The sequence below is a fragment of the Legionella feeleii genome, assembly GCF_001467625.1.
Lineage (GTDB): Bacteria > Pseudomonadota > Gammaproteobacteria > Legionellales > Legionellaceae > Tatlockia > Tatlockia feeleii.
On record NZ_LNYB01000009.1, the window covers coordinates 1 to 57,671 of the forward strand.

The window sequence follows — 57,671 nt, forward strand, 5'->3', positions numbered from 1 at the left end:
GGCATTTGACTACTATTCCCTTGAAATTGTGAAAAATAACAGTTTACGGATTTTTTTATTGTATTCAATTTAAATGGTGATTGAGCCTAGATAACCTGGCTCAAAAGAAAAAAGAGCTTGGCAAAGGAAAAAAATTGTCTCTGGCAGACTACTTACAGACCCATGGTTTTTTGCCTGTTCTGGAGAATCTTAATTTTACGGTACCTCAGAAAGCAGTCTTTCAAATCCCAGGAAAAAATGCTGACGAAAGTATGGTTACAGCTACTCAGGTATTACGTAGAACAGACCTGTTCACTGAGCTGGATTTTTCCGGGCTTGGTACAATACAAAATTGTAGTTTCGACTCTTGTGATCTAAGTGGCGCAAAGATTGAAAATCTGAACATAGAAAATTGCAGCTTTAATAACACCGTACTCAATAAGGCCTCAATAAAAAATACGCAAAGCTATTATTGCACATTTAATGGTACCAGTCTTGATCATAGCCAACTGCAACAGGTTGTATTTAGGCAATGCCCTGTTTCCCACTGCTCCTTAAATAATTTACAAGTATTGGATTCGGTTATCTGGCAAAACTGTCCCATGGACTATGTTTCCATCGTTGGTGGAGCAACCGCTAGAGACGTTATTATCCGCGCTGACGATGGGCTCGGAGTAACCGAGTTGGTAACAGATAAAGCCATCTACTTTGATAAGATCCGTGTTAAAAATAGCCAGCCTGCCATCCTGGTTTCATGGAATAACAGTATGCCTGGTGTAGCCGGATCACTGGCTGAAACAATGTTGGCGGCACGCAACTTTAATCCTGTGCGCATGGATTACTGCCCAACAGTCAACGAAGTCGAGTTGGATAAAGAGATTACTGAATTAAATCAATTGGCCTCTCGGAAGATAGACCGGTTAAAAGCTGATTTATTAGCAAAAATTACTGCGAAAAATAACCACCTGTTACCACTGGAAATTCCTCTTCTTTTTGCTGAGAGCTGGAAAAAGGAAAAAATCAGTTTCCCCATGGTCATGATCGAAACCATGCGGGAAATTCATGCCAATGACCCGACAAAGTTTCCTCAAATGGCAGCACTTTATGCCTATGCGAAATCCATGTTTGACCAGGTTGATGGAGTATTAATCCCCGGCGGCCAAGATATTGACCCACGCTTTTATGGCCAACCATTGCATTTAAAAACTAAACTCCCTAACTATTTAAACGGTGAACTCTCCGATGCAAGACGCGATGCATTAGAATTTAGCCTGGTCTATATCCAGCAACGCGCCTCGAAACCCAAACCTCTATGTGGAATTTGCCGTGGCTCTCAAGTTATTGCAGCGTCTTATAATGGAACCCTCTATCAAGATGTAGGCGATCCAAAAAGAGCAGCTTATCTGGTGGAATGCCTTACTCCGAAAGCCGCAACGACGCAGGAAACGGCACGCTTGTCTACCCAAAGTAGATTAATTGCGCGCAGTAACAGAGAAAACCTGGCGGTCATTTTTCTGCATCATCAAGGTTATAATTTGGATACAGCGCATGGACTGACAGCCACTGCGTCAACTCGCACCAGTAGTGGTTTTGACATTGATACTGTGGCAGAAAATTTAGATCAAAATATTTGCATCACCCAATCACACCCGGAGTTTGCTTTTGATAAAGGGAAAGATGGAAATAATGGTCTTTCTTCCAAAGTAAGTGCCTTGGCTGCTGATGGCATTTTTGGGCAATTTGAAATGAGGGTACGCGCCTATACCCAAAGCCAGAGCAAATACCAGCAATTAAGTTACGACCTGTCAGTAACAGCAAGACAAAGCGGTTTTTTTAATCCAACAAGAGCCCAAACTCATCATGATTTGCCTGTGCCTTCTTTAACTCTAACAGGCAGGTAGATGACACAACCAATTCACCATCCGGGAGTTAAAACTCCCGGTTTTCCCCCTGGCTAGGAAAGAAGCCTGCTCATCCAACCAAGTTTGCTATGTACATGCCTTGACTTTTTTTGTAAGGCTAAATCCAGGGCCTTTCTGACATCCCCTCTATTTAAAAACTCTACTAATTCTTTTTTATTTCTAGTGGCGGTTATTTTTCTCAATTTAGCCAATCTTGCTTCCACTGCCTTTACAGAAACATAGCAGGCTCTTGCAATTTCCTTCGTACTTAACCCCTTAAGCAAATAATAGCCCGTATGGGCTAACGTGTAGTTAAGATCAACACTTTCCCCTTCCACGTCGATCTGAATGGCTTTAATCTGGGTATTTTCTATAAAATAATCAATTTCACGATAAAATTCTTGTTGCAGTAGAGTGCTTTTAATCAGCCCCAGTTCTTGCAAAGAAAGCGCATGGGTCAAAGCAGCATCAATAATTTTTTTCGCTTTATCACGAAAATAAAGAATAAAGCGTTCAAGAATTTCCTGATGCTGAAAATAGAAATTATTCATTTCATAATTGTCCCTGGTTGTCGCAAAATTGAAATGCTCTTCTTTGGTTCCACTACTCTTGATAATGGTCAGCCCATGATCAATATTGAAATTTTCTTTCGCGTCGTTATAAACAACCATCACCGGATTATCTTTGGGAAGCGCATCCCAAATAATAATCTCGTGCTCAGGTTGAAATGATGAGAGATAAGTCGCATAGTCCTTATCAATACAATTCTTAAGCCAGGGATAGTTATTGGTTAGAAATATAAATTTATCACCCTGTGATAATTTATAAGAAAAAAAAGTCAAATCAAATGACTCAAATAAGGGTTGGGCGATTTTATCAATGGAACGGCAGGCCATTTTAAGTGGTTTTTCACCTAATTTCAGGAACTTTCGATCTCTCAATTTAATCCTCCCTGAGATTGAGAAAGATAAAAAACTTTAACGAGTTTCTTGTTGGTTTGGAAGAGACTCTAATTGATTGTTATCTAAAACAAGTTAACTTGACTCGCTCCCCCAATTGCAATTTGGCCAGTGCGCCTAATAAGAGAGGGAAGTTTGTATAGCCATGCCCAACTCCTTCTATTTGGGCAACTGGAATGGGGCTGTTTTTCGCAAAGCGCTCCAATACCGGTTTAACCAGAGAAGAACCATTGGGCTCATTGCCAGTAAGAAAGTCACCGAATAAAATCGCTGCAGCGCCTTTAAAAATAGTTGCCTGGGATAAATGTTCCAGCATGCGATCAACGCGATAGCCTCGCTCGCCTATTTCTTCTAAAAAAATAATTTTGTTTTGTCCCTCAAGTTGCCATATTGTGCCAATGCTTGTTTGTACCAGGGTTAAATTTCCTCCTGTTAGCCTCGCCTCTATTACCTTATCACATGCAGCAAGTTCATTCAGTGGCAAACCCGATAACCCAATATGCTCTGCTTCTCCAAATAAGATTGATTTTAATGAACGAATCGATTCAGGAGAAAATTTATCTCTTGCAAGTGCGCCATGAATCGTTGGCCATTGCCACTGTTGCTCAAGAAACAAATGAATCGCGGTGATATCACTCATACCAACAAATAGTTTAGGAGGATTTACCGGTATTATTTGACTTAGTTGTGGCAGTAACCGCATGCTGCCATAGCCGCCACGGACACAAATAACCGCTTTGGTTGCTGAATTTAATAGAGCCTTTTTTAACAGTTTGAAGCGTATTTCATCGGTATTGGCACATAATAAGTCATTCCCGAAAATAGCCTGATCCATGATGCAATTTAATTGCCATGACTCCAGCAAATCTTTCAAATCACTCAATACCTCATTGGTACAACGTGAGGCTGGTGCAATAATTTCAACACTATCACCAGGTTTCAATACAGGTAATCGTTGCATAGTTATAGGCTCCTGCCTCTCTTCAAATGTTTCAGGGCCTGGCGAATTTGTCATTCATCGAAGATGAATTGGCTAGAAACTACAAACATCGCTAGATCGATGATATCGGTCAAATTATAAGGGACTACAACTCGCATTAAAAGGCGCTCTGGCACTCGTTGGTTGCAATTTAATTTTATCTTGAAATAAAATAATGCATTTTTATCTTGTCTTCTAACCCTCATTTTCTTACGATCCGCCCGGAGCATCCAAGCGCATGCGTTATACGCCTATGAACCGCTCTAATTTCCAAATTCAGCCAACTGAGCATAAGAAAGGGGTCTTTTAATGAAGAAGAGATTCAACGATGCCTAAATTAAGTGAGAGGAAAGCCAAAACCCTTAAGCTCATTGTTTTACGCTATTTGCAAGGGGCAAATTTGGACCTTACCAAAGAGAGTTTAGAAAGAGAATGTCTCGAGTTAAATTATCCTTGCCAGGATCTCTTTGAATTCATTGAGTTAAAAGATGAAAATGATCCTCTTATTCTCGCTATCCTGGGCAGTCTTGCCGTTAAGAAAAACAGGCCTAACAATGCGTCCAAAGCTGATTCTAAAACAGAGGGAGCCTATGAAAAGCTCTTTGCGAACTCTAAAAACCTTTATGAGCTTTTGACCCATCTTTATCATGATGGCCATCATCATCTTGGTTACTTGTTAAAAGTAATTGATAAAACGAAACCTTCTTATTGGTGGACTCTTATTGCCGGCGCCCTCTCCAGTATTGGGTTAGGCAGTTGGGCCTATAACAGTGGCGCAGGACATGCCATTCTTATCTGGATTGAGCGAATTGCCCCACCACTCATTCACTGGCTTTCCAAATCGGTCTCTATCTTGCGTAACATGCCACTGCTTGGAGTCATCTATAACACGCTGACCCTTAGCTGGATTTGGCGCAGCACGTTGGCTTATGGTACGACAACAAACCCGCGTAAAGTGTATTATTTATTTTTTGAAACGCTCGCAAAAACACTAACCATTATCGCCTATCTATTAGCTTTAATGGCGATAGCGCACATGACTATAATTCCCGCCTGCCTGTTTATTGCCAGTAGTTTTAGTGATGTCGTAAAAAGCGTCTGTTCATTGTTTATCAATTATCGACAAAAGAAAACCATCGATTTTGTTATCGACACATCGGCTCCCTGGGAAAAGCAGGCCCAGCAACGAAGAAGTATTAATTTAATTGAACGCTCTTCAGAAACAGTATGGGTTAAATTATTCGCAGCTGGTCTAACAACCACAACAGTAGCCTTCATGTGTCTAATTCCACCGAGCCTCTTTCTAAGCGCCAGTTGTTTGACTGTCATGGCATTGGTTTTTTTAGCTAAACATTCGCTTCTTGCAAGCGTTCACGAATTGTTTGCCGTGAAATTGCAGGTGAGTATTAACGAGATTGGTCCTCCGGACGATCCGGGCTTATGCCCTGTAATCGTTATTGAAGAAAGCGGCCCTGCGTTTGAAAACGAACCAGACCTGACCCAAATTGTATTGGGCCATGTGTCAACGGTTGTTGATAGCGTAGTAACCGCTGTAACTGAGCACAGTCCCACTACAATCATCAGAAGACTTGGAGGTAGAGGTACACCTGAGCCAACTCCACTTATCGATCATCAACATTTCCCTCCCTTATTAGAAGCCCCTTCACCTAAAACAGGTCAGGGAAAAATCAAAGGGGAAGAGGACAAGGCGAATGGCAACACATTCAAGCTCGATGATTAAACGAAACTTTAATAATATCGGGTATGACTGACTGATCTTATTCACTAAGATCTGGTTAGATACAAACCAATGGTGAGTTTCCAAGGTCCGAATCATCCTCAAACCGACTTTTTTCAGCGGGCCTGCAGGAGGTACCTGTTCTGCCATTAAATATGGTTGCTATATTAACGTATTTGGAAATAGAAATTTCTTCCGGTATTCCCGCTGGCTTTTCTTTAGGTGCGTAGGCTCTTAGATTTAAGAGTTGCTCAGGAGTATACACCAGTTTTGTCATATTATTTCTCAAAATTATTTAAAGGGAAGGCGATAATACAAGAATAAACCAAAGAGCAAGCGTTCTGTATAAAGGGGGATTCTTAACGAATACCCCCGTTTTAAAGCCAGTGCTTTTATGTGAGCACTTGACAGCTAAAGGCTAATCTTTAGTAAAAATCGCTAACGGATTGTGAGGTTGTAACGACGCTTCCATCAGAGATTTCATTACAGCCTCTCTCAATTTTGGCACTGCAGGTGGTTTTGTTTCTGCCAGGTTGGTCTTGTCTTCCTCTTCAGGAGAAACGCTAACAGCATTCGGTGCTAAATCTTTATAAGCAGTCTTGGGATGATAATGAGCACCAAAAAAGCCAGCTGCTATACGAGGTGAAATTTTATTATTGCTCATGATATTCACTTTATAACTATCATTTGTTTTTATCTTAGCAAAGGCAGCTTAAGTGATTATTAAGCATACCATTAGTGAAGAAATTTTTTTTTGCCACCCCTGAATCCTGGTGTATGTGGCGCAATCTTTTCAAATTGAACAACGAATCACCAGCTGATTAATTTTTGTCTATAGTTAAACATAAGATAACCAAGGATGGACAATTATGTTTGATCTAATCCCGCTTGCTGGCGGCCTGCTCAGCCAAAAAAGAAAACAAATTAATGAACTCAATAGCATTTTAAAAAAAATGAATCGTTGTGAAGTCTATAATCCTGAACGTCTGCAACATTACCTCGATAAATTGATTGCATTTCATAAAAAAACCTTTGTAAAAAAGGACCCCGAGCAACCCATTCGAACCTGGTTTGCCGACCATCCTTTGTTTAGGACACAAAGACAAGTTGAACAAATTATTAATAAGCACCGGTTACGCTTGGACGTGGTGAACCTCTTTCAGAAAATTAATCTGGTTTCACTTTACAGAGAGTATGAAGGCAAAGACAGTTTTAAAACGTTAATTAAAGCCCGTATTACTGCTATCAACCCGCATTATAAAGTAGCCTCTCTGGGTGGCGGCAATAATCCACTTGTTAGAATCTCCCTGGCAGAAGAACAGCATTGTGTTGTGCGTTTTTTAAGATTAAACAGCAGCGAGGATGCCGCAGGGATTTCACCTAGAACAGCGAGGGAGCGTATCGCGGGCATGAAACAGATCCCTCAACCTTATTTTCTCAGTCAGCTTGAAGATGACCGTCAGGAAGTAACTTATCTGGAATGCAGTGAATATTATGAACACGGTAGTCTTGAAAGGCTTTTTGATGAATTACACCAACAAGAAAACGACGAAAGAGCGATAGATTTGAATCCATTAATTCTTTTGTACGCACGCCAATTCCTGGAGTTCTTTATAGAATTAAACCAACATGATGTGTGGTATACGGATCTGAAACCCAGCAATGTCCTATTGAATGAGGATGGCGACATTATTATTAGTGACGTCAAGGGGCTTGTCATCTCTTCTACAAAAATGGTTCGCAGTTCCCAAACCAGCACGTCAGCCGCTTATTACCAATCCTCTGTTTATAAAGACAGTGAAATTAATCTGGAACGATTGCAACGGCAAACGCTGGCGAATACCTTGTATGAGCTAACCTGTGATAAATTGCCAGTTCCCAAAATCACCCATCATCCTAACTGGAGAAACAAATATGATTTTGAACAAGCTTGCTTTCAATCAGAGGAAGGCCAGTTCATTAAAGCCATGATTCTTGAGCTCAACAAACGTCGTTCAAAGCCTTTAAGTAATTTCTTAAATAGCCTTGATACCTTTACCAAGGCCAAAGAACAACAGTCTCAAGCGTTGCACGAAGAAGGCCATCCCCATGTAGGATTAGATGACTCCCGTTCTTCTTTTACATTCTGAGGCGAAGGTATCGTCCGATTTATTCTGAATAATAAAAGGGGGCTATTCTGCTATTATGAAAATGCCTGGTCCAAACACTGTCTTAAATACTGAAGCCATTTTGGGCGAAAGCCCTCTATGGTCTGTACAAGAAGGGGTTTTGTACTGGCTTGATTGCCTTCGACCGGCGATTTATCGTTTCAATCCACTGACTGGTGAGAACAGTGTCATTGTTTTAGACCAGATAGTCACCAGTGTTGCCTTGCATTCTCCTGACTATTTACTTGTTACTGTTGAACAGGGATATGCCTTCGCCAATTTAAAAACAGGGCAATTAGACCTTATTGCCGATCCTTATGCCAGGAAAGCGGTGATTTTTAACGATGGGAAATGTGATCGCAAAGGACGTTTTTGGTCTGGTACGGCAGCAAAAGATTGGCAATCACCCATTGGCATTCTCTTTCAATTGACCGCAGACTTATCGTTTAAACCGATGGCCGAGGGGTTTATCTTATCGAACGGCATTGGCTTTAGCCCTGATAGCAAGCATTTGTATTTTGCCGATTCAATGGCTCACACGATTTATCGCTTTGATTTCGACTTGCAAAACGGAATAATCACCAACAAGAAACGCTTTATAGATATACCTGATACTGACGGGTTACCAGATGGCCTAACCGTTGATGCGGATGGATTTTTATGGGTTGCCATGTGGGATGGCAGCTGTATTAATCGTTACAGTCCACAAGGGGAAAAAGTCAGTTCTATCCCATTACCGATTCCACGGCCAACAAGTGTTGCCTTTGGTGATCACGATCTTTCCACGCTCTATGTTACCTCTGCCCGCATGGGTTTAAGTGATGAACAGTTACAACAAAGTCCTGCATCAGGAAATTTATTGGCAATCAAAACACCTTATCGCGGTTTACCTGAGCCTTTTTTCAAAACAAATCATTCAAGATAACACTATCTAAGATGAGAAAATTTAATCTTGCTGGATTTCCCTGGCTTTCGCCTCTACCATCTTTTTGAGCCGGGATGCGTCCTGGGGGGCATTCGCTTTTTCATCATTATCAAAATAACAATAAACTGCTTTTCCATCGTTTTGCCAATTTATAATTTTCTCGGCACATTCTGCTAATTTGTCATCCTCATAAGCCCCTTTATATGCCTCGATCTCTGGACCATGCATACGGATATAAATAAAGGAAGCCGTCTCAATTTCCGGGGTTTGATAATTTTTATGATCATAGAAGCAAAGTGCCATTTGATGGGCATTAAGTAAGTCATACAGTTCCGGACAAAACCAACTTTTATGGCGGAATTCAAAGGTGTAGCGGTATTTGTGAGGCAAGCTTTCTATAAAGGCTTGTAACCGAGGGATGTTTAAAGGCCAGTAAGGAGGAAATTGAAATAAAATGGGCCCTAATTTTTCTTCAAAATGGCTAAAAGCGGTTAATAGTTTTTCAACGGTCTCACTCGTTTCTTGTAATCGTTTGATATGGGTAATATAGCGATTGGCCTTGCAGGAAAAAACGAAATTTTCAGGCGTTAATTCTAGCCAGGTTTTTATATTTTTTTCTTTTGGTATTTGATAAAAACTGTTATTAAGCTCCACCGAATCAAACGTTTTCGCGTAATAAGGCAAGACTTCTTTAGGCTTTATTTTTTCTGGATAAAAAACGCCGACCCAACCATCATAACTCCAACCGGAGGTTCCTATATAGAACTGGTTCTGCTGCACAAGATATCCCTATCGCTATGGCTGTTATATTTAATATAGACAAAGACCTTAAAGAAGGTCTCCAGTGGTCGGAAATTTTAAACTTGCACCCGGACTAGCTTTGTATGTAATCCGGGTACAACTTTATGTATCAGACTAGACTATGACCAGTCCCTCTATACTCGCGGTCCTCACCCTCCATACAAGCAGACACCCAGGTAGTTCCAAGGCGGGTCATGACTTCAATTCCCTGAACCATTGCATTAATAGGCGTCATGATTGCCAGAGAAATCGTTAAGGATAAATCGACACTGGTATCACGAAAACACTCCTGAGCATGCAGAGGCTTGGCTATAATCACATTGGCAATGCAATTGAGAGCATTTTCTACTGCTCGCAAAGCGTGATACAGTGAATGACAGCCCGTTTCAATTGGTATACCTGCTGTATAAAATACAGTCCCAAGAAAGCTGCCTACATCTTTGTATTTATTAAAGAATCGATTCATAAAATATTTTGACGACGGAAGAAGATGCCCAACTTCACCTGCGTCAGTAGCCAATTTTTTAAACCAATCTTTTTTTGATAAGTCGTCTGTGATTTCTTTTCCTGCTATCCAACAAGACGCTATATTAAACATGAACTGCATTGCAGAGCACAGCATGTTAATAGGTGCCATTACTCCCATAATAAGCCCTAATGAAATCTCCGTGCCTAGATCAGACAAGGCATCACTGGCAGCAACCGGTTTGCAAATCGCTAAATTGCCTATCGTACGCAGAACAGACCAGATGGCCCTTGCAGCATAAAAACAGGCCGTTAAGCCATTTGCTATTGGCAAATAAACAGGCTTTGCCAGACCCAACCAAAATTCCCCTGTGTTTTTGTAAGAGGTAACCTTGTAATCTGGTAAAAGTCCCATCTGTTCTAATGACGCCATCTCGCCACTAAAAGAAGTCATTTTTTCTCCTTAGCTGTTCTGAATCAATTCGCGCCAAGCATACACTAGTGGGCAACTTGCAGGCAATTCGCTTATTTAATTTTCTTGTATATTAACGATCTATACGCATTGGGTGATGCTCTGAGGCATACTCCACCAAAAACAGCAGCGGAGATTTTTCCTATTCTTGTTCAGAAAATATTTTACAACCCGTATCAATTAAGTACAATTAATCCCCCCGCAAACTTTAGAGAGAAATCCAACAATGGGCATTAGAAAAGTTCTTATTCTTGCTAACGGAACTGTTTCAGTAACCCAAAAGAAAGCGGGTAGAGAAGGATTTTTCGGCTTTTTCAATTTCCGCAACGCGGCTACCTGGTTAATGTTTGATCCGAGTAATTTTATTAACCAATTAGCTGAACATTGCCCAGAGGAAAATCGGCTTGTTCTTGATGGCCCAGGTACCGATGTTACTAATGATAAGGGCTCGCTAATAAAATCTGTCAGCGCTTTAATCGACGGGCATATAGGTGATAGCGGCATTAATGCTAATTTTGAAAAAATAAAGCAATTTTTAAAAAAACAGTCTGATGAAGCAGCGATGGCAGGCGATAGCTTGATCGTTTGCGGTGTAGGTTGGAGCCGTGGAGCATTCCTTCTCCTTCAAATGAAGGAATGGCTAGAAGAAAAAGCAGTAAAAAAGAATATCAACATCGAGGCAGTCCATCTCCATTATATTGATTCGGTAGCAGGTGGTCCTACCGACCGATTACGATACCTGAAAGTCCCATCCTATCGCCCCAAGGCACCCATGCATTTAGAGGTACACCGTTATTTATCAAACACAGGTAATCTTAACCTTTGGGCTTATATCCTCGGATATCTTCCTGAAAAATACCAGGTAAACACGCCTTTTTTCAGTGGCGTTCTCGACAAGACTGAAAATACAATCCACTCCGTCTCTGGAGTAGACTATAGGCATCGTTCGATGAACTGGTTATTTCCTGCCTCTCATGAAGCTCTTGTGGGAAAATCAAGTAACAAAATTGAGCGATGGGCTGGCGATCTTGTTTTGGCTAATATTGTGCGCCACTTAGAGGATCTTTCCTTTGCCCTGGATAATAGTTGGGCAAAAAAAATACTAAAGAGAGGGAACACAGCGCTAGAACAGTTGCGTCAATACAATCCTGCTCTTACAAGCTGCAGAAAATACCTGGATTTCGAACAACCCGAAACGACGCTTCTGGGTAGGGAGCCGACCGAAAGTGACAACATTAACTCATGTCTCAGCATGAGGGATTTTACTTTGTAAATAAGGTGTTGGGCACGATTTGCTCGATCCATCCACGTACATGGCTTATTCGTGGAAACCACGATTTCTCACCGTAGGCAGCATTACCACTACCATTTGAATTAATCCCCACAATGGCCCAACCATTTTCAGTTTTAATCCACGCAGGTCCCCCACTATCTCCTGAACCAAGAATACCTGAAAGAGCGGAAACAGGTTTAGTAATGCCATCCTCAGTAAATGGATTGGACAGCGAACCATCTTCTTTAGGTAACCAAATCCCTATGTAATTACCAGCATCCCCTTTTTTAGGAACCGGTTCAACAGCCTCTTCAACAGATTCAATTAATCCTTTACCTGCAGCCGGGCGATCGCCCGTGTCAATCGAGGTATCCTGCCCCTTTTTACCAGCCCCACGCCAGCCATAACCAACAAAGGTTAGCATCTGTCCTTTTTCATTATTTCCCCCATACAGAACAGGCTGAGCACCGCCATCTGTCACCTTCTCTTTCAAGCGTACTATGGCAAAATCATAGCCCGTACGAGTTGTAAGATTTCCGTTCCATAAAGGGTGAAAAAAAACTGCATCACCATGATATTCCGTGCCATCAATGGTCTGGTACGTGTAATAAGAAGCCTTGATCCCATCTGTAAATAAATGACCTGCCGTTAAAACATAACCATGTCCCTTATAGTTACCAATCCACGATCCGGAGCCCGAGCTTTCGTCTCCTTCAAGGTAAATTAAGGACGCAAATTGCGGCTCTAAGGCCAGAGCCTCAGCTTTCTTAAAGCCCGATTTTTGATAGGTACTCTCCAGGATAATGACTGACCAGGCAGGTGTTGTTATCAGGCTGGCGACGCTAATAACGAATGCCGCATAAAATCGCACACAGGATTTCATGATTATCTCCGTCTTGGTATCGCTAATGGAACTGTCAGGCATTTTTGCTTTTCCCGCATGAGGTATCGCTTCTCTTGATCAAACACTCCATAGTTTTAATATAGAACACAAAGATTAATTATTAACTCAAAATTATTTGATATCATGCTGTAGATACTTAATAGAACGAGACGACTATGCCGGTAACACGCTATATTTTTATTCCAGAATTAACCACCTTTTATGATGACAGGGACTATCCCCAAAAAATTGCCACCGCGATAAAAAAGGCGATTACACAGAAGTATTTTGAAACCCACTCAACACGCGAGCAAGCCAGTGACCCTAAAGACTCCCTATTTCGAACCCGCTTTCCAATGGGTGGTATTCTCGAACTGGAGGGAAAAGATGAGAGTGAATTAAGCCCTGATTGTATTTCCCGGCGCTGTACAGATATTTTAGCCTTATCATCAAACGAACAAAGAACGAAACAACTGTCTGTCTTTATAAAAAAAGTCCATGTTAAAGGGTTTACCCTTCCGTTTACCGAATTAAGTATAAAAGAACGCGAAGCGGCACAAGTTAAAGCCTTCGATTTCAATCCTGTCGATGATTCAGCATTACAACTGACACAACCGCCGTTACTGTATTTAAAAAAAATCCGACCGGAACTCTTTTTTTTGTTATTCACCGATCATCAATTTTTTCTCAACTTTGAAAATTGGCGTCACTATAATGCCAGAGAACCGAAAGGGAGAGGCTGCATGTATGATTTATTTCATGCAACAGCAACCCTCTGTGAGCGTTTAATGACACCGTCAGAAACAAACCTCACTATGGAAGAAATACAAACATTGCAGAAGCAATTAAGCGAGAGTGTTTTCGCTAACTTAAAAGAGGATAAGCGAGGGGTTTTCAGGGAAAGTTATAATTCCTTCCCTCTGCATTATGATGCAGTAACCGTTGCCGGTATCAAAGAATTATTGCAACGAATCAAATCCGATAAACAAGCGGAAGGATTTAGAATTGGTTATTTTAAGAAAAGCCTCATTGTATCAAGCTTTTGTAACAATATGTCTACCCTTATCAGGGAAGAAGCACCTTGGAAAAAATTCCCCTCGGATGAAGAGGAGGTATTCACGTCGGAACGATTAAAAGAATTAGAAGAATTCGAAAAATCGGAGTTAGAACGACTGGAAACATTGGCAATTAACGCAACGGCTAAATCAAGAAATATCCCGCTGGACGATGTAAAAGCGATTATCAACAGCTTCCTGCAAGATTTTACTCCCCATAAGCGAGTAGCAAAATCCCATTACTGGTCTAACCTTGGTTATTATTATTCTGATTTATCAAGTAATTATCGTCATTCCTCGCCCAAAGCGGAGTGTCAGTATGATCTTGGTTTTGCCAGATCCCATGCCCTGGCAAGCGCCGGCAATGTTACTCCCCCTGCTGTTAATATCCAAGGCTTCACTGAACAGGAACTTGAGGACTTGGCGAAAAAAATTTATAAAGAGATTCAGGGCGGGGCAAGCATCCACCTGTTTACTCCCGAACCCACTCTGGCGCTTCAATGGGCTCAAGACGCATTACAGAAATATAATCATGCGATTCCCAATACCCAAAATGCAGAGGAAGTGATACAGGTAGTTGATGATTTAATTCATGAATTGGAGATCTTACATCTGTTCCATGATGTTAATTGCCGAACTAATTATTTACTGATGAACTTCTTATTTTTAAGACGGTCAATTAAATGGGCTACCGAGTTCAATCCCAATCGTCTGGATGCCCATAGTAGCAAAGAGCGCGTTCTGCAGCATAAACAAGCTATTTTACGCACCGATTACATCATCGCGCATCAAGAGCAACTGGCTAAATATAATGAGCGGCTTGACCTGATTTATTTGGCTAACCTCCGCCATGTGCAAACGGTACAATATACGCCTGGCGAGTTAAGTGAAATCCGAGTCGACGGACAGTATGCAGAGATGGCGCAACAGCTCATCACTAAACTCGACGAATTCGAGAAGATTTTTCAGGCAACCCTGACTACCCTGATAAAAAAATATGATTTACAAATGCATACCCAAACCGCTGCTAAACCGCAATTTTTCCCTGTACCGCCAGACTATATACAGTTCGTCAAAGCATTAAAACAATTGCAATCAGACTATAACATCAACGACTTCTTTACCTGTGTTGCCGGTCTTGAATTGGTGACAGGAATTCGTGAAGACTTAAGGAAACTGCAAACACTGACAGGATATAACGCACAGTGGCTATTAACACAAATACCTAACGTAGAGTGCAGCCTGGAAACGAGTTAAAATTGCGCAGCAAACTGTCCTTGGCAACAACAGTTGGATGAAGTTATGATCGTACATCGATCCTGCACAGGATAATTTCATTATGGCAACGGTGAAACCTATCAATCTAGAGCAATATCTAAAAAAAATACAAGTTGTTGTCCCTGATTTGTCTGATGTGTTAATGGAGGAGAGGATTAACTTTTTGCGCAAGATTTATTTTGCGCATGTGACAACGTTCCCCTATTCTAATTTTGAGCTGCGAAAAATCGCTCGCCAGCATCCCATTCAGCGCGACTCATTATCTTTTTTCAGCTATAAAGACATGCTTTCCTCTCAACATGATGGCTATTGCTTTCAAACTGCCGCTTTACTATTTGATGCCCTCACTCAGTTGAGATATAAAACGGAGCTCTGCGCTGCACATGTCCTTATGGGCGCAGCGATTAATGACTCAGAGGTATTAGCACGCCCTCCGACCCATCTTTTTTTAATCGTTACCATCAACAATGGCAAATTTCTCCTTGACCCAGGTATGGGTTCTTCAGCCCCTCGCATGCCCATTATTATTACGGGAGAGGATAAACCCATTCATCAGGGCGAGGATGTATTTAAATTTTATCGCGCTAATGAGTTATACATTCTTGAAAGAAAAACCAGTCAGGGATGGCTGCGGTTAATGCAGACTGATTTATCGCCTGTAAGTCTCCAAACCGCTAAAATGAACTTGTTAAAACTCCAATGCCATCCATCAGCAATTCCCATACGTGATGATAAGACGGTTATTGGCATCATTACTGAACAAGGACGTAAATCGTTAATTTGGGATTCTCAATCAAAGCTGTTGAAATTTTCCAAACAGGAAGATGGCAGTTCAGTACAAAAAGTTCTGACGAGTTTTGAAGAAGGTGTACAACTACTGGCTGATGAATTCGATATTCATCATGTTTCTGCCCAGGATTTAAAACTGTATTGCACGGAAACTGTCTTGCCAAAACCTGTCAGACCCTGGACTGTTAATTTTCCGTTGGATGCAGCCGAGTTAAGGACAATGGAAGACAATTTAACTTTTAAAATATAAGTTATTTTTTCTTCCAATCGCATAAAGAATCAAAGGCTGTCTTAAAAAGACAGCCTCTATGACCTGGTTATGAGATTCTCCAGACAATATGGCCTGGATAATTGGCTAGCGCACTACCTGGGGTTTTCGTGTAGGAAAGGCTCAGCGTACTGGAGTCATACGGCATACCCCCTATATCGCCTGCACCAGTCCAAAAGCTACAGTAGTTTTGCCCTGAATAAAATTTGACCGTTTCATTGCCGCAGGTATACGCGAGTATAATCCCTACGCCAACACTATCCTGGCTTCCATAAAAAAAGCCTGTAGATGTTTTAGCAGGGATCGTAGTAGGAATTGAACCCTCTGAAAAATAGCCATAATAAATGATATGATTTTTTAATATGCAGTTATGGTCAGAATCATTCTGTATACTGATCCCCATTTCTGAACAATCTGCAAACAACCCCGTGGAAGCAAATAACAGGCCTGTCGCAACTAGTAAACGTTTCATCTTCTTCCCTTAATTATCATTTTTATTAAAAATCGCCCTATCCTACACGAAGGCAGATAAATGCAGCAAGCTAGTTAATAGTTATCCATCATCCTTGTAATCCGCTCGTAATCATTGCAGAATAAAAATTCTCGTTATCTTTTAAAAAGATATCACCGAATTACCTGGTGACACTCATGCTAGCGAAACGATCAAAAAAAAAGGAATTAATCGATCTTGGCCATAACTTTTACTCTCAAAAAGAGTATGAACAATGCTTAAAAATATTGTTTAAAATAAATAAATTACTCGGCTCATTTAAACAGGTAGTCAAATTACTCAAGCGTTTTCCTAAAGATGCTGTTTTAGTGGATGTTGGTTGTGGCGGCGGCCTGTTCCTGCTTCATCTCAATCAATATTATCCTGACATGCGTATGTTGGGTTTAGACACCTCGGCAGAAGCAATCAAATTAGCGCAAAACGAATTAAAACAATGGCAACAGACAAAGCGCAACATTGGCAACCATCTTGAATTTCAACTACAACACCAAGCCGAATTGACCTTAAAACAAGACAGTGTCGACATCATTTTATTAACCTTGGTTTGCCATCATTTGGACGATGAGGAACTCATTGAGTTTCTCATTAAAGCCAGTAACGCCACACGTAGGGCAGTTATCATTAATGATCTTCATAGGCATTCCATAGCCTATTATTGTTATAAACTGCTCAGCCCTTTATTCGGTAATCGCTTGATTACTCTCGACGGACTCACCTCTATTCAGAAGGGGTTTACCCGCAAGGAACTAAAGAATTTATTGCAGCGAGCAAATCTTCATAATTATCAAATTAAATGGCATTTCCCTTTTAGGTGGAGCATTCTCCTTTTGAAAAATAATGGATGAAATCGATGAAGTTAGATGCGCTTATTATTGGCGGGGGACCTGCCGGTGCGACAACCGCATTATTACTTGCTAAAGCAGGTTGGGCAGTAGGCCTGATAGAAAAGAAACGCTTCCCGCGCAGAAAAGTATGCGGGGAATTTTTATCAGCTACGAATTTACCTCTTTTGCAGAAATTGGGAATTGCGGAATTTTACCTTTCCCATAGCGGCCCGGAAGTACGGCGTGTTGGTTTATACACTGCGGATACTGTAGTAACTTCTGCAATGCCTCTTGTTGGCTCTTCGATTGCCAGAGGGGGCCGAGCTTTAGGGCGAGAACATTTAGACACAGCACTCCTTCATGAAGCTCAAGCGAATGGAGCACAAATTTGGCAACCCGCAGAAGCAAAGACTCTGGAGCGTCAAGCAAATCAATTCACCTGTACTTTCAGAGACGGTAATGAAACCAAAGAACTCAGCGCAGCTGTTATTGTGAGGGCCAGTGGTTCCTGGGAAAAACAGGTTGGGCGACCGGATATTAAAGACCATAAACCGTCCGACTTATTGGCATTCAAAGCCCATTTTTTAAATGCCAATTTGCCTTCTGACCTAATGCCCTTACTGGCTTTTCCAGGGGGATACGGAGGCCTCGTCCACAGTGATCATCAACGAGTTACACTTTCGTGCTGTATTCGTCGTGATACCTTGCATAATCTGAGATTAGACTATCCAGGTATATCAGCGGGTGAAGCTGTCTTGCAATACATCATGGCTCACTGCCGGGGTGTGCGAGAAACGCTTACTCATGCAGAACGTCAAGGAAACTGGCTTGCTGCAGGCCCGATTCACCCTGGCATTCGCTATTGTTATAAAGATCATCAATTTTTTGCCGGTAACCTGGCAGGCGAAGCGCATCCGGTTGTCGCCGAAGGAATTAGTATGGCCATGCAATCTGCATGGCTGCTTTCCCAAACCCTAATCGCCCACAAAAATGAGATTCTGACGGGTAAGGGGTTAAATAACGCTGGCGCCGATTATACTAAACAATGGCGCAAACACTTTGTAAAACGTATCCACTCCGCCGCCGTGTTTGCCCAATTGGCAATGATGCGCCCCTGGGCTCATTCTCTCCTGTTACCTCTTGTCAAACAATTTCCAGGAATTCTAACGTTTGGTGCAAAATTGAGCGGTAAAATCCAGCAGGTTTTGCCAATTGAATAATGGAATAACCTTGATCTGGAATAGAGTAACCCTACTCCGATGAATTAAAAATCGTACATTCCTTCAGGTGCAACCAATTTGAAAAGAAGGCTATTGACGGAGTATTCAAAAGCATGACAGTATAAAATTTCCAACCTCAACCTCGTTCAAGGAGTGAACATGCCATTTGCAGAAGGATCAAAAGCAGCTTTTCTGGGAGACCTCAAAGCCAAGGGAATTGCCTATAAGGTAGAAACCTGGACCAATTACATGGAAAATGTTGTAAAACGTAAAGCGGTTATTGTCCAAGTTGACAATGAAAAGCAAGTACAAGAGGTCATGCGAGCCGTTAAAAAGCAAAATGCCCAACATACTGACCATAAAATCAGTGTAAAAGGCACAGCAGGATGGGCGGACAAAGAGCAAAGCTGGTGCTGCTTTCCTTGGGCAAAAGTACAAGAGCAACGCTACAATGAATCGTTTTCCTTCTCAGAAGGCTCCGTTGCTGATGTTATTATTCGCTTTAGTCCAAAATACCAAGGCGTAAAAAAACTGGGCGAAATGGAACATACTCCCCCCGTGGATTCAAAGAACCCTCTCGATCACCTTCGAGTTTACGAAATTTTAGTCACCGCAGGCGTACAAATCGCTAAACTTGCACAAAAACTTAGAGATTTAGGACTTTCTTTAAGAACAGTCAGCATGCTTTCCTGGGCGAGCGCCGTCGGTTTGGCAGGCACGGGAGGACATGGAACTGGCCGTGATGAACCTGCTTTCAGTGGCCAGATTACTGGATTACGAATATGTGACCATGAAGGAAATATCCGTGAAATAACGGTTGGCGATGAAGATTTTGCTACCTTGTCGGCAGCTCACTCAGGTGCATTAGGGATTGTTCTTAGCATGACGATGAAAGTCGTCGAAGCATTTAATCTGAAAGAGACCATCCAGAACTTCCCTGACGCAAAAACAATGGGACCCCATCTAGGGAAACTCCTGGCAGAGAATCAATATTTCAGTTTAATTGGAGTTGGAATCGGGAATCCCACCCCGTTTGATGAGTTATCTTCGCAAGATAAATGGCAAATTCGTTTGTGGAATCACACGGACGAAGCGCCTACTCAAAACTTAAATCCACCTTATGCTGCCGATGCCCGTTCTCTGGCACAAGAATTAAGTGTAAGAGTCGGAGATTCGTTGCAAGAATTCCTCCTCGACTCGAAACTGATACCACTCTTACCCTACTATTTATCGCTGGCTGCGACAACGATAACAGAAACGCGCGGAACGGAGCCAATTGTTGATTATGAAAACAAAATTACTCATTACCAAACTGCTTTTCCCAAGAAAATGCGGGATACCAGTTATCTCTTACCTGTGAAAGATGGGGAAGCCGGGGACGTACTCGCTGCTGTTTTACAAAAAATTGAAGATTTAACAAAAGCAGCAATAGAACGCGGCGAATGCCCTGTTACTTACGCTGTTTATGCACGCTACATCAAGGGAAGCAATGGCGGGTTGTCCACGACATCAACCAGCTCCGAGGATGAACACATCCTGGCAATCGATATAGTCACCCATCCCAATGCGCCTGGAATTACAAATTTTGAGAAAGGATTGCTGGCCTATTTTTCCGAAATTGGCATTAAACCACGTTTCCACTTAGGTAAGAATTTTCCCTTCGGTATTCGAAGCTACACTGACTTTCTAACACCTGAAGCCATTGCACAATATAAAGAAGCCCTGGTGAAATGGTATGGTAGCGAAGAGACATTGGAAGCAAGCCCCTTCATTACCCCTTATTTTGAACAAATGTTAGACGAACAATCAGGTAAACAGCTATTGCATTTGGCGCAGCCAGAACAGGAAACGGCGCCAGACCATTCGCATGAAGAGTGCGCATCATTCCTGGAGAGCTTGATTCCAGCAATAGAATTACTTCCCATCGCTGGTAAGAACTCAAAACTACTAAAAGATGCGTTTGTAGGTCAATGCCGGGAATCACTACGCGCACTAAGGAAAGAGCGAGCAGAGGCAGAACAGCAATTGGAAGACTCTCCTTCAACTGCATTGATTTAAACCACCTCGGGCCAGGAACCTGGCCCAATATCTTTCTCAAAAGCCAAGTGCTTTAATACCCAATCTGCAAGTTGGCTTTGGAGGTTTTTCCTAACGCCAAGGTCGCATAACCCGCAACAAATAGAACAATAAAAACCCACGAGGTATAAATTAAAATTTAACTGTTCATTTAATTGACCAACTGTGGCATTAATTATATGATGCCGCTAAATTTATTTTCGGCTCCATAAGATGACTTTACGTGAATTGGAAATTACCTTTATTCCGAAATTTATAGAAGCACTTAATAAAGATAGCCAGGCTAGTATCCATGCTGGGGAAGTTAATTTTCGGGTGCTAGGCTCAGCTATACTCCTCCTGGAAGATATTGATAAGTACACTAGCTTAAGCCTGGAACATTTAATGGCAGGCATTATAAATCTTGCCGTTTGCTTGCACATTGATATATATGCCAATATTCATACTCCCAAAATAGGTGAAGCGGTATCTAACCAATACAGGAGTGAAATTGAACCTTGGTTTCATCCGTATAAGGCAGCACGAAAAGCGGTCGGTTCTACCTTGTCAGAAGCAAAAGCGTTGGAAATAGCGATGCCTGCTATTGAACAGGCCTCTAGAAACCCTTTGTATCTCACCCCCTGTCTTCCTCACACCTTAAGGGTGTATTTTGAATATCTGCAACAACTGGATAATACCTTTGTTCCCCCCGTAATTCCTACCGGCAACACATTTGCAAAATGGTCTAAAGAGCAGTTCAACAAGATGACAGTCAATACCCCCTCGTCTTTATTGAATTTATCTTTATTTGCAGCTGCAAGGTATGCATTGCCTATAGATCGCCTCCCTGCTGATTTACAGGAAAAATTAACTGCCTTGCCTGCTGAAGCTGGTAATGAGGCTGCAGACGACATGGAGCCTTTAATCCCGCCACCTGGCTCTTGTTGTGCTATTATTTAATTAATTTAATTTGTAGCACTGTAGTCGGGCCTTCTTAGCCCGACATTGCTTACAATGCCCAACTAACCTGTTTCAACCCCCATTTCCTTTTTCTAAAAAATTCTGCCATACCTTAGAAGTAAGCAAGTAATCAATCATCGCCATGATCACCATGCAATTAAGGTTTTATGAGGAATTAAATGATTTTTTACCCTTAAAGAAGCGTAAAATACGCTTTCCACATACTATTACTCAGCAAAGCACGATAAAAGATGTCATTGAATCACTTGGCGTCCCTCATACAGAAATCGAGTTGATTTTAGTCAATGGAAAACCAGTCGATTTTAATTACCTGGTTCAGGAACAAGATGATATTTCTGTTTATCCGGTTTTTGAGGCCTTTGATGTGAGTGGACTTGTACGGCTTCGCTCGAAACCACTAAGAAAACCTCGGTTTATTTTGGATGTCCATCTTGGAAAATTAGCCAGGTATATGCGCTTACTTGGATTGGATGTGGTTTATGAAACTGATTTATCGGATGAAACCATCGTGCAGCGTAGCAAGGAAGAGAAGCGTATTGTCTTAACCCGCGATATTGGTTTATTAAAAAATAAAGCGATTACTCATGGGCACTGGATGCATCATACTGATCCCAATGAGCAAGTCAAAGAAGTATTAAAACAATTTCATTTAACGAAGCAATGCCATCCATTTACGCGTTGCCTGCGCTGTAATGGGCTATTAACGAAAGTGAGCAAAAATGAAATTATTACTGAGCTCCCTCCGTTAGCCCAAAAATATTATCAATCTTTCATGCAATGCCAGGCGTGTAAAAAAATTTATTGGGAAGGCTCCCATTACTATAAATTAAAAAATTGGCTTGCTAAAATCCAATTCAATAGCCACCTACAATAGATTAAAACTCATTGTTATAAAAATCGAATATCCTGTTTGCCTGAGGATTCTCTTTCCATGATCCAGCGATTTGCTGGAGTCGAAGAGGAACTGCGCAAATTATCATTTAGCAACGATTTGTAAAATTTTATAAAGGACAATTCGGTCGCTGAGCCAACCAACTTTTTTTGTATTCATCGGCATAGCCGTCCGCCAGACGTGTGGTTTCGGGCAAGCGATAGTTGGGTGATAGCTTTAATATCCATTCGCGGGCGCTGGAAAGCGAGATGTTGTGGCCGCTAGAAACGTAAACTGGTTTGACTCCGTTACGCGTCCTTAAGACACAGCCAATAATTGTTTTATGTTTATCGTAAAGATAAGAAAAATTACCCCTTGAGGGCCCGGGTTCATCAGCGGTTCCGCAAAGCCTGCTTTTGCCGCAGCCAATCGTTGGGATGTTATAAGCCAAGCCTAAATGACAGGCCAGGCCAAAGCCTCTTGGATGCGCGACGCCCTGGCCATCGCAGACGATTAAATCTGGCAGTTTGTTTAACTTATCCAGTGCCTTGCTAATTGCCGGCACTTCGCGAAACGATAAAAAGCCTGAGCAATAGGGAATGGTGATGGTAGACGTTGCTTCTTGCACTTCGCGAATTGCCAGCGACTCGGCATCAATAACGATAGCAACCGCAAAGGCTTGATTCGTTGCTTTATCATAAGCAACATCGACACCTGCAACCGTTTCTATTGTTTTGTTTTGATCGTCCTGACTAAGCAGCGCAGACCATTGTCGTTGATAAAGCATCGCCTGTTGGGTATTGAACCGACCCGCCAGGGTGATATCGCCCGGATTTATAAAATTCATCGTGTTATCAACATAAACTAGTCCGTTTTTCCCACCGCCTGTTTCATAAGATCCGTTACCGTTTGCGGATTGGCTAAGGTAGATAAATCACCCAATTCAGCAAGCGTAGAGATTTTCTTATTAGCAATCTGGCGTAATATGCGACGCATAATTTTACCGGAACGCGTTTTCGGTAAATCAAAAACCCACTCAATAACATCGGGTTTGGCAATGGCGCCAATGGTCGTTTTGACGGTGTTGAGTAGTTGCTCCTGGAGTTGAGGACTGGGGTTTTGCCCTTCTTTCAAGCTAACAAATGCGTAAATGGCTTGCCCTTTAATCTCGTGGTCAATACCTACCACCGCAGCTTCGGCTACCAATGGGTGGGTAACCAATGCACTTTCAATTTCAGCGGTACCGAGACGATGCCCAGCCACATTAAGGACATCATCAAGACGTCCGGTAATCCAGTAATCACCATCACTATCTCGACGCGCACCATCACCAGTCAGGTAATAACCATTCCTTAAATACGTCTGGCAATAGCGTGCATGATCACCAGCGATGGTTCTCGCCATGGAAGGCCAGGGGTATTTGATGGCTAACAACCCTTCGCCAGCTCCTTCTATCTCCTTATCGTCTTCATCAAGTAATACGGGATAAATGCCTGGCAGCGGTTGGCTGGCGGCTCCGGGTTTGGCTTTTTGAAGATCGCCCTGCGGGCAAATCATGATCGAGCCTGTTTCCGTTTGCCACCAGGTATCAACGATGGGAGTCTGGTTTAAGCCAACGGTTTGTTGGTACCATTGCCAAACCTCAGGATTAATGGGTTCACCCACCGTACCCAATAGACGCAATGATTTTCTACTCGTTGTAGTTAACCATTTATCGCCTTCCCTTTTTAAAGCACGAATGGCAGTAGGGGCAGTATAAAAAACATTCACTCGATATTTGTCAATTATTTCCCAGCAACGGGCAGGTGACGGCCAGGTAGGGACACCAGCAAACATAAGCGTTGTAATCCCATTGCATAATGGCCCATAAACCACATAGCTATGCCCGGTTATCCAGCTTATATCGGCAGTACACCAAAAAATATCGTTATCCTTACAGTTGAAAATATGCTGGTGGCTATAAGCCACTTGCACCAGATAGCCGCCGGTTGTGTGCACCACTCCTTTCGGTTTTCCAGTACTACCCGAGGTATAAAGGATAAAGAGGGGATCTTCGGCATCCATCGATTCAGCTGGGCAAAAATTGCTAACCGTATGCTTGAGTTCATGCCACCAGTGATCACGATTAGCATCAAGGGGGACGGTCGTTTCCTGATGGCTGATCACTAACATTTGTAAGGGAAGCGCTTGACCAGCTTCATCAGCTTGCTGTTTAAGGGCAAAATTTTTGCCGCCACGCTGGTAGCTATCTGCTGTAATCAAAAGCTTGCAATTTGCTGCCTCTAAACGTTGTCGCAGGGCTGTTGCTGAAAAACCGGCAAATACAACTGTATGTACGGCACCAATTCGAGCACAGGCAAGCATGGCAATCGCTGCCTCCGGGATCATGGGCAGATAAATACCCACTGTATCGCCTCTACCAATACCCAACTTTTTAAGGACATTGGCCATACGACATACTTCCTGGTGGAGCTCGGCAAAAGTCAGAATGCGCTGTTCATCAGGATTATCGCCTTCCCAAATAATCGCAGGATGGTTGCCTTTTGCAGGTAAATGTCGATCCAGGCAGTTGGCGCTGACATTAAGTTTGGCGCCTGTAAACCACTGTATGTTGCCCTGCGCCAAACTCCCTTTTAAAACGCTGTTCCATGGCTCCAGCCAATCAACATATTTCAGGGCTGTCTCAGCCCAAAATGGCTCGAAAGCCTCCTTGCCTTCTTGTGTTGAATTTTCCATGACCTGTTTAATCCTCGTCCTTATCCTGGTCAATTAGCTTGATAATGGCAGAGAAATCCATATGTCCCAGGCCTTTTTCATTCATTTTTTGATAAAGCGCCATTGCTTTAGCGCCCATAGGTGTTTCAACATTAACCATCGCGGCAGTACTTTGACTTAGGGTCAAATCTTTCAGCATCATCGCTGCAGTAAAGCCGGGTTGATAAGCATTATTGGCAGGAACATTGGGAAGCACATTGGGTACAGGGACATATTGACTCATTGCCCAGCATTGGCCAGATGAACTATTAACAACCTCATATAATTTCTGGTGTGACAGGCCCAGATGCTCAGCTAAAGTAAACGCTTCTGATATGCCAATCATTGAAATAGCCAGAACCATGTTGTTACAGATTTTAGCTGCTTGTCCGCTGCCACCAGCACCCGTGTGGATCAGTTTTTTGCCCATGGCGGACAAGACAGGTTTTGCTTTTTCAAAAGCCTGCTCCCTGCCACCGACCATAAAGGTCAAGGTTGCTGCAGCGGCTCCGGCTACACCGCCAGATACTGGGGCATCGATGACCTGGATGTGCCTGATGGTTGCGTGTTGATGGATTTCGCGACTTGTTTGTACATCAATAGAGGAGCAATCGATATACAATGCCTTAGGCGTTATATGGGCAAAAAGCCCTTGTTCGCCCAGGCAAACCTGCCGAACCTGTTTCCCGGTTTGCAGCATCGTAATAATAACATCTTGATTTTGAGCCGCTTTTGGCAGAGAAGACGCTTTAGAGCCTCCTGCGGCTACCAATGCATCGACTGCTTTTGCCTGCAAATCAAAGCCCGTGACGGAATGTCCCGCCTTCACTAAATTAATAGCCATAGGCAAACCCATGTGGCCTAAACCTACGAATCCAATGCGCGCCATTCTCATCTCCTAACAATTTCTTTTGTAGTCAACCTGGTTATGTTGGCAGGTTTGATTACATCATTTCTAGCTATCTCTTTAAAACGTATTTATTCATTCGTTGGCATCACGAAGCTATTTCCACCAAGTTTCGTGGTAGGCCATTTACTGGTAATGGTTTTCCGGCGCGTGTAAAAATTAATACTTTCTTCACCGTGCATGTTCGTATCACCAAAAGAAGAGCGTTTCCAGCCGCCAAAAGGATGGCTTGCGATTGGTACTGGAATAGGTACATTGATGCCCACCATACCAACCTGGACGCGTTGACTGTATTCGCGGGCACTAAAGCCATCACGGGTAAAAATGGCGGTGCCATTACCATATTGATGGCGGTTGACCAGCGATAAGGCTTGCTCAAAATCAGGGACTCGGGCGACTACCAGAACCGGACCAAAAATTTCATTTTGATAGATCGACATTGAGTCATTCACCTGATCAAAAAGGGATGGACCGACAAAATAACCTTCCGGATGTTCAGGGTGCTTAAAGGAGCGGCCGTCAATTAATAGTTTTGCCCCTTCTTCAACACCTTTATCAATGGCAGCCAAAACGCGCTGTCTATGGGCACTGCTGATCAAGGGTCCCATATCACTGTTGGCTTCATCGCCGGCATTAATTCGAATCGCACGAACAAGGGGTACTAATTTATCCAGGAGTTTATCCGCCGTTTCATCGCCTACGGTGACCACTACTGAAAGCGCCATACAACGTTCGCCGGCTGAACCATAAGCAGCCCCCACAATCGCGTTGGCAGCCTGCTCAAAATCAGCATCAGGCATCACAACACAATGGTTTTTTGCGCCGCCAAAAGTATGGGCCCGTTTACCATGGGCAGTGGCAGTCCTGTAAATAGTTTCGGCAACCGGGGTTGAAGCAACCGCCGTAAAGGCCGCAATATCAGGATGTGCCAATAGCTGTTCAACTGTATTCTTATCACCTTGTAAACAATTCGCCACACCGGCCGGTAAGCCTGCCTCAGTTAATAATTCAAATAAGCGAATGGTGGCTGAGGGATCCTGTTCAGAGGGTTTTAAAATAAAGGTATTACCACAAGCGATAGCAGGGATGGTCATCCATACTGGCACCATGACGGGAAAATTAAAGGGTGAGACGCCAGCACAAACGCCCAAAGGCTGCCGTTGCGTATGGCAATCCATCTGAGTTGCTACATCAGCGGAAAAGTCACCCTGCAATTGATTAACCAATCCACAATTAAACTCGACCACTTCAATGGCGCGTAAAATGGAACCCTTGGCATCCTCTAACGTTTTACCATGTTCGCGTGTCACGAGTTTAGCGATATCAGGCAGATATTTTTCCAGCAGCTCTCTAAATTTAAATAAAATCCTGGCTCTTTTGACTGGTGCAGTCTCTGCCCAGGCAGGCCAGGCCTCCTTGGCAATGGCTACCGTTTTATCACAAAGCGCTTTGTCAGCAAAATAGACCTGGCCAATTGCTTCGCCATTAGCTGGATTATAAATAGTATGAGAATTTGTGGTGGTTTCGAGCAGGGATTTGCCACCTATATAATGAGGAACCGTGTAAGCCATTGCCAAACTCCTTCAGAATTAGGACTTACGAAAGACGCCGATCGCTTCGTTAAAAACGAATATTGCCTCGGCCTCGAAATTTTTCATAAGTACTGACTATTACTTTAAATTAATCGGAAAAGAGACTGAGTGTCACTTGATAATGGCGTTTATCTTCGCCCGCGTGTATGCCTCGCGTTTCTATTATTTCAAAGTGAGAATGTTGTTCCACAGCTTTTTGCAGGGCATTTTCAATTGCATCAGTGAGACCTGAATCTGAATAGCCGGTGTAATCTCCTATCTTTGTCGACATCTGCATATCCCTTCAGATTGTTATGAATAGTCAGTTTAGCATGAACTTTAATGAATATCTTGTAAGAATCATTGATAAAAATTGTCTAGTCTATCGATTTATTTAATAATAAAAAACCGATGTGTACCAGGGATAGTAAACATGGGGAAAAAAACGATCGTTCGCGTAGCTGAGCACGTCGAAATTAATGAGCAGCTTTTAGTGCGCTTAAAAGAAATTTTGGGCGAATTTGAATTAGAACGCTATACCGAATCGCCGAATTTATTACGAAGTTACCAACGCCGCATCGATAGTTTGGAAAAAGCATTCCTGTTTATTCTCAATACCCAGCCACTCAAAATACAACCCTCTGTATTAAAAAACTATCTCGATTGGTGTAAAAAACTATGCAAGCTGCCGCCTAGCGGCTCAATTGAAGACTATCAGAACATCCTTTCTCAATATACGGCGTTGTTAACTGACGCTATCGTTGATTACTACGATTGGCCGCAAGAGGAGGGGGCGGAAATATCCATGTTTAGCGATCGAAAGGCTATCGCACAAAAAAAATTGGAGGAAATGAAAAAGATAGCCGTAGAACAGCTTAACAAGGCAGAGCAATATGTCCTTATGCAGGAAGGCCGCGCTGATTTAGCGACCTTAACGCCACTCAAGGTTAATAGCCAGAATGAATTCGTCTTGCAATGGGATAGACAACTGCCGCCCTATTCAGAGGAGACGGTAAACGAGTTGACAGCCATCAAAGCGCTTGGCTTCAAGTGGGCAAAAAAGAAGAAGGCCCTCATCACACCAGACTGGTTTCGCCGTTTACCGCTTTATCAGCAAGCCTATTTTCATGGTAGTAACACCCATGTCAATTCTATTGAAAATTTAGCGCTTGATCTGAACAAGTTACTCGTTATCTGGCTTAAGCTAAAAACAACCTCCTCCCTGCAGGAAGAGCTTAGAAATATTGCTGCCGGGGAAACTAACCTTCCAGCCTGGTTTAGAGATTTGCCGGCTAATCAACAAAACCTTATCAGAAATTTGGTGTCCCCCACTGTTACCGTCAGTGAAGTAACTAACAATCTGCGGGCATTGGAAAGCAGGTTACAAAGAATGCATGCCAGCAATTCACCCGAGTTCAATGAGGAATTGGCGCAATTAAAAACTGTACCCTATTGGTATTTAACGCTGGCCGATTACGAACAGCGTTTCCTTAATACGGTTCTGAATCAAGTTCAAAGAGTGGAAGACGCTATTTCCTTTTTACCCAGCCGTTTACGCACCTTACCCATACTCGCCAATTTTGCTGAACATCAGTTATTACTCCTCGACCAGCAAGGGAAGATTACGAAAGCATTTCCCGCCAAACTGCGCTCAAGCCATCTGGCATCCCGTGATGTCGCAGGCCAGCTCCGTCAGGTCGGTGAGTTATATACGCTGCGGAATCTGGCAAAAATTAGAAATATCGCCGCAAATAGAATGTTACTGCTGCAAACGTTAATCAGCCCGGTCAAACTGCTCAGTGGATTTATGCCTGATTACACCCTTGAGCAGCATCGCCAAAAAGCCGTGGCGGCCGCAAAAAAAGAAGGGGCGAAGTTACTTTTTTCTACCAATCATCCCTTCAACATGGTGCGGGTACTTTATCCTACGCCAGCCAACGATTCAGGATGCGTGGCTTTGCTGCAGCAGGCCGAGGCACACGCTATTCTGGGTCAATTACCTGAATTGGAGGGGCATTGGAGTTATGAGCAAATTGAAGAGCTCGTGCGAGAAGCCTTTGCTGCGACCTATCTTGTTGAGAACAAACAGGATGACTTGAGCCCGAGTAGTTTCTATATCCTGGGCTCCAAGTCAGTAAAAGAAAATCTGGCCGATTTATTCCGTAGCAATTATCCGGCGTTGCAGCAGTTACCCGATTGGCAAAAAGTCGTTAGCCAACATTTGTTTATCATGCATAACCACCTTGAGTCCGAACATCAAACCTTCGTGACTTATAAGCAAGGTCTCGATGATTTGGCTGCCTTGGCAAAAGAATATCGGGCCGTATTAAACTCCCCTTTTGGATCAGGGACTATCCTTGATTATTCGGGTCGGGAACTCTTCCTAAGCTCTCTTGAAAACCTGTTAATCATGTACATGGACGGGGTGAGTTATGGTTCCTGCGTTAGTGGTAAAGACAGGAAAGCAATCGAAATCATCCATACCGATGCCATGTTATTGTATCGGGAATTATACGGTCGTTGGCCCAGTTTTTCTGATACAGGTGCGGCACGCAAAAATTTTGTGAAACTGGTTGTTGAATTGTATATATCAAGACATGGTGCCGAACATGCCGGACAAAATGCGCCGGGGGCAGATAGTATTAAAACGCCGGCTAATTATTGGCCTGCTGATATTGCGGAAGCCATTTGTGACCGATTAGGAAAAAAAGCCCTGACCGTTGATGATATCATAGCGACTAATAATGAGGTCGGAAAAATTGGTGATGCCAGCGCGCGCATTGTCCCTAATTTTGCTGCCTGTGTTGTCGCTGCACAAAAATTATCGAAACCCAATCAGAAAAAGCTCATTGAGCAGATAAAAATTATTGTGGAAGAAAAGGAACAGTGGGAAAAAAGAACTTATAGCTTTCCTTTTTATCCTGCGCCGCCAACCGGCGTTGATCAGATCAAACAATTATTGAATGTACCCGGTAAATACTCCAGCGCGCACATGACCAAAACGCTCGCCGAGATCTATGATATTATTAATCAGCGTCCAGAAACATCGTCGACCCGCGATAAGGTGACGCAAATGCTTTATGACAGTATTCTCTCTTTATTCAAGCATGCCGAACCTGAACAAATATGTGAACAGCAAGTTGAACACCTGATTACCATTAAAAAGGAATTCTTCAAAGAAAACCAGCAACCAATCGCTGTCTACTAGTCGCATGATTACGATGATCAAGCGTCGAGGAGTTGTTCCAGGCCGTAATACAGTGAATCCAATTGCTGTACTCGCTGACAGGATAGAATGATGCCAGGCATAAAAGAGGCTCTATCGATGCTGTCATGAGTGAGCGTCAGGGTTTCACCACGACTGCCAAAAATTACTTGCTGACGCGCAAGAATACCGGGTAAACGAAGTGAGTGGATAGGAACATTTTGATGTGAACCACCACGTACTCCCAGTATCAGTTCGTGTGAAGGCAGCTCTTTTTTATCCTGCCCCCTGGCCTTGGCGATCATTTCCGCAGTTTTCATCGCTGTCCCTGAGGGCGCATCAAATTTTTGTTGATGATGGGCTTCAATAATCTCTACCTCAGGAAGAAAGCGGGCAGCCTGGGCGGCAAAACGCATCATCAAGACAGCAGCAATTGAAAAATTGGGTACAATAATACCGCCCAACTGTTGTTCAGCACATAGACGTTGCAAATGCTGGATTTGCTCCTCAACAAGGCCGCTAGTACCGATAACAGGATGAGCACCGCTTTCGATAATGGTTACGCTATTCTCATAGACAGAGTCAGCTCGGGTAAGATCAACGACGATCGCAGCCTGTTTTTCTCGAATGGCCTGGCGCAAATTATCCTGACGGCCCAACCCCGCTACCAATTCGAAATCAGGATGATTTTTAATGGTTTCACAGGCCAGTACCCCCATTTTTCCCTGGGCACCATTTACAATGACTCGAGCGGGCATGCTATCTCCGATTAAATAAGAGTACAGAGGATCTTTTATTGTCCGGTTTCTTTTTTGTTAGCTTTTTTCTGTGCATCACGAACGACTTTTTCCGCGTGGGCAACCCGCTCAGCCATTGCTTTTTCATTGACTATGCGCAATGCCCACAAACTTGCAGGAATCCAGCCTATGATTGTCGCTTGCATAATCAATGCTACGACGCCGCCACCAGGATTATCATCCATCAGCAGTATGATCCAGGGAAAAGCAACAGCTAGAAATGTCATGAACATACGTTTTATCATGCTAATAACCTTCACATTGCACTAGCTAAAGTATACACCGAACCAGGTGTTCTAATACAACCACCTTAAATTTTTATTGAGAAAGAAGCAAGCCCTGTTTCTTACTTGTTATAAAGTCGCCTTCATGGCGATTTGCCTTTGATTGGTAATCAGAGAAAAGAAATTTATGTTGCTGATTTGCTGCTGATGCAAAGCTTGCAAATGGGATTTAAACGCTGTACATTGTATGCGCATTTTACAGCGAAATTTTTTTTGTTTTTCCGATATAGCGAAACGATATTCCGCAACTTTTCCCAAGTATATTCTAGCGGCATAATCTTTTGCTGTAGCCGTTAAGCGTTATCTAACAAGGGTAGTACAATGAGAAGGCAAGAACTTCATCCACGCACAGCAATACTGAATAAAACACAAAAAAATCAATCAAAAAAAGCGCGTAATGAAGCCTTACTCTGGCTTGCCGCTACCTTCCCTGAAGTGTTTGACAATAGCCTGCACATTCGCCCATTGAAAATCGGGATCATGAATGACGTTTTAGCCTATGCTGACAAGGCTGCCGAAGCCGGTATCTCAAAAAGTAAACTGCGTGAAGCCGTTGTTTTGTTTACTCGTCGTATTGATTATCTAACTTGCCTGAAAGCGCGTGAAATGCGGGTTGATTTAACGGGTGCGCCTACTGAAATGGTCACCGAAGAGGAAGCAGAAAAAGCAGCGGCCAAAATTAAAAAACGTATTGAAAAAAGTGCACGAAACGCACGCAAGGCATTACCTGTTAAAACATCCAGCAGTTATAGCAAACCCGCCTCACACGGGATTAACCAAACACAAGACTTTATTCCCTATCCAGAACGTACACCAGCGTTTAGTGCGCAAAACGCCTTGGTGCAACCACAGCGTTCGGCAGCAGCAATAGTCGTCAAACATAAAACGTCACGCCAGTTTGATCCCGATGCTGTAGCCCGTTTAAAAGAAAAACTGGGATTATCACGTAAGGTTGAAATGGAAGAAGAAACAGCTGAGTAATTCGCTGGATTTTTGTTGAGATAGATGAGCATTATTGAAGTGGTTTGAAACCGCTTTTCGGACGCTGGGAAATCTTCGATTTTGCCAAGGTCATGGAAATATCACGTCGTTCAAGATGACGAGAGGAAGACACGGCATCGCTACTCAGTAGCGCGGATGATTTCCATACAATTTGTTCCACCCGCTTCGCCAATCAGACGCCCTCTTGTTAAAAGCACATAAGCGTTATTTTCCAGCAATCCCCGCTCTAAAAGATGGGCAATGATTTGATCATTAATTGCCTCACTTGCCAGGTGATGGTAATCAAGCAGGATAGGAAAAACATTATTGACCAAACTTAATTTATTCACCGTACGGGCATTCGCTGTTACGGCATAAATAGGGACATTGCTATGTTGCCGCGACATCCAGATAGCCGTGGCTCCCGATTCAGTCAGTGCAACGATTGCTTTAATAGGAAAGTGATTGGCAGCATGGATAGTCGCCATGGCAATCGCTTGATCAGCGCGATGATAATGGCAGCTTTCATTATCCGCTTGATAGAAGAAAGCGGCATGCTTTTCTGCGCTGCGACAAATTTTATCGACCATACTAATCACTTTCACGGGAAAATGGCCGGCAGCTGTCTCGGCAGATAACATTACAGCATCCGTACCATCGAGGATCGCGTTGGCAACATCGGATACTTCTGCACGTGTGGGTTGCGGCTGATTAATCATGGATTCCATCATTTGAGTCGCCGTAATGACTACTTTATCCAGGCGACGGCTTTGCTCGATAATACGCTTTTGGATAGCCGGGACTTCTGCCGCTCCAATTTCCACACCCAAATCACCCCGGGCAACAATAATGGCATCAGCCGCATTGATGATCTCTGTTAAATGATGCAAGGCTTCCGTTCGTTCTATTTTTGCAATAATCGGTATATCGATGCTGCCAAATTGTTTCAATAAGGCATGCACCTCACGAATGTCTTTTGCATCTTTAACAAAAGACAGGCAAAGGTAATCCACATCAATCGCAATCGCCGTTTCTAAATCTTTCTTATCTTTTTCAGTCAAGGTTCTGGCTGCCAGGCCACCCCCTTTACGGTTTAAACCTTTGTTGCTATGTAATACCCCCCCTTCAACCACCTGGCAATGGATTAAAGGCGGTTTAACGTCCACCACTTCCAATTCGATTAACCCATCGTCGAGCAACAGGCGATCAGCGACGGCCAACTCATAGCACAAGTTGCCATAAGCAACACTCACTTCCTGTTGGTCACCCGGTTCCTGGCTGGCACAATTCAGTGTAAAGGCCTGACCATCGTGCAAATTAATTTTGCCTTTTTTGAAGACGCCGATCCTTAATTTCGGCCCCTGAAGATCAGCCATAATGGCTAGCGGGTGTTTTAATTCGGCAGCAATTGCCCGGGCTTGTTTGATAAGGTCAAGGACCGTGTCATTGGCATGAGAAAAGTTAATTCGTAAAACATCCACACCTGCAGTAAGCATCGCACGTAGCGTTTTTGCATCACTGCAGGCAGGACCGAGAGTCGCAACGATTTTAGTGCGGCGTGGCAGCATTGGCGCGCTCTTCCAGAATGGCAACAGCGGGAAGTGTTTTACCTTCCAGAAACTCCAGAAATGCGCCGCCCCCTGTCGATATATAAGAAATTTGCTGGTTTAAATCATATTGATCCACCGCAGCCAGGGTATCACCGCCACCAGCAATTGAGAAAGCAGAGCTATCCGCAATAGCAATGGCTAACGCCCGGGTACCATAGGCAAACTGCGGGAATTCAAATACACCTACAGGACCATTCCAAATCACCGTTTTTGCTGTGTCGATGATATCAACATAACGGCTTACTGTTTCAGGACCGATATCCATAATCATATCGTCGCTGGCAACATTGTTTAGTGATTTATTGAACGCCGGACAGCTGTCTGAAAAGGATTTACCCACCACGACATCGGAAGGCAAGGGAATTTGACAGCCTGTTTTAACCGCCAAATCTAAAATTTCACGGGCTTCCCCAAGCAAGTTCTCTTCATAAAGTGACACCCCAATTTCGAATCCCTGGGCTTTCAGAAACGTATTGGCAATACCGCCGCCGGGGATGAGGTAATCGACCATGCCAACCAATTGCTTTAGCAGACTCAATTTACTGGACACTTTAGCGCCGCCAACAATAGCAACGATAGGCTTTTCAGGATTCCTCAGTACATGCTGCAAGGCTTCCAGTTCCCGCACGAGCAAAGGACCCGCTGCCGCAACAGGCGCATATTTCGCAACACCGTAGGTTGAGGCTTGTGCACGATGTGCTGTACCAAAGGCATCCATGACAAAAATATCACAGAGCTTGGCCAGCTTTTTGGCTAAGGCATCATCATTTGCTTTCTCGCCAATATTGAAACGTACGTTTTCGCAAATCACCAACTCCCCATTATTGACGTCGATTCCATCCAGATAATCACTCTCAAAACGGACAGGGTAATCCAGGTGTTTGGCTAAATAATCGGCGACGGGCTGCAAAGAAAAACGCTTCTCAAATTTACCTTCTTCTGGCCGGCCTAAATGGGACAACACCATCACGGCGGCTCCCTCATCGAGGGCGGCTTGTAAAGTAGGTAACGCAGCTTGTAGACGCTGATCACTGGTAATGAGTCCGTCTTTGATCGGAACATTTAAATCTTCACGAATCAGTATTCGTTTACCACGAAGACTGAGTTCGCTCATTTTCATTAACTTCATTACGCTTTTCCTTAACGATTCATCATGTAGTTTGCTGTATCTAGCATGCGGTTAGAGAAACCCCATTCATTGTCATACCAGGCAACTACTTTTACTAAATTTCCTAACACTTTGGTTTGAGTAGTATCAAAAACAGCAGAGGCTGGATAGTGATTAAAATCGCAAGATACCAACGGTTCTTCACAAATATGCAGAATTTCATTTTTTGCTTTCCGCATGATGTCATTGACTTCTGCAACACTGGTTTCGCGTTTTGCAGTAAATGTTAAATCGACAACAGACACATTTAAAGTAGGAACACGCATGGCAAAACCATCCAATTTTCCTGCTAATTCTGGTAACACCAAACCCACAGCGACTGCTGCGCCGGTTTTGGTGGGAATAATCGATTGTGTAGCAGAACGGGCACGGCGTAAATCGCTATGGCTGCCATCCAGCAACATTTGATCCTTCGTGTAGGCATGAACTGTATTGACCAGGCCGTGATCGATACCCAAGGCATCATTCAACGGTTTAACGACGGGCGCCAGGCAGTTGGTCGTACAGGATGCATTGGAAACAATGATATCGGTTGCCTGCAAGCTTTGATGGTTTACACCATAGACAATCGTGGCATCTGCATTTTTACCCGGTGCTGAAATTAGAACTTTTTTAGCACCTGCGGCAACATGCTTCATGGCTGCATCACGACTGGTGAAATGGCCTGTGCATTCAAAAACCATATCGACTTCCATTGCTTTCCAGGGCAGTGCCGTCGGATCACGCTCGGCAATCACTCGTATAGGATGGCCCTCAATCACTAAATTATCGCCGTCCACACGGACATCTTTGCCAAAACGACCATGCGTGGAGTCATAGCGAGTAAGATGAGCAGTGGTTTCTATCCCTGATAAATCATTAATCGCTACTACATTAAATTCATTTTGACGCCCATATTCATAAATGGCTCGCAAAATACAGCGACCAATGCGGCCGTAACCATTTATAGCGACTCGTATCGTCATACTACTTCTCCGAATAACAGTGACTCGTAGCGAGTCAGTTTTAAAATAGAGCTTTTAAAGCGGCTACTATATGTTCAACAGTAAGGCCTAAATAGTTGTAAGCTTCCGCAGCGGGTGCAGAAACACCAAACCGATCTAGTCCAATGACCGCGCCGTCCAAACCGACAAAACGGTACCAATAACCACTCGCAGCCGCTTCAATGGCAATTCGCTTGCGGACTGCATTGGGTAAAACCTCTTCCTGATAGTTGTGATCCTGAGCAATAAAACGCTCGCAACAGGGCATGGAAACAACACGGATTTTTTTCCCCAGTGTAGTCATTTGCGCTGCAGCAGCGAGAGCCAGTTGCACTTCTGAGCCTGTTGCTAACAGAATGGCATCCGGTAATCCCTGGCAATCACTAAGGATATAACCGCCTCGTTCAATTCGTTCAGCGGCCTTTGCATCATGGTTTAGAGCAGGTAAATTCTGTCTCGATAACAGGAGACTGGATGGACCGGTATGATGTTCAAGCGCCTGTTGCCAGGCTACGGCTGTTTCCATCAGATCAGCGGGTCGCCATACCTGCATATTAGGTGTCATGCGCAACATCGCTGCGTGTTCTATGGGTTGATGGGTCGGGCCATCTTCACCCAGGCCGATTGAATCATGGGTAAAAACATAAATGATGCGTTGCTTCATTAACGCACTTAAGCGCACGGCGTTACGGGCATAATCGGCAAAGACTAAAAAAGTACCGCCATAAGGAATAAAGCCGCCATGCAAGGCCAAGCCATTCATAATGGCCGCCATACCGAATTCACGCACACCATAATAAAGGTAGTTACCGGAAAAATCCTCGGCACTAATCGCTTTACTACCCGACCAATCCGTGTTGTTAGAGCCCGTTAAATCAGCGGAACCACCCAACATTTCTGGTAATAAACGGGCAAATTGCTCTATGCATTGCTGGGAACTTTTACGTGTTGCCAACGCTTTATCGACAGTACGGCATTGTTCGATAAAAGCAGCACTCTGAGTTGGCCAGTTATCGGGTAAATCGCCGTTAATACGACGTAAAAACTCCTGGTAATCTTGTGGATAGTGTTGCTGATAAGTTTGGCAGCTGTGAAGCCATTGGCTTTCGTCATGTTGTCCCTGCTCGACATGATTCCATGCCGCATAAAGTGCATCAGGAATGACAAAAGGGGCATGCGGCCAATTAAAGTGCTCTCGCACCTTGGCGATACCGGCGGCTCCCAGGGGGGCACCATGTGCTTTTTCGCTACCGGCAACCGGTGAACCATAACCGATCACGGTTTTACAAATAATTAAACTTGGCTTTTTCGTTTCCTGGCGTGCTTGTTCGATGGCTTTTTCAATCGCACTGGGATCATGGCCATCAATAGGGCCAATTACTTGCCAATGATAAGCCTTAAAGCGGTTGGCGGTATCATCAGTGAACCAGGACTCGACCTTGCCATCAATCGAGATGCCGTTGTCATCATAAAAAGTGATTAGTTTACCCAGTCCCAAAGTGCCCGCGAGAGAACAGACTTCATGGGAAATACCTTCCATCAGGCAGCCGTCACCGACAAAGGTATAGGTATAATGATTAACCAGTTCCAGCTCGGAACGATTAAAATGGTTTGCCAATAATTTTTCTGCGATAGCCATACCAACAGCATTAGCAAGCCCTTGACCCAAAGGACCCGTTGTTGTTTCAACACCCGGGGTATCAGCATGTTCAGGATGGCCAGGGGTTTTGGAATGCAATTGGCGGAAATTTTTAAGCTCATCCAGGCTTAGGTTATAGCCTGTTAAATGTAATAGGGAATAGAGCAGCATGGAACCATGGCCGTTTGATAAAACAAACCGATCCCGATCAAACCAATGAGGGTTTTTGGGATTATGCTTAAGGAACTTCTTCCATAGTACCGTAGCAATATCTGCCATGCCCAAAGGCATGCCTGGATGCCCCGATTGGGCTTGCTCAACAGCATCGATACTTAAAAAACGGATGGCATTGGCTAAATCATTAGAAAGACTCATGCGTTCTCTTATGTAATCATTAGGGGCACTATTGTCGCTCAGAAGCTTCTATTCAGCAAGTTAACAGCGTGCTTGTTGTAATAATTATGCACAATAATGAGCTTTTGTGGAACAAATAGTAGTTAAGTTCATTTAAATTTTACTTTTTGGTTATTTTTTGCGATTATTTTTGGGTTTAACTCATTTTCGGGGTTTTATGACAGTAGCCGTGTTGCGACACATGGGTTCGTTAATTGGAATTGATCAACTACCTGTTACGAGTCCAGGGGATAACGAAACCGTTAATTGGGAATTTGATAAAGAGCTGGCCAAGCAGCCCGCCACGTTCTTTCATCCAATGATCACGAAGCATCTTGAGCTGAGCGTGGCGTATAGCGTACTTTGCACACGCCTTCTCCATGACTTCAGTCGCCCCGGTGTTAGCAAAGCTGAACTGGTTGAGCAATTGGTTGCTGCCCTGATGATGGCCGAATTATTAACCCCCCTTTATCGTGATTTTTTGGGTGAATGGCATGAGGTTTCGCGCCTGCAGAATGAGAAAAAGGTTTTTCGGGACTTATTAGCGACGCAAAATTATTCGTTTGGCGCATCAGATGACAAAGCGATTGTCTTGTCTTCCTGGTCTGGCCAGCGTGTACGGGGCGCAACCCCCAATTGGAATTTCCCCCGTTTGATGTTTGGCCGCAGCAGGCGTTTGTTTACCACCCTGGTACCAATAATAAAGGACTTTGAGTTAGTCCGTGATTACCTGATAGAGTCTAAGTTTGGCCGTAAAGTGGCAGCCCTTGACCCTTACCTGGGAGTAGTTGTCAGTCACGCTTCCTGGCTGTTTTTTGCACCGAGATTAACCGTAAATTCTATCGTTTTGTTAAATTTTCTTGTTCCTAGCTGGTGGACAGCGACAAAGGACAAAAGAATGGGATTGTGGTTGGGGTTTCTGGGTCAATTGCAGCAGCGCTGGTTTGAATTAGGCAATGATTCCCTGTGGATGACATCAGGGTTACTAAACTGCTTTGTGCTGACTGGGCCTTTGGCACCTCTCGGTATCTATGTGACTCTTAGCCTCTTTCTCTTCGATGTCCTTTGGGCCCGTTTACGAGCCCGCATTGAACACAACCGTTTAACCGGTCAGCAACAGATCTATGACAATATGGCCCTGGACATGGGCGGTGAACAAACTAGAGAGTGGCTGGAGCTGAAAAGCTATCGTGAGCACTTTGCCCAACGAGTAGATTTTGAAGACAGGCGATTGTTTGTCACGCTGGTTAACACCCAGATGCTGATGTTTGGGATGTGCTTCGCCTTCCCTGCTTTCGCAGCGACCCCGCTTCTTCCCTTTCTCGGTGCTTTGATCGTATTAACGACTACATTCGTGGTTAATCGACATGTCCAGGGCTTGGGGCAGCAAAGGCCTGTTGACCGAGTCATCGCGTTGAGTGATAAAAGTGGTAAATCAATTTATGAAACCGGACTAACCTTGTTTCGTCCTAGCGAGCCTACAGAGCCGCCCAAGAATACTGGCTTAGAGGAGGAAGTCCGCAAAGGTATGGGAAAGTTTATTTCTAATGAGAAAGGAATGTCTCATTCAAATAGTGAGCCTCACTTTCCAGTTAGTCAGTCCCCCTTGGCAAGTAGCGACCCTACCATCAGGTATGATTCACCTAACTCCTCGTTCATGTAAGAGCATGGAGGTTCAATACGTTCAATGCTATCCTTAGGGCTTTGATAGCATTGAGGATCTTTATGTCAACCGTTAGTTTGCCACAATTTACTTCTCTCGATCCGGCGAGTTTTGTGAACCGCCTTGACACGCTTCTACAAGATAACCTTCAGCAGATAAATACCCTTTTGGCGCAAAATAATTCCCACTATACCTGGGATAATCTGATGCGTCCGCTGGAAGACATGGATGATGTTCTGGAGCGCTTTTGGTCGCCTTTATCCCATTTGCACGCCGTCGTTAATTCCAAAGCACTGCGAGAGTGTTATCAAGCCTGTTTACCCAAGCTTTCCGCTTACGAAGCAGCCATTGGCCATAACCATGATTTATATGATGCGGTTAAGTCTCTAGCGAAAGACCAATTAGATCCTGTCCAGCAAAAGATCGTTGAAGATACCCTCCGTGATTTTGAACTGGCTGGGGTTGCTTTATCGGCAGAAAAGAAACAACGTTTTGAGGCGATCCAGACACGCTTGTCCGAATTATCCAATCAGTTTGAAAACAATGTCTTGGATGCTACCCAGGCATTTAGCCTGCACATCAGCGATGAAAAGCGTGTGGCGGGTTTACCAGAACATGCCTTGCACACGGCTGCTGAATTAGCCGCCGAGAAAGGATTATCCGGTTGGATGTTTAATCTTGAAATTCCCTGCTATATCGCCATTATTACTCATGCCGATGATCGCGCCCTTCGCGAAACCTTTTATGAAGCGTATGCCACACGGGCTTCCGAACAAGGCCCCCAGGCTGGAAAATTTGATAATAGTAACGTCATGAAGGAGATTCTGGCTCTGCGCCATGAGAAAGCCCAGCTCTTAGGTTTTGCCAATTACGCCGAATTATCACTGGCGACCAAGATGGCTGAATCACCGAAACAGGTCCTTGATTTTTTAACGGACCTATCAATTCGCGCCCACCATCAGGCAGAAACAGAGTTCCAGGCGTTGCAGGAATTTGCCGAAAAAAACCATGGCTTAAGCAAGCTTGAACCTTGGGATGTCACCTATATCTCCGAGAAAAAAAGACAGGCCCAGTATGCGATTTCACAAGAAGAGCTACGCCCCTATTTTACCCTTGCGAAAGTGATGGAAGGTTTATTTACTATCATCAATAAGCTTTATGGCATGAAACTGGAAGAAGTAAAAGGGGTTGATATCTGGCATCATGACGTCAAATGCTATCGCGTGTCGGATGAGAAAGGACTGGTACGCGGTTATATCTATGTTGATTTGTTTGCCCGCCAGCACAAACGGGGCGGCGCGTGGATGGATTCCTGCCAAAGCCGGCGTAAACTGGCTGACGACAGTATTCAACTCCCCGTTGCTACCTTAACCTGTAATTTTGCCAAGCCGGCTGGGAAAAAAATGGCGACCCTGTCCCATGACGAGGTTTTAACCTTATTCCATGAGTTTGGCCATTGCTTACACCACGTATTAACCAAAGTTCATTATCTCGGTGCTTCCGGTATTAACGGCGTCGAATGGGATGCCGTTGAACTGCCCAGCCAATTTTTTGAAAACTGGTGTTGGGAACAAAAAGCCCTGCAATTATTAACGCAGCACGTCGATAGCGGCGAGCATTTGCCCGATGAGCTCTTTGAAAAATTACTGGCGGCTAAAAATTTCCAATCCGCCATGGCGATGATGCGCCAGTTAGAGTTTTCCCTGTTTGACTTTCGCATCCATCTGGAATTTACCCCACGTACGCCAGATTTTATCAGTGAAACACTGGCTGAAGTTCGCCGACAAACGACGGTTGTGCCGATTGCGCCTTACAATCGTTTTCAACACAGCTTCTCCCATATCTTTGGCGGCGGTTATGCGGCCGGTTATTACAGTTATAAATGGGCAGAAGTCCTCTCCAGTGATGCTTTCGCGCGCTTTGAAGAAGAAGGCATCTTTAATACCCAGGCAGGACACGATTTCCTTCATTTCATATTGGAAGCCGGAGGATCGAAGAAAGCCGCCGATGCTTACCATGGTTTCAGAGGCCGTGCAGCGACTGTCGATGCCCTTCTGCGCCACAATGGCATTAATCCCTGATAAAAAGCACCTGGCTTGTAGAACAACAAGCCAGGCCTTTTCCTGTGAAAATAATTGAGTCGAGTTGGACTAGTCCCTTGTGTTCTGTGTTATAATAAAAGTGTACAAAAAAAGGGGGCGACCTGGTTTCGACGTGGGTTGCGAAACCTGATGTGCATGCCGAGAATGAGAACTCTCGTAAATCAGACTCACTAAATATAAATGCAAACGATGAAAACTTTGCAGGTGAAGCTATCGCTGCGTAAGCTTTGATAGTGTAACCGCACCGTGCGCTGCCATAAAACCAGCGCCCCGTTGACCGAGCTTGCTTACCGGTATCGAATCAACGGTCATAGAAGATAAGCTCGCATCTTGGTCCGTCCCGCATCAAGGTGTTAAATCAAGGGAATCGCCGTGTACCATCCTGCCTGTCGGAGGGGCCACGGTTAACTTAATAGACAAGGCTACGCATGTAGAGCTGACGGCAGAGGATTTGCGGACGCGGGTTCGATTCCCGCCGCCTCCACCACTTACTAATCTTAGATGTTCCTGAAAAGTCCTTTTAACCCTTGTAAACACTAGATTTTACGAGGTTAGGCTTCCTAGCCGATCCCAACAATTCCCTTGATGTCCTGCTATATCTGTTGGTACTATCGTTGGTATTTTCGATACCAACACTATGTGATACCAACAAAATGAAATTAACTCTTCCAGATGTAAAGAAAAAGAGAGAATTGGACAAGCCCTTAAAGCTTTCCGATGGCCAGGGATTATTTTTACTGATTCAACCAAACGGGAAAAAATATTGGCGCTACTCCTATCGTTTTGACGGAAAACAGAAAACGCTCGCATTGGGGGTGTTTCCTGAAGTAAGTTTAGCTGAAGCACGGGATTTACGAGAAGAGGCCCGTGCTTTGTTAAAAAAGACGAAAGTCGATCCCGGTGAGCATCGCAAAGCTCTAAAACAGGCGCGAACAAGTCAGGATATGGATAGCTTTGAAGTTGTGGCTCGCGAATGGTTTGCTAATCAGTCCAGCGTATGGGTTCCTACCCATGCAGATAAAATCATTCGTCGTCTTGAACGCGATATTTTTCCTTGGCTTGGTGCCAGCCCTATTGCATCGATTACCGCACAACAGTTATTAATTGCCGCACGACGTATCGAAGAGCGTGGTGTTAAAGAAACAGCTCGGCGAGCCTTGCTAAATTGTAGCCAGGTATTTCGCTATGCCATAGCAACAGGAAGGGCTGAACGTGATCCGGTGCCTGATCTGAAGGGAGCACTTCAACCGGCCAAAACCACTCATTTCGCAACCATGACCGAGCCTAAAGCAATAGGGGAGTTATTACGGGCTATAGATAACTATCATGGAAGTTTTGTAACCAAATGTGCTTTACAGATTGCACCAATGGTATTTGTGCGACCTGGTGAATTGAGGGCGGCAGAATGGTGTGAGATCGATCTTGATACTGCGGAATGGAATATAAAAGCTGAGCGTATGAAAATGCGTGTTGCGCACCTAGTCCCTTTGTCGAGACAGACTGTTTCTATATTAAGAGAGCTTTATCCTCTAACTGGTCATGGCAAATATGTGTTTGCAAGCGAACATACCAGTGCCCGTCCAATGAGTGAAAATACGCTTAATTTTGCGTTTCGTCGGATGGGATTTGCCAAAACTGAAATTAGTGCACATGGTTTTCGTGCAATGGCTCGCACAATTCTTGATGAAATTTTGCATATACGACCGGACTATATTGAACACCAACTTGCTCACGCAGTAAGAGATCCTAATGGGCGAGCATACAACCGCACCTCACACTTATTAGAACGTAAAGTCATGATGCAGAAATGGGCGGATTATTTGGATGGTTTAAAAAGCCAAAATTAATAACAAGGAAGATTAATGAACGAATTAAAGGAAGTAATGCATAATTCTCCAAGAGAAGTGGAAGTCTCTCAAAGAAATAACCACGAAATAACTAGCTGTTTATTTTTCTTGGCACTAAAAGGCATCTTGAAAACTAATCATATAGTTTCCACATTAAAAACAACTTTGACAAAAGTAATTATGAATACGTTAAAGAATAATCCCTCCTTGCGTGATTTAATTATATGGAATTTTGTTAAATTACCATTAGCACAATATATGCTAAAGGAAGCAACCACGCACATCGAGTCTGCCAATTATGAAGCACTGACTAGATTTCCAGAAGAAATTAAAGTGTGGGCATCAATGCAAGTTCAAAGAGATCTGGATGAACGTAAATGGCTCGAACCAAAACGTAAAAGCCAGCAGTTTGCAGTGGAAGCGAAGAAAGAAATTACAGCTGAACGAAACGCTATAATATTACAATTTGCTAGCGACATTGGCTTAGAAAATACCATCCTTACCCGTGTTGATCTTTATGATGAAATAAGGACGAGGATACTCAAAAGCAAAGATCTTAATATATTAGAAACATTCACTAATAGTAATGGAGGGCAGTTTATCCCTACTGTCCGAGCCATCCGAGCCATTCTCTCGAAAAAAATTCAATAATAGTTGGCAGAATCCTTCTGATTCTGCCAATTACATAATTTAACTTATGTATTCCCTATGATTTTTAAGGAATACAAATGATAAACAATACCCTCCAAGTCTTAATTCGCCGTAAAGAAGTTGAGAGACTTACCACATTATCTCGCTCCAGAATTTATGCACTGATGCAACAAGGCATATTTCCGAAACCAATTTCACTAGGAAAAATGTCTGTCGCGTGGGTAGAATCAGAAGTGCAAGAATGGGTTGCTGCACGTATTGCAGGCTGTCGTAACACAACGGAGGTGCTTAAATGAAAAAGCCCACTTCCAGGAAAGAAAAAGCAGGCCATGAGAACGCCGCCGAGTATAATCCCAAGAGTAAGCATCTGCAATCTGTAATTATACAAGGCTCTGCATGTCAATATATCAGGCTTTATAATAAGCAACTGAAAATAGATGTTCCAATAGATTCAGATACCGAAATACTTGGTGCAGGCGCATATTTTCCTCCTTTCATATGGGGAAGAGAAATAGATTGTCGATGCCTTGGGTTATGGAGCGATGTACCCGAACAGCACAAACCTGATTACGAGATCGAGGATTTATCCCCATTAGTTGAGTTTTTTCGATTAGGGGGACATTTAAAATGAATCGGATTAACAATCGCCCATACTTGCAGATTATAACTTTTTGTGGTGAAGCTTATCATTATTTAGAAGATCATTATTGCCGTTTCAATATAGTTGCATATCCTATTTTTATATCACCTGACTATCAGGCTTTAATTGGTGCAGGAGCTTATTTTTCTCCCTTTACGCTGGCTGATATAGATTGTAGATGTGATGGGTTATGGGATGATTTAATTAACGAAGCAAAAAGCATAATTTTTTCAAAGCAATGTGATTTAACACCAATAGTTAAATTTATGCAGATGGGAGGCATAGGATATGGATACCCTACCTACCGCGTATAATGCTTTAATGCAGTATCCTCAATTTATAGTTTGTAGGTACGTACCCAAAGGAAATAAGTACGATAAGATACCAATTCATGCTGGAACACTATCACCCTGTAATGCACATAACCCCGTAAATTGGATGACAGCCGAAGAAGCCCTACTCAAGGCAAGTCTGCTAGGCCCAGAGTATGGTATAGGTTTTGTATTTACAAAAGATGATCCATTCTGGTTTGTGGATATAGATGATTGCCTGGTAGATGGTGCCTGGAATGCATTAGCAATAGAAATATGTAATGAACTTAAGGGAGCTCTCGTAGAGATATCGCATTCAGGCAAAGGGCTGCATATCATTGGAACAGGTAAGGCCCCAGCGCATTCATGTCGGAACGATAAATTAAAGTTAGAATTTTACACCCAAGATCGATTTGTGGCTTTAACTGCTATTGGCGTTAGTGGTGATTCGGGAGTTAATCTTGAACATTGCATACATCTCATTACAAATAGATTAAAAGCTCCTGTAATAATAAATCAGAACTGGACAAACGAATCTGAGACAACATGGAGTGGCCCCCTTGATGATGATGTACTCCTGGAAAAAGCATTGAAGTCACAGTCAAGTGCGACTATTTTTGGTAGCAAAATTTCATTTAAAGAATTATTCAATGCCGATACTGATGCATTAGTAAAAATGTTTCCTGATCCTGGGCGTGCTATAGGATACGATGAAAGTAGAGCGGATGCTTCGCTTGCACAACATTTAGCTTTTTGGGTTGGTAACAACTGCGAACGTATTGAGCGGATAATGTCACGTTCTAGATTATTTCGTGAAAAATGGAAGCGTGAAGATTATCTTCAACGAACAATTCTCTTTGCGTGTGCAAATCAAAAAGTTTTTTTACAGGATACGAAATCCAATATTGTTAATTCGGGTGAGTTATCACAGTTCTCCCAAAGCGTAATGCCTTCAAAATTTGCGGTCATATCCGCTGTAGAATTTGCATCAATTAAGACTCCTCCCTGGATTATTAAAGGAGCTCTTCCACTCGCTGAGCTTGCTATGGTTTTTGGAGCATCGGGTAGTGGTAAGTCATTTCTGGTTCTTGATTTGGCATTTTCAATTTGTCGTGGAGTTAAATGGTGTGGCCACAAAGTACGTCAAGGTCGAGTCGTTTATGTAGCTGCTGAGGGCTCCGGGGGATTAAGTAAGCGTTTGGTAGCATATGCGAGTCATCATAAGATTGATTTAAGTTCGCTACCTTTAGATATTATTACAGGGGTACCAAATTTTCTTGGACAGGGTGATCCCATTGAATTGGGTCGGGCAATTGGAAAAGCTACACTGATTGTGCTTGATACACTTGCCTGCATTGCTGCTGGTGGGGACGAAAATTCAAGCTCAGATATGGGTAGTGTACTCACTCAATGTAAATTACTTCATGCATCAACGGGCGCATTAATTATGCTTGTACATCACATGGGTAAAGATTCAAAAAGAGGTGCACGTGGGTGGTCTGGTTTACGAGCTGCTGTTGATGCTGAAATGGAGGTCACACGCTCTCCGAATGGATTTCAAATGCGCATTACAAAATTAAAGGACGGTGAAGATGGAAAAGCATATGATTTTAGATTATTACCCATAGAGCTTGGTATGGATGAGGATGGAGAGCTACAAAATAGTTGTGTAGTTGAACATATTGGTTTTCAGAATCAACCAGTTAAGGCCCTCACAGGCTTATGGGAGCAGCATATGATGACAGTTATAGAGAAACTTGCTAATGATGGTAAAGTAGCAGAAAAAGACGTGGTGGAGTATGTCATTGGTATGATGCCCCAACCGGAGGGTAAGCAACGTGATCAACGAAAAACAACCGTAACCCGGACGAAAAATAATTTGGAAAAAAAAGGATATTTTTCTGTTAGGGATGGAGTGATTTTTACTTCGGTTAATGCACACGCAGCGACAATCTTTGGAGGAGTCGCACATACTTCAACCATGCTACATGCTTCATCTCCTTAGAGAGATGTAGCATAAGTAGTAATAAATGGCTGCTACACGTGCTACACGGATACTACATGTAGCACGTGTAGCATAAATATTTATTGGTAAACGGTATAAATTAGCGAATTATTATTCGTAACCGTAATTATCCTGTTCATTATGGTTAACGACTATGTACGAAAAAAGGGTTAACGTGCTTGTAAAAAACAAGACAGGAGCAAGCTATGACATTTAAAACGGGTCAATCAGGAAATCCAAAAGGTAGAAGCAAGGGAACACTTAACAAGCGTACCGAATTTGCAAAATTACTAGACCCTTACGGGGGTGCATTAGTGGCGAAAGCAATTGAGCTTGCGTTAGGCGGTGATGTTACGGCGTTACGTCTTTGTATAGAACGGTTAATACCTAAAATAAATCGTGAGTCTACGGGAATTGAATTCCAAAAAAATACTACTAAGCTAAAAGAGGAAATATTGCATGCGGCATTGGATGGTCGTATCAGTATAGGAGATGCTGAAAGATTAAGAAATTTAATTAATGCTGATACGGGCAAAAAAACTACCCCTCTCAGCATTAATACGACTTGCCCAATAGAGGCGGCGAAAATTTATCAACAAATTATGAGGAGCAATCATATTTTATAGTTTTTTATTTTTTAAAAGTGAACTGCTAATCAGATAAAGGACAAGACCTAATAGCCCACCGCCAATTGCGAATATAAAAACCAATAAAACTCCTCCAAATCCAGCCCCTACAGCTCCCGCTCCGCCGAGACTATCATTAGCCTGAGATATCGACGTGATTGTATAAATAATTACACATAGAGGAGACAGCCAGCATTCATAGGCTGCATACCTGAGAAACTTACCAAAGATATTTTGCCCGCCATTCCTCCAGACGAAATGTAGCAAAAAGAGTATAACGCCTATAAATATCCAGGCAGAAGATGTTTCTTGTACTTCTTCCATGCCATTTAGGATGCTTACAAGAAAGTAGAACCCCACTCCGAGTATTAGTGCCGGAATTAAACTGAGAAAAGTGGCTTTCAAATATTTGTTCATTTTAACCTCAAAATTGATTCGTTTTATGCGTTTAACTATGCTTAAATTTTTCGACATTAATTCCCCGAGTTTTTAACTCGCTAGAAACTTCAATAATTTGCTGTTTCATCAAATCCTTACCATTAATTTTTTTGTTACTTATAACGTGAATTTCGTTGAGACATTTTTTCTCGTCAGCGGTAGTAAAACATGCTGATGTATCAGGTAACATTCTTGCGAGAGCTATTAACGGTATTGGGGAATAGACAGTGAGTGTGGATTTAGGTTCATCACCTTTTAGAAGAGATGTAATCATGGATTTAATTTCGACAACTCTTTTTTGAGCATAGTCACTGGCGAATTGGCAGTCACTAAAAATAGGTGTGCCTATAGTTGCCCCCTGACCTTTGCATACTAAATATATTTTTTGTTCTTTTTTTAGTGTTGCGATTTTTGGAGTATTGCCTTTTTGAAAGTGAGCTTGTGGTAATAAGAATGGATTTACACCATATAAAGAAAGATAAGGAGTATTACCTAATCCACTGTTGATACTTTGGACTTCCCCTGAAATAAATAATAGTTTTTTGTAATACTGCTGATCAGCCGCAACCTGATTATTATTATAATCCTGTGCAATCTGTTTGACAGATGCAGATATCAATTCGTCTTTTAATAAGGCAGCATCACCTTTTGAAAAGGCCTCAATATCTTCTTTGAATATAATATTCAAAATGGCTAATTCTTTGTTAGACATAATATAGCCCTTTGATGCAGTAGACTTATTGGGTTTTTTTATATCTCTGGTATTAGTAAAGATGCTAATCACCAGGATACTTGCCAATATAACTGCAGCATATTGTAATATTTTAGTTTTTTTAAATACTAAATTGATTGCCTTATTCATTGAGCACCTCAAGTAATTATATAAATCAGCTAGATTTCACAAAGATATTTCCTCAGAAAAATCTTCTTTTTAACAAATCCCTGTTTATTATTATTTGATTGTATGTGTAAGGTTTTTTGGTACGCAGAATTTTCTGATCGGATTTACCAAATGATGTTGACTGATTAATAGCTCTAATTTGGAGCTAAACAAGCAACTCACCGCACTATACACCATGTATCATAATATGTATAGGATTCCTAAGTATCTAGAGGGTGTAAAAACTTAGATTCTCTAAGCTTGTAATATATTTTTGCGAGCTTGAAATGAATGATTCTCCTTTATGTAAAAGACTTAAGGAAGCACGTCTAGCGGCAAATTTCTCTCAGAAAAAATTAGGTATTGAGGCTGGCATGGATCAGTTTTCTGCAAGCGCTCGTATGAATCATTATGAGATGGGCAGACATACCCCTGATTATTCAACATTAAAAAGGATAGCAACGGTACTAAATCTACCTGTGGCTTATTTTTATGCTGAATCAGATGAACTTGCTGAGTTTATTAAGGTTTTTAACAGATTAAAAAAAGAAGAAAGGATTAACGAACTTTGGGAATTAATGAGTAAGAATTTTTAATAATAAAACGTATTCCATTTATTATTGTTCAAATAATAACATTATATATGCGAGGAATATTTGTGCCATAATGACAGATAAATTCCCTGATAATGGATAATAATAAGATGGAAAACCAACCAGAATATAATAATTTTTCAGAGCTTCGAGTCAAAAGTGGTCTTACAATTGCGGAAGTCACAGATTTTTTAGGTATATCAGAAAGTACCGTATATCGTTGGGAGCGAGGTGAGACACTGCCCAAAAAGGGAATCATTAACCTTATGATCTCAAAAACAAAAGATAAAAATATTACCTCCCCAGATAACATGTTCAGATTTATAGATCTTTTTGCTGGTATCGGAGGATTTCGCAAAGCTTTTGATGAGATTGGTGGAAAATGTGTATTTACCAGTGAGTGGGATAAGTATTCTCAGCTTACTTACAAAGCGAATTATCACTGTGATCACGAAGTTGCCGGTGACATTACAAAAATAGAAGCCCATGAGATTCCCGCCCATGATGTTTTATTAGCCGGATTTCCATGCCAGCCATTCAGCTTGGCTGGAGTCAGTAAAAAAAATAGTTTAGGGCGTCAACATGGTTTTTCGTGCGAAACTCAAGGAACACTCTTTTTTGATGTCGCTCGCCTTATTGATTATCACCGTCCTAAAGCTTTTCTACTTGAGAATGTGAAAAATCTTGTTAGTCATGATAAAGGAAAAACTTTTCAGGTTATCAAAAAAGTTTTAACAGAAGATCTTGGCTACCATATTAAATGGAAAATTTTGGATGCAAGAGCATGGGTGCCTCAACATCGAGAGCGAATATTCATTGCTGGTTTTATTGAAGATACAGGTTTTAATTTCGATGACCTTGATATACCGGATATAATAACCCACCCCAAACTGTCAACAATATTGCATACTCAGAATGGATTGGAAGATCCAGAACCACCTTATACTCTTCCTGAAAGTGCTCAGGTTTCAGATAAATATACTCTTTCAGATAAATTATGGAATTATTTGCAAGCTTATGCAGAAAAACATCGTGCGCAGGGTAATGGTTTTGGCTTTGGTCTTAATACACCAGATAATGTAGCTCGTACCCTATCAGCCAGATATCATAAGGATGGCTCTGAAATTTTAATTTATCAAGGCACGGATAAAAATCCAAGAAGATTAACTCCCAGAGAGTGTGCAAGATTAATGGGATTCGACTCTCCAAAAGAGAAAAAATTTAAAATCCCTGTTTCAGATACGCAATCTTACAGACAATTTGGAAATGCTGTTGTTGTCCCAGTGGTTAAAGCGGTAGCTCAACATATGATGCCTCATATTAATACGCTGGTCACAGCGAATTTTAAAGAGACCGCACTCGAGAATGCCTGACATCGTAAATAAATCCAAACGCAAAGAGATGATGGCCGGTATTCGCAGTAAAAATACACGGCCAGAACTACTGATTCGGCAACAATTATTTGCCAGAGGTTTTAGGTATAGACTCCATAGAAAGGATTTACCCGGCAAACCGGATATCATTTTAAAAAGATATAATGCTGTAATTTTTATAAATGGATGCTTTTGGCATTGTCATAATTGCCACTTATTTAAATGGCCACAAACCAGACAAGAATTCTGGGAAAAAAAGATTATGTCTAATACACTCCGAGATGGAAAAAATTATGCATTACTCAAAGAAAATGGCTGGCGAGTGCTTGTTATATGGGAGTGCTCGTTAAAAGGGAAATTCAAGCAGGATCTCTCTCATCTTATGTCAAAAATTGAACAGTGGATATTTAGTGATTCAGAATATGATAATATTCAGGGAATCTATTAACTATATCCTGGATATTACATTGATTGACACGCTGGACAAGCTGACATCTTTAATGAAAGAAAATAATGTCAGCAGATTATATGCCAAGGTTCTGGCTTCAAATGATAACTCTAAAAATCAGATCTATCTCGGGGGCGATTATTCGTCTTTAAATATCATACCCAATCTGGGGGTATATGCTGATGATAGTAAAGGAAATCAGGGAAGTAAGCACGACCGCTTCAAAGCAAATATCTTATTTTCGTGGATTGATGAAAATGGAATATATCTAGCTCCAAAAGCACAACTAATATTCTACCCTCAATATCCAGAGGTTAGGCTCTCTGGAATATTAATGGGCTGCAAACAATCGCCATCAAAAATAATCGCTTCAAGAACAACTGGAAGAATTTTATTTTTTGGTGTTACAGAAGATAAAAAAATTATCTCTTATGCTGCAGACCAAGGGAGTCCATTAGCAAATGAATTAACTCTTTCTTTATCCAAGTATGAAAAAACGGGCGTATTTCATGAAATTCTGTTTGATAATTATGATAGTAAAACATCCAGAATTTTATTACTTGATACATTGCGAAAAATTCATCAAAAAGGATGGATTGATTCTAAAAGGTTAAGTCGAGGGGGTATCCTTCTGGAGTGCAATTCAGGTAATTGCGGAGGATATACTCTTGAGGCAGAGTTAGGGATTAATCCAAATGGAATAGCCGGCCCGGATTTTCATGGGTGGGAAGTGAAACAGCATAATGTCAGATCATTCGATAAACCAGGTTCTTCGAAAGCAATTACACTCATGACTCCTGAACCAACAGCCGGATTTTACAAAGAGTATGGGGTCGAACAGTTTTTACGAAAGTTTGGTTATAAAGATAAACATGGTCGTGAAGACAGAATTAATTTTGGTGGAATTTATAGGTGCAATACTCGCGTAATTTCCACAGGATTAACAATGGTGCTTGAAGGTTTTAATAGTACTTCTTCTAAAATAGAAAATGTAGATGGTGGTATCCATCTTATTAATGATATGAACGAAATTGCCGCAGTATGGAAATTTGAAGATATGATGACTCACTGGAACAGAAAACATGCAAAGTGTGTTTACATACCCTCTCTCTGCAGAACAGAACCGTGCCGGCAGTATTACTTCGGGAACATTATTCAATTAGCCGAGGGAACAGATTTTATTATATTTTTAAAAGCTATTGCGTCTGGAAAAGTTTATTATGATCCCGCTATAAAATTGGAAAAGGCTTCTACAGCGAAACCTTTACAAAAACGAAGAAGTCAATTCCGAATCAAAGCAGGCGATATCAATTCAATGTATCATAATGTTGAAAATCATAACCTTTGCGATTAATGTGCGATTAAGGTAGCGCACGCGGCCAAAATTGTACTCCTCACTAAGCTTTGGCTCTATCTAAGTTCTTGACATTGATATACATACACTTACGTCAGTAACCAATCTTCCGATGCTCTAAACCAGCGTTCTGTAGCACATCCTAAATAAATAGCTTATTTTTTAATCAAGCCACGTTTTTTAATTTAATATGTTTGATTTGTTTATAAGGAGTCATTGAGAAATTATGTCCCTAAAATATATAAAAACAAATTATTGATTGACATCGTAACACCATAATGGTTATATGTATTTGTGTTACACCATTGTGGTGTTTTTTTAAAAGGATTTATTCAAATGACTGCAAGTAAAGAAAAACAATCTAAATTCATAGAACTCACTCCAGAAGATATTAGACTTATTAGAGAAAGTTTAGGGTTATCTCAAGCAGAGGCGGGAGAGTTAATTGGAGGCGGACCACGAGCCTTTTCTAAATATGAAAATGGAATTATTAGACCTGCATCTTCAATACAGATATTACTAAGATTATTAAAAGATGATCCCAGCGCTATAAACAGAATAGCTGGACGAAAAATAGTGCCTATTGATAATGATAGCTTGTTGCCATTTGAATGTTCAAAAGAACACATTGCCGCACTTAATCCTTATAAATTTACTCAACTGATAAGGCGGCTTCTGAATGCTGAAGCACATAGCAATAACATTCAGAAAGATGGTATACACGTAGCTTCAATCATTACTGCACCTGATGGTGGAGAGGACGCTAGAATAGAATGGTCCGGCGGTCCAGAGCATACCAAATATCTTCCTTCTCGATTATGTCAATTTCAACTGAAAGCAACAGATATTAATTCAAAAAAAGCTGGAAAGGATGTTTTGACTTCCGCTGGAAATGCTCAACCTATGATTACAAGTGTTCTGGAGGCAGGCGGTGCCTATATTATGCTTTGCGCTCGTGCATGCACAAAACGCAAAATACAGGAATGTCAGGAAGAAATAATTACCAATTTATGTGCGGTTGGTTTAAATGCATCCAATACAAACATTAAATTTCTTGATGCGGATCAAATCGCCAATTGGGTCAATAATTATCCTTCTGTGGCAACTTGGGTACTAGAGCAAACACACACTAATATTGCTGGACCTTTTCGAACTTTGGAACATTGGGCTGGCAGGTATGAGTATAATTCAATTTGGGTTACTGACTCTCGACTTATAGAAATTCAAAAAAGATTACAAGCATCGATCAGTATACCGCAAAGTGTAATCCGGATAGTGGGACCATCTGGGATTGGTAAATCAAGGCTTGTACTTGAGGCACTTGGTTCTTTTGATTTAGAAAATGAAGATAACAGTTCGTTTCAAAATTTGGTATTGTATGGAGTGGAATCAGAGATTGGATCTCAAATTGTAAAGCAAATTATTCAAAATTTGGTTGATATAGGAACGAGATTAGTAATCGTTGTCGATCAATGTGTTGAGGAGACACATCTTGATTTGGTATCTATAGCTAAGCGGTCTGGAAGTAAAATTTCTCTTGTCACTATTGATTATGAGATACCCAATAATTACCAGTTTTCAAACGATATAGTCTTGGTAGGTACTGCTAATTCTTTAGTAATAGATGGTATTATCAAAAATATTTTACCAAATCTTCCTGCAGAAGATCACCAGCGCTTGGTTAAATTTTCTAATGGATTTCCTCAAATAGCTCAGTTGATTGCTTCTACCTGGAATAGAAATACATCTATTTCTTCGGCCAGCGATAGTATCCTTATTGAAAAAATCATTTTAGGACGGAATCCTCATCGTCCTGAATTACTACAAATAGCTGCACAATTACTTAGCGTGTTTGGGCTTTTAGGAATCAAAAAACCTCTTGATAGTGATCTTAAAGAAATAATAGTGTTGGCTCATAATTACACGATTGATGATCTATATGTTGCTTTTGAAAGTTTGTGTAACCGACAGGTAGCACAACAACGTGGCCGTTTAATTATACTTCAGCCAATACCTGTTGCACTTAATTTGGCTGAAAAGCAGTGGAACCAATGGAGTCAAGATAATTGGGACGAAGTACTAACTGGCTCTTTAAATAAAATTCTTCGAAAACGCGCTGCAAGACAACTTGCACTTCTTAATACAACCCGAATTGCCAAAGATGTCGTGAAACATGTATGTCGTTTTGATGGTCCGTTATATTCATTAGAAAAAATATCTTTAGATGGAAATATGGAGGTTTTATCATGCCTAGCAGAAGTGGACGCAGAAGTTGTGGTGACTGTATTAGATAATGTAATAAATTCTTTGAGTTTATCTGAAATCCAGCTAATACCCATCGAAGTGCGTCGGTATTTAATCTGGGCACTTGAAAAAATAGCTTTCGTTGAAAATACCTTTGAAGACGGGGCAAATCTACTGCTCAAATTAGCTCTTACTGAAAATAAGTTTAGTGGAAATGATGCCACTACTAAGTTCAAATCCCTTTTCCCTGTCAGTTTAGCTAATACAGAGACAGGCCCAGAATTAAGATTGCAATTTCTAGATAATATTTTAACAAGTAGTGATTCGAAACAACTTTTATTAGCAACGGAAGCATTACTGGAGGGTACTAAAACTGATTCTCTCTTCCGCTGGATTGGGCCAGAAATACAGGGTAGTCGTCCTGTATTAAAATCCTGGGCACCCGCCTGTTCCGACGAGGTGTTGGGTTATGTAAAAGAATGTGCAAATAGAGTAGTGAGGTTAGCTATACGAAATGATGAAATTGGTGAACGAGCAAGATCTGGATTGGGTAGCCAATTTAGAATATTTATTCTCAGAGGGTTGATTATTGAGGTAGAAAAATGGGTAGATGAGGTTTCAAAAAGTCATTCTTATTGGCCTGAAGCTTTAGATTCTCTTAACGATGCCCTTAAATATGACCTCAATACGAATGATAATGAAAATTATACTTCAGTTAAGAACTTAACTGCCAAGCTTGCTCCATCCAACATAAATGATCGCCTACGTTTTCTTGTAACAGAAATGCCTTGGGATTATCCTGCAAATGAAAAGCTGGATTTTGAAGAGCGTTCTAAGCGGCAAATCGAAACTATTGAACAGCTTGTTAGAGACTTAATGCATCATGAAGTAATTTTATTACAATTTTTGCCAGAATTAAGCTCAGGCTCTCAACGCATGGCAGTATGGTTTGGTCGAGCTCTTGCCAAATATGTACAAGACTCTACTTTGTGGGAAAGGCATATAATTGGAGCTATTGAGTCTGTCGTTCCGGCTAATCGAAATTTTTCTCTTCTGGCAGGATATTACGCTACCCTCGCTAAAAAAGATCCGCACGCTTATGAAAAATTTAAACAACGAGCCTCAACATCTCCTGACTTGGCTCCTGGCCTGCCATTAGTATTTTGTGTGGCTGGTATTTGTGAGCATGACATTATATTAATATGTAAACTATTGAAGGATTTGATAATACCTTCGTTTGCAATCCATCAATGGGCTTATGGTGGCGTTCTTTCAAAATTATCTCCTAAAACCGTAGCGTTATTGTTTGATCAGTTATTTAAAATGGATAGCCAATATTATTTTGTAGGCCTTAACTTAATGAGCATGTACACTCATGATCAAAAAGTTCGTTTGGAAAACTTACGACCTCAACTTATTAATGCTGCTGAATATTTAGGCCAAAAATTGAAAACTCAAAGCAGTTTTCAACGAGATTCATTTGAGTTTATTGAAATGATAAAATGGCTTCTTCTGAAAGGTGCTCAGGATACAGATGCACAAGTTGTTGCAAAAACTCTTGCCAAGCATTTAGTTATCAAAGAAACAGGGTTGATAATTGATTTTATTAAACCATTGCTGCCAATATTATTAGCAGATTTTTCACAGATCGTTTGGCCAATCATAAGCAAGACAATCATTTCTGATAAAATAAATGCCTGGCATTTGGAGCTGGCTCTTGGTAGCAATCTGTCGTTTGATAATAGCCACAATCCACCGATATTAAGTCTTCCAAAAGATATGTTATATACGTGGTGTCACGCCCATGGCAGTGTTGGGGCGGCTTTTATT

At 42.2% G+C, this 57,671-nt stretch carries 49 protein-coding genes and 1 other RNA gene (1 of these 50 running past the window's edge); 29 read left to right on the plus strand and 21 right to left on the minus strand.

The features are described 5' to 3' along the window. The first annotated feature begins 80 nt into the window (after nucleotides 1-80). The gene (locus Lfee_RS01070) at nucleotides 81-1,880 is read left to right on the plus strand and encodes a gamma-glutamyl-gamma-aminobutyrate hydrolase family protein (protein WP_058443435.1); all 1,800 of its coding nucleotides are present in this window, start codon (nucleotides 81-83) and stop codon (nucleotides 1,878-1,880) included. A gap of 53 nt (nucleotides 1,881-1,933) precedes the next feature. Here the strand turns inward: Lfee_RS01070 and Lfee_RS01075 are convergent, their stop codons facing one another. Both Lfee_RS01075 and Lfee_RS01080 read right to left on the minus strand, forming a co-directional pair. Beyond that, the gene (locus Lfee_RS01075) at nucleotides 1,934-2,821 is read right to left on the minus strand and encodes a helix-turn-helix transcriptional regulator (protein WP_058443436.1); all 888 of its coding nucleotides are present in this window, start codon (nucleotides 2,819-2,821) and stop codon (nucleotides 1,934-1,936) included. Nucleotides 2,822-2,900: 79 nt separating this feature from the next. Next, the gene (locus Lfee_RS01080; protein ID WP_058443437.1) at nucleotides 2,901-3,800 is read right to left on the minus strand and encodes a S66 peptidase family protein; all 900 of its coding nucleotides are present in this window, start codon (nucleotides 3,798-3,800) and stop codon (nucleotides 2,901-2,903) included. Between the two features lie 346 nt (nucleotides 3,801-4,146). On the opposite strand from Lfee_RS01080, the gene Lfee_RS01090 reads away from it, so the two are divergent. Then, nucleotides 4,147-5,559, plus strand: a complete 1,413-nt coding sequence (locus Lfee_RS01090) for a hypothetical protein (RefSeq protein ID WP_058443439.1) — start codon at nucleotides 4,147-4,149, stop codon at nucleotides 5,557-5,559. A 55-nt stretch (nucleotides 5,560-5,614) separates the two neighbouring features. Here the strand turns inward: Lfee_RS01090 and Lfee_RS01095 are convergent, their stop codons facing one another. After that, nucleotides 5,615-5,833 (minus strand): hypothetical protein, encoded by a 219-nt coding sequence (locus Lfee_RS01095; protein WP_058443440.1) that lies wholly within the window; start codon nucleotides 5,831-5,833, stop codon nucleotides 5,615-5,617. A gap of 141 nt (nucleotides 5,834-5,974) precedes the next feature. Then, a complete protein-coding gene (locus tag Lfee_RS01100; protein WP_058443441.1) occupies nucleotides 5,975-6,220 on the minus strand; it encodes a hypothetical protein in 246 nt (81 codons plus the stop codon). 205 nt (nucleotides 6,221-6,425) lie between these two features. Between Lfee_RS01100 and Lfee_RS01105 the strand changes: the two genes are divergently transcribed. Further along, a complete protein-coding gene (locus tag Lfee_RS01105; protein ID WP_058443442.1) occupies nucleotides 6,426-7,685 on the plus strand; it encodes a protein kinase domain-containing protein in 1,260 nt (419 codons plus the stop codon). A gap of 55 nt (nucleotides 7,686-7,740) precedes the next feature. Further along, on the plus strand, nucleotides 7,741-8,628 hold the full coding sequence (locus tag Lfee_RS01110; RefSeq protein ID WP_058443443.1) for an SMP-30/gluconolactonase/LRE family protein: 888 nt from the start codon (nucleotides 7,741-7,743) through the stop codon (nucleotides 8,626-8,628). A gap of 21 nt (nucleotides 8,629-8,649) precedes the next feature. Here the strand turns inward: Lfee_RS01110 and Lfee_RS01115 are convergent, their stop codons facing one another. After that, nucleotides 8,650-9,408, minus strand: a complete 759-nt coding sequence (locus Lfee_RS01115) for a DUF72 domain-containing protein (RefSeq protein ID WP_058443444.1) — start codon at nucleotides 9,406-9,408, stop codon at nucleotides 8,650-8,652. 130 nt (nucleotides 9,409-9,538) lie between these two features. Beyond that, nucleotides 9,539-10,348 (minus strand): hypothetical protein, encoded by an 810-nt coding sequence (locus Lfee_RS01120; RefSeq protein WP_058443445.1) that lies wholly within the window; start codon nucleotides 10,346-10,348, stop codon nucleotides 9,539-9,541. A gap of 244 nt (nucleotides 10,349-10,592) precedes the next feature. Here Lfee_RS01120 and Lfee_RS01125 point away from each other — a divergent pair, with 244 nt between their 5' ends. After that, nucleotides 10,593-11,639, plus strand: a complete 1,047-nt coding sequence (locus Lfee_RS01125; protein ID WP_058443446.1) for a hypothetical protein — start codon at nucleotides 10,593-10,595, stop codon at nucleotides 11,637-11,639. Here Lfee_RS01125 and Lfee_RS01130 read toward each other — a convergent pair. Beyond that, a complete protein-coding gene (locus tag Lfee_RS01130; RefSeq protein ID WP_238584844.1) occupies nucleotides 11,629-12,564 on the minus strand; it encodes a trypsin-like serine protease in 936 nt (311 codons plus the stop codon). The genes Lfee_RS01125 and Lfee_RS01130 overlap by 11 nt on opposite strands. Before the next feature lie 134 nt (nucleotides 12,565-12,698). Here Lfee_RS01130 and Lfee_RS01135 point away from each other — a divergent pair, with 134 nt between their 5' ends. Together Lfee_RS01135 and Lfee_RS01140 are read left to right on the plus strand one after the other, a co-directional pair. Beyond that, complete coding sequence (locus Lfee_RS01135) at nucleotides 12,699-14,834, plus strand: hypothetical protein (protein WP_058443448.1); 2,136 nt, start codon at nucleotides 12,699-12,701, stop codon at nucleotides 14,832-14,834. An 82-nt stretch (nucleotides 14,835-14,916) separates the two neighbouring features. Next, nucleotides 14,917-15,894 carry an arylamine N-acetyltransferase gene (locus Lfee_RS01140; protein WP_238584845.1) on the plus strand — a complete coding sequence of 326 codons (978 nt, stop codon included), beginning with the start codon at nucleotides 14,917-14,919 and terminating at the stop codon, nucleotides 15,892-15,894. Nucleotides 15,895-15,961: 67 nt separating this feature from the next. Here the strand turns inward: Lfee_RS01140 and Lfee_RS01145 are convergent, their stop codons facing one another. After that, on the minus strand, nucleotides 15,962-16,384 hold the full coding sequence (locus tag Lfee_RS01145) for a hypothetical protein (RefSeq protein WP_058443449.1): 423 nt from the start codon (nucleotides 16,382-16,384) through the stop codon (nucleotides 15,962-15,964). Between the two features lie 176 nt (nucleotides 16,385-16,560). Here Lfee_RS01145 and Lfee_RS01150 point away from each other — a divergent pair, with 176 nt between their 5' ends. From Lfee_RS01150 to Lfee_RS01170, 5 genes are all read left to right on the plus strand, one after another. After that, the gene (locus tag Lfee_RS01150) at nucleotides 16,561-17,268 is read left to right on the plus strand and encodes a methyltransferase domain-containing protein (protein WP_058443450.1); all 708 of its coding nucleotides are present in this window, start codon (nucleotides 16,561-16,563) and stop codon (nucleotides 17,266-17,268) included. A 5-nt stretch (nucleotides 17,269-17,273) separates the two neighbouring features. Further along, nucleotides 17,274-18,467, plus strand: coding sequence for an NAD(P)/FAD-dependent oxidoreductase (locus tag Lfee_RS01155; protein ID WP_058443451.1), 1,194 nt, complete (start codon nucleotides 17,274-17,276; stop codon nucleotides 18,465-18,467). 159 nt (nucleotides 18,468-18,626) lie between these two features. Next, nucleotides 18,627-20,525, plus strand: coding sequence for an FAD-binding oxidoreductase (locus Lfee_RS01160; protein WP_058443452.1), 1,899 nt, complete (start codon nucleotides 18,627-18,629; stop codon nucleotides 20,523-20,525). A 231-nt stretch (nucleotides 20,526-20,756) separates the two neighbouring features. Then, nucleotides 20,757-21,482 carry a hypothetical protein gene (locus Lfee_RS01165; protein ID WP_058443453.1) on the plus strand — a complete coding sequence of 242 codons (726 nt, stop codon included), beginning with the start codon at nucleotides 20,757-20,759 and terminating at the stop codon, nucleotides 21,480-21,482. 151 nt (nucleotides 21,483-21,633) lie between these two features. Further along, the gene (locus Lfee_RS01170) at nucleotides 21,634-22,377 is read left to right on the plus strand and encodes a Mut7-C RNAse domain-containing protein (protein WP_238584846.1); all 744 of its coding nucleotides are present in this window, start codon (nucleotides 21,634-21,636) and stop codon (nucleotides 22,375-22,377) included. A 127-nt stretch (nucleotides 22,378-22,504) separates the two neighbouring features. On the opposite strand, the gene nfi is transcribed toward Lfee_RS01170, so the two are convergent. From nfi to Lfee_RS01195, 5 genes are all read right to left on the minus strand, one after another. Continuing rightward, nucleotides 22,505-23,221: a deoxyribonuclease V gene (nfi, locus tag Lfee_RS01175; protein ID WP_058443455.1), complete on the minus strand. Its 717-nt coding sequence runs from the start codon at nucleotides 23,219-23,221 to the stop codon at nucleotides 22,505-22,507. Nucleotides 23,222-23,238: 17 nt separating this feature from the next. Then, nucleotides 23,239-25,110: an acetate--CoA ligase gene (acs, locus tag Lfee_RS01180; RefSeq protein ID WP_058443456.1), complete on the minus strand. Its 1,872-nt coding sequence runs from the start codon at nucleotides 25,108-25,110 to the stop codon at nucleotides 23,239-23,241. A gap of 7 nt (nucleotides 25,111-25,117) precedes the next feature. Continuing rightward, the gene (gene mmsB / locus Lfee_RS01185) at nucleotides 25,118-26,017 is read right to left on the minus strand and encodes a 3-hydroxyisobutyrate dehydrogenase (protein ID WP_058443457.1); all 900 of its coding nucleotides are present in this window, start codon (nucleotides 26,015-26,017) and stop codon (nucleotides 25,118-25,120) included. Nucleotides 26,018-26,106: 89 nt separating this feature from the next. Further along, nucleotides 26,107-27,606 (minus strand): CoA-acylating methylmalonate-semialdehyde dehydrogenase, encoded by a 1,500-nt coding sequence (locus Lfee_RS01190; protein WP_058443458.1) that lies wholly within the window; start codon nucleotides 27,604-27,606, stop codon nucleotides 26,107-26,109. Nucleotides 27,607-27,715: 109 nt separating this feature from the next. After that, nucleotides 27,716-27,898 carry a dodecin domain-containing protein gene (locus tag Lfee_RS01195; RefSeq protein ID WP_058443459.1) on the minus strand — a complete coding sequence of 61 codons (183 nt, stop codon included), beginning with the start codon at nucleotides 27,896-27,898 and terminating at the stop codon, nucleotides 27,716-27,718. A 141-nt stretch (nucleotides 27,899-28,039) separates the two neighbouring features. Between Lfee_RS01195 and sidP the strand changes: the two genes are divergently transcribed. Continuing rightward, nucleotides 28,040-30,814 (plus strand): Dot/Icm T4SS effector PI-3-phosphatase SidP, encoded by a 2,775-nt coding sequence (gene sidP / locus Lfee_RS01200; RefSeq protein WP_058443460.1) that lies wholly within the window; start codon nucleotides 28,040-28,042, stop codon nucleotides 30,812-30,814. 17 nt (nucleotides 30,815-30,831) lie between these two features. On the opposite strand, the gene dapB is transcribed toward sidP, so the two are convergent. Together dapB and Lfee_RS01210 are read right to left on the minus strand one after the other, a co-directional pair. Next, nucleotides 30,832-31,569, minus strand: a complete 738-nt coding sequence (dapB, locus tag Lfee_RS01205; protein WP_058443461.1) for a 4-hydroxy-tetrahydrodipicolinate reductase — start codon at nucleotides 31,567-31,569, stop codon at nucleotides 30,832-30,834. Between the two features lie 35 nt (nucleotides 31,570-31,604). Further along, nucleotides 31,605-31,853 carry a hypothetical protein gene (locus tag Lfee_RS01210; RefSeq protein ID WP_058443462.1) on the minus strand — a complete coding sequence of 83 codons (249 nt, stop codon included), beginning with the start codon at nucleotides 31,851-31,853 and terminating at the stop codon, nucleotides 31,605-31,607. Nucleotides 31,854-32,213: 360 nt separating this feature from the next. Here Lfee_RS01210 and Lfee_RS01220 point away from each other — a divergent pair, with 360 nt between their 5' ends. Next, complete coding sequence (locus Lfee_RS01220; protein WP_058443464.1) at nucleotides 32,214-32,873, plus strand: ProQ/FinO family protein; 660 nt, start codon at nucleotides 32,214-32,216, stop codon at nucleotides 32,871-32,873. A gap of 140 nt (nucleotides 32,874-33,013) precedes the next feature. On the opposite strand, the gene pyk is transcribed toward Lfee_RS01220, so the two are convergent. The 4 genes from pyk to tkt are packed head-to-tail and all read right to left on the minus strand — an operon-like array spanning nucleotide 33,014 to nucleotide 38,648. Beyond that, nucleotides 33,014-34,441, minus strand: coding sequence for a pyruvate kinase (gene pyk, locus Lfee_RS01225; protein ID WP_370446982.1), 1,428 nt, complete (start codon nucleotides 34,439-34,441; stop codon nucleotides 33,014-33,016). Then, on the minus strand, nucleotides 34,422-35,612 hold the full coding sequence (locus tag Lfee_RS01230) for a phosphoglycerate kinase (protein WP_058443465.1): 1,191 nt from the start codon (nucleotides 35,610-35,612) through the stop codon (nucleotides 34,422-34,424). Before Lfee_RS01230 ends, pyk begins: the two co-directional genes overlap by 20 nt. An 11-nt stretch (nucleotides 35,613-35,623) precedes the next feature. Next, nucleotides 35,624-36,616, minus strand: coding sequence for a type I glyceraldehyde-3-phosphate dehydrogenase (gap, locus tag Lfee_RS01235; protein ID WP_058443466.1), 993 nt, complete (start codon nucleotides 36,614-36,616; stop codon nucleotides 35,624-35,626). Between the two features lie 40 nt (nucleotides 36,617-36,656). Continuing rightward, nucleotides 36,657-38,648, minus strand: a complete 1,992-nt coding sequence (gene tkt / locus Lfee_RS01240) for a transketolase (protein ID WP_058443467.1) — start codon at nucleotides 38,646-38,648, stop codon at nucleotides 36,657-36,659. Between the two features lie 157 nt (nucleotides 38,649-38,805). Here tkt and Lfee_RS01245 point away from each other — a divergent pair, with 157 nt between their 5' ends. The 10 genes from Lfee_RS01245 (at nucleotide 38,806) to Lfee_RS01285 (ending at nucleotide 48,511) form a co-directional block, all read left to right on the plus strand. Next, nucleotides 38,806-40,329 carry a hypothetical protein gene (locus Lfee_RS01245; protein WP_064088317.1) on the plus strand — a complete coding sequence of 508 codons (1,524 nt, stop codon included), beginning with the start codon at nucleotides 38,806-38,808 and terminating at the stop codon, nucleotides 40,327-40,329. Nucleotides 40,330-40,391: 62 nt separating this feature from the next. Further along, nucleotides 40,392-42,410 (plus strand): M3 family metallopeptidase, encoded by a 2,019-nt coding sequence (locus Lfee_RS01250; protein ID WP_058443469.1) that lies wholly within the window; start codon nucleotides 40,392-40,394, stop codon nucleotides 42,408-42,410. Between the two features lie 113 nt (nucleotides 42,411-42,523). After that, nucleotides 42,524-42,918, plus strand: a transfer-messenger RNA (tmRNA) gene (ssrA, locus tag Lfee_RS16500). 166 nt (nucleotides 42,919-43,084) lie between these two features. Next, nucleotides 43,085-44,278: a tyrosine-type recombinase/integrase gene (locus tag Lfee_RS01255; RefSeq protein WP_058443470.1), complete on the plus strand. Its 1,194-nt coding sequence runs from the start codon at nucleotides 43,085-43,087 to the stop codon at nucleotides 44,276-44,278. Between the two features lie 15 nt (nucleotides 44,279-44,293). Further along, complete coding sequence (locus Lfee_RS01260; RefSeq protein WP_058443471.1) at nucleotides 44,294-44,929, plus strand: hypothetical protein; 636 nt, start codon at nucleotides 44,294-44,296, stop codon at nucleotides 44,927-44,929. Nucleotides 44,930-45,006: 77 nt separating this feature from the next. Continuing rightward, the gene (locus tag Lfee_RS01265; RefSeq protein WP_058443472.1) at nucleotides 45,007-45,225 is read left to right on the plus strand and encodes a helix-turn-helix transcriptional regulator; all 219 of its coding nucleotides are present in this window, start codon (nucleotides 45,007-45,009) and stop codon (nucleotides 45,223-45,225) included. Next, nucleotides 45,222-45,560, plus strand: a complete 339-nt coding sequence (locus Lfee_RS01270) for a hypothetical protein (protein ID WP_058443473.1) — start codon at nucleotides 45,222-45,224, stop codon at nucleotides 45,558-45,560. The genes Lfee_RS01265 and Lfee_RS01270 overlap by 4 nt, the downstream gene beginning before the upstream one ends. Continuing rightward, nucleotides 45,557-45,883: a hypothetical protein gene (locus Lfee_RS01275; RefSeq protein WP_058443474.1), complete on the plus strand. Its 327-nt coding sequence runs from the start codon at nucleotides 45,557-45,559 to the stop codon at nucleotides 45,881-45,883. The genes Lfee_RS01270 and Lfee_RS01275 overlap by 4 nt, the downstream gene beginning before the upstream one ends. Before the next feature lie 124 nt (nucleotides 45,884-46,007). Further along, the gene (locus Lfee_RS01280) at nucleotides 46,008-47,885 is read left to right on the plus strand and encodes an AAA family ATPase (RefSeq protein ID WP_162262656.1); all 1,878 of its coding nucleotides are present in this window, start codon (nucleotides 46,008-46,010) and stop codon (nucleotides 47,883-47,885) included. Between the two features lie 206 nt (nucleotides 47,886-48,091). After that, nucleotides 48,092-48,511, plus strand: a complete 420-nt coding sequence (locus Lfee_RS01285) for a DUF5681 domain-containing protein (RefSeq protein ID WP_058443476.1) — start codon at nucleotides 48,092-48,094, stop codon at nucleotides 48,509-48,511. On the opposite strand, the gene Lfee_RS01290 is transcribed toward Lfee_RS01285, so the two are convergent. Both Lfee_RS01290 and Lfee_RS01295 read right to left on the minus strand, forming a co-directional pair. After that, entirely contained in the window at nucleotides 48,506-48,985 is a 480-nt protein-coding gene (locus tag Lfee_RS01290) for a hypothetical protein (protein ID WP_058443477.1), read from the minus strand. The genes Lfee_RS01285 and Lfee_RS01290 overlap by 6 nt on opposite strands. Next, complete coding sequence (locus tag Lfee_RS01295) at nucleotides 48,960-49,811, minus strand: OB-fold protein (protein ID WP_058443478.1); 852 nt, start codon at nucleotides 49,809-49,811, stop codon at nucleotides 48,960-48,962. The genes Lfee_RS01290 and Lfee_RS01295 overlap by 26 nt, the downstream gene beginning before the upstream one ends. A gap of 305 nt (nucleotides 49,812-50,116) precedes the next feature. Here Lfee_RS01295 and Lfee_RS01300 point away from each other — a divergent pair, with 305 nt between their 5' ends. The 5 genes from Lfee_RS01300 to Lfee_RS01320 form a co-directional block, all read left to right on the plus strand. Beyond that, nucleotides 50,117-50,425, plus strand: coding sequence for a helix-turn-helix domain-containing protein (locus Lfee_RS01300; protein ID WP_058443479.1), 309 nt, complete (start codon nucleotides 50,117-50,119; stop codon nucleotides 50,423-50,425). Between the two features lie 107 nt (nucleotides 50,426-50,532). After that, nucleotides 50,533-51,795: a DNA (cytosine-5-)-methyltransferase gene (gene dcm / locus Lfee_RS01305; RefSeq protein ID WP_058443480.1), complete on the plus strand. Its 1,263-nt coding sequence runs from the start codon at nucleotides 50,533-50,535 to the stop codon at nucleotides 51,793-51,795. Next, a complete protein-coding gene (locus tag Lfee_RS01310; protein WP_058443481.1) occupies nucleotides 51,788-52,243 on the plus strand; it encodes a very short patch repair endonuclease in 456 nt (151 codons plus the stop codon). Before dcm ends, Lfee_RS01310 begins: the two co-directional genes overlap by 8 nt. 19 nt (nucleotides 52,244-52,262) lie before the next feature. Further along, complete coding sequence (locus Lfee_RS01315) at nucleotides 52,263-53,597, plus strand: MvaI/BcnI family restriction endonuclease (protein WP_058443486.1); 1,335 nt, start codon at nucleotides 52,263-52,265, stop codon at nucleotides 53,595-53,597. Nucleotides 53,598-53,933: 336 nt separating this feature from the next. Continuing rightward, a protein-coding gene (locus Lfee_RS01320) for a type II TA system antitoxin MqsA family protein (RefSeq protein ID WP_058443482.1) crosses the window boundary here: on the plus strand, nucleotides 53,934-57,671 show its 5' portion. Its footprint extends 324 nt past the window's final position; only the first 3,738 of its 4,062 coding nucleotides appear in the window; the start codon lies at nucleotides 53,934-53,936; its stop codon lies beyond the right edge, outside the window.

Bases quoted from the DNA above. Each gene is read 5' to 3' on its own strand.
- Lfee_RS01210 (WP_058443462.1), bottom strand. From the start codon at position 31,853: ATGATAAAACGTATGTTCATGACATTTCTAGCTGTTGCTTTTCCCTGG.
- Lfee_RS01125 (WP_058443446.1), top strand. From the start codon at position 10,593: ATGGGCATTAGAAAAGTTCTTATTCTTGCTAACGGAACTGTTTCAGTA.
- acs (WP_058443456.1), bottom strand. From the start codon at position 25,110: ATGGAAAATTCAACACAAGAAGGCAAGGAGGCTTTCGAGCCATTTTGG.
- Lfee_RS01100 (WP_058443441.1), bottom strand. From the start codon at position 6,220: ATGAGCAATAATAAAATTTCACCTCGTATAGCAGCTGGCTTTTTTGGT.
- Lfee_RS01255 (WP_058443470.1), top strand. From the start codon at position 43,085: ATGAAATTAACTCTTCCAGATGTAAAGAAAAAGAGAGAATTGGACAAG.
- Lfee_RS01295 (WP_058443478.1), bottom strand. From the start codon at position 49,811: ATGAATAAGGCAATCAATTTAGTATTTAAAAAAACTAAAATATTACAA.
- Lfee_RS01145 (WP_058443449.1), bottom strand. From the start codon at position 16,384: ATGAAACGTTTACTAGTTGCGACAGGCCTGTTATTTGCTTCCACGGGG.
- Lfee_RS01160 (WP_058443452.1), top strand. From the start codon at position 18,627: ATGCCATTTGCAGAAGGATCAAAAGCAGCTTTTCTGGGAGACCTCAAA.
- Lfee_RS01195 (WP_058443459.1), bottom strand. From the start codon at position 27,898: ATGTCGACAAAGATAGGAGATTACACCGGCTATTCAGATTCAGGTCTC.
- Lfee_RS01260 (WP_058443471.1), top strand. From the start codon at position 44,294: ATGAACGAATTAAAGGAAGTAATGCATAATTCTCCAAGAGAAGTGGAA.
- Lfee_RS01130 (WP_238584844.1), bottom strand. From the start codon at position 12,564: ATGCCTGACAGTTCCATTAGCGATACCAAGACGGAGATAATCATGAAA.
- Lfee_RS01135 (WP_058443448.1), top strand. From the start codon at position 12,699: ATGCCGGTAACACGCTATATTTTTATTCCAGAATTAACCACCTTTTAT.
- Lfee_RS01170 (WP_238584846.1), top strand. From the start codon at position 21,634: ATGCAATTAAGGTTTTATGAGGAATTAAATGATTTTTTACCCTTAAAG.
- nfi (WP_058443455.1), bottom strand. From the start codon at position 23,221: ATGAATTTTATAAATCCGGGCGATATCACCCTGGCGGGTCGGTTCAAT.
- mmsB (WP_058443457.1), bottom strand. From the start codon at position 26,017: ATGGCGCGCATTGGATTCGTAGGTTTAGGCCACATGGGTTTGCCTATG.
- Lfee_RS01270 (WP_058443473.1), top strand. From the start codon at position 45,222: ATGAAAAAGCCCACTTCCAGGAAAGAAAAAGCAGGCCATGAGAACGCC.
- Lfee_RS01275 (WP_058443474.1), top strand. From the start codon at position 45,557: ATGAATCGGATTAACAATCGCCCATACTTGCAGATTATAACTTTTTGT.
- Lfee_RS01265 (WP_058443472.1), top strand. From the start codon at position 45,007: ATGATAAACAATACCCTCCAAGTCTTAATTCGCCGTAAAGAAGTTGAG.
- dcm (WP_058443480.1), top strand. From the start codon at position 50,533: ATGGAAAACCAACCAGAATATAATAATTTTTCAGAGCTTCGAGTCAAA.
- Lfee_RS01155 (WP_058443451.1), top strand. From the start codon at position 17,274: ATGAAGTTAGATGCGCTTATTATTGGCGGGGGACCTGCCGGTGCGACA.
- Lfee_RS01105 (WP_058443442.1), top strand. From the start codon at position 6,426: ATGTTTGATCTAATCCCGCTTGCTGGCGGCCTGCTCAGCCAAAAAAGA.
- Lfee_RS01150 (WP_058443450.1), top strand. From the start codon at position 16,561: ATGCTAGCGAAACGATCAAAAAAAAAGGAATTAATCGATCTTGGCCAT.
- gap (WP_058443466.1), bottom strand. From the start codon at position 36,616: ATGACGATACGAGTCGCTATAAATGGTTACGGCCGCATTGGTCGCTGT.
- Lfee_RS01310 (WP_058443481.1), top strand. From the start codon at position 51,788: ATGCCTGACATCGTAAATAAATCCAAACGCAAAGAGATGATGGCCGGT.
- pyk (WP_370446982.1), bottom strand. From the start codon at position 34,441: ATGCTGCCACGCCGCACTAAAATCGTTGCGACTCTCGGTCCTGCCTGC.
- Lfee_RS01110 (WP_058443443.1), top strand. From the start codon at position 7,741: ATGAAAATGCCTGGTCCAAACACTGTCTTAAATACTGAAGCCATTTTG.
- Lfee_RS01090 (WP_058443439.1), top strand. From the start codon at position 4,147: ATGCCTAAATTAAGTGAGAGGAAAGCCAAAACCCTTAAGCTCATTGTT.
- Lfee_RS01120 (WP_058443445.1), bottom strand. From the start codon at position 10,348: ATGACTTCTTTTAGTGGCGAGATGGCGTCATTAGAACAGATGGGACTT.
- Lfee_RS01165 (WP_058443453.1), top strand. From the start codon at position 20,757: ATGACTTTACGTGAATTGGAAATTACCTTTATTCCGAAATTTATAGAA.
- Lfee_RS01300 (WP_058443479.1), top strand. From the start codon at position 50,117: ATGAATGATTCTCCTTTATGTAAAAGACTTAAGGAAGCACGTCTAGCG.
- Lfee_RS01080 (WP_058443437.1), bottom strand. From the start codon at position 3,800: ATGCAACGATTACCTGTATTGAAACCTGGTGATAGTGTTGAAATTATT.
- Lfee_RS01190 (WP_058443458.1), bottom strand. From the start codon at position 27,606: ATGGCTTACACGGTTCCTCATTATATAGGTGGCAAATCCCTGCTCGAA.
- Lfee_RS01250 (WP_058443469.1), top strand. From the start codon at position 40,392: ATGTCAACCGTTAGTTTGCCACAATTTACTTCTCTCGATCCGGCGAGT.
- tkt (WP_058443467.1), bottom strand. From the start codon at position 38,648: ATGAGTCTTTCTAATGATTTAGCCAATGCCATCCGTTTTTTAAGTATC.
- Lfee_RS01280 (WP_162262656.1), top strand. From the start codon at position 46,008: ATGACAGCCGAAGAAGCCCTACTCAAGGCAAGTCTGCTAGGCCCAGAG.
- Lfee_RS01285 (WP_058443476.1), top strand. From the start codon at position 48,092: ATGACATTTAAAACGGGTCAATCAGGAAATCCAAAAGGTAGAAGCAAG.
- sidP (WP_058443460.1), top strand. From the start codon at position 28,040: ATGGGGAAAAAAACGATCGTTCGCGTAGCTGAGCACGTCGAAATTAAT.
- Lfee_RS01290 (WP_058443477.1), bottom strand. From the start codon at position 48,985: ATGTCGAAAAATTTAAGCATAGTTAAACGCATAAAACGAATCAATTTT.
- dapB (WP_058443461.1), bottom strand. From the start codon at position 31,569: ATGCCCGCTCGAGTCATTGTAAATGGTGCCCAGGGAAAAATGGGGGTA.
- Lfee_RS01230 (WP_058443465.1), bottom strand. From the start codon at position 35,612: ATGAAGTTAATGAAAATGAGCGAACTCAGTCTTCGTGGTAAACGAATA.
- Lfee_RS01140 (WP_238584845.1), top strand. From the start codon at position 14,917: ATGGCAACGGTGAAACCTATCAATCTAGAGCAATATCTAAAAAAAATA.
- Lfee_RS01095 (WP_058443440.1), bottom strand. From the start codon at position 5,833: ATGACAAAACTGGTGTATACTCCTGAGCAACTCTTAAATCTAAGAGCC.
- Lfee_RS01220 (WP_058443464.1), top strand. From the start codon at position 32,214: ATGAGAAGGCAAGAACTTCATCCACGCACAGCAATACTGAATAAAACA.